The 54803-nt window shown below is 47.0% G+C and carries 64 protein-coding genes and 1 tRNA gene (1 of these 65 running past the window's edge); 36 read left to right on the top strand and 29 right to left on the bottom strand.

The genetic code is table 11. The annotated features are described in order from the left end of the window. The 4 genes from JW727_03475 to JW727_03460 form a co-directional block, all read right to left on the bottom strand. A protein-coding gene (locus tag JW727_03475) for a hypothetical protein (GenBank protein MBN2095084.1) crosses the window boundary here: on the bottom strand, nucleotides 1–294 show its beginning. The gene continues 312 nt to the left of window position 1, outside the view; the window shows 294 of its 606 coding nt (coding positions 1–294); the start codon lies at nucleotides 292–294; the stop codon falls past the left edge of the window. A 21-nt stretch (nucleotides 295–315) separates the two neighbouring features. Then, a complete protein-coding gene (locus JW727_03470; protein ID MBN2095083.1) occupies nucleotides 316–897 on the bottom strand; it encodes a hypothetical protein in 582 nt (193 codons plus the stop codon). Nucleotides 898–953: 56 nt separating this feature from the next. After that, complete coding sequence (locus JW727_03465; protein ID MBN2095082.1) at nucleotides 954–1604, bottom strand: hypothetical protein; 651 nt, start codon at nucleotides 1602–1604, stop codon at nucleotides 954–956. 112 nt (nucleotides 1605–1716) lie between these two features. Next, nucleotides 1717–2106 (bottom strand): hypothetical protein, encoded by a 390-nt coding sequence (locus JW727_03460; GenBank protein MBN2095081.1) that lies wholly within the window; start codon nucleotides 2104–2106, stop codon nucleotides 1717–1719. Between the two features lie 75 nt (nucleotides 2107–2181). Here JW727_03460 and JW727_03455 point away from each other — a divergent pair, with 75 nt between their 5' ends. Further along, nucleotides 2182–3126, top strand: coding sequence for a 4-demethylwyosine synthase TYW1 (locus JW727_03455; protein ID MBN2095080.1), 945 nt, complete (start codon nucleotides 2182–2184; stop codon nucleotides 3124–3126). Nucleotides 3127–3182: 56 nt separating this feature from the next. Next, the gene (locus JW727_03450) at nucleotides 3183–4076 is read left to right on the top strand and encodes a hypothetical protein (GenBank protein ID MBN2095079.1); all 894 of its coding nucleotides are present in this window, start codon (nucleotides 3183–3185) and stop codon (nucleotides 4074–4076) included. Nucleotides 4077–4133: 57 nt separating this feature from the next. Here JW727_03450 and JW727_03445 read toward each other — a convergent pair whose 3' ends face one another. Beyond that, the gene (locus tag JW727_03445) at nucleotides 4134–5006 is read right to left on the bottom strand and encodes a hypothetical protein (GenBank protein ID MBN2095078.1); all 873 of its coding nucleotides are present in this window, start codon (nucleotides 5004–5006) and stop codon (nucleotides 4134–4136) included. A gap of 136 nt (nucleotides 5007–5142) precedes the next feature. Here JW727_03445 and JW727_03440 point away from each other — a divergent pair, with 136 nt between their 5' ends. The 5 genes from JW727_03440 (at nucleotide 5143) to JW727_03420 (ending at nucleotide 8933) form a co-directional block, all read left to right on the top strand. Beyond that, nucleotides 5143–5664 (top strand): metallophosphoesterase, encoded by a 522-nt coding sequence (locus JW727_03440; GenBank protein ID MBN2095077.1) that lies wholly within the window; start codon nucleotides 5143–5145, stop codon nucleotides 5662–5664. A 488-nt stretch (nucleotides 5665–6152) separates the two neighbouring features. Next, entirely contained in the window at nucleotides 6153–6749 is a 597-nt protein-coding gene (locus JW727_03435; GenBank protein MBN2095076.1) for an adenylyltransferase/cytidyltransferase family protein, read from the top strand. Continuing rightward, nucleotides 6737–7564 (top strand): hypothetical protein, encoded by an 828-nt coding sequence (locus JW727_03430; protein ID MBN2095075.1) that lies wholly within the window; start codon nucleotides 6737–6739, stop codon nucleotides 7562–7564. The genes JW727_03435 and JW727_03430 overlap by 13 nt, the downstream gene beginning before the upstream one ends. Nucleotides 7565–7655: 91 nt before the next feature. Continuing rightward, nucleotides 7656–8381, top strand: a complete 726-nt coding sequence (locus JW727_03425; GenBank protein MBN2095074.1) for a hypothetical protein — start codon at nucleotides 7656–7658, stop codon at nucleotides 8379–8381. A 99-nt stretch (nucleotides 8382–8480) separates the two neighbouring features. Beyond that, entirely contained in the window at nucleotides 8481–8933 is a 453-nt protein-coding gene (locus tag JW727_03420) for a hypothetical protein (protein MBN2095073.1), read from the top strand. On the opposite strand, the gene JW727_03415 is transcribed toward JW727_03420, so the two are convergent. Beyond that, complete coding sequence (locus JW727_03415) at nucleotides 8923–9639, bottom strand: hypothetical protein (GenBank protein ID MBN2095072.1); 717 nt, start codon at nucleotides 9637–9639, stop codon at nucleotides 8923–8925. The genes JW727_03420 and JW727_03415 overlap by 11 nt on opposite strands. A 21-nt stretch (nucleotides 9640–9660) precedes the next feature. Next, on the bottom strand, nucleotides 9661–10062 hold the full coding sequence (locus JW727_03410) for an SET domain-containing protein (GenBank protein ID MBN2095071.1): 402 nt from the start codon (nucleotides 10060–10062) through the stop codon (nucleotides 9661–9663). Between the two features lie 23 nt (nucleotides 10063–10085). Between JW727_03410 and JW727_03405 the strand changes: the two genes are divergently transcribed. From JW727_03405 to JW727_03385, 5 genes are all read left to right on the top strand, one after another. Then, nucleotides 10086–10430 (top strand): pyridoxamine 5'-phosphate oxidase family protein, encoded by a 345-nt coding sequence (locus JW727_03405; GenBank protein ID MBN2095070.1) that lies wholly within the window; start codon nucleotides 10086–10088, stop codon nucleotides 10428–10430. 2 nt (nucleotides 10431–10432) lie between these two features. Then, entirely contained in the window at nucleotides 10433–11884 is a 1452-nt protein-coding gene (locus JW727_03400; GenBank protein ID MBN2095069.1) for a hypothetical protein, read from the top strand. Between the two features lie 19 nt (nucleotides 11885–11903). Beyond that, nucleotides 11904–12677 (top strand): MBL fold metallo-hydrolase, encoded by a 774-nt coding sequence (locus JW727_03395; protein MBN2095068.1) that lies wholly within the window; start codon nucleotides 11904–11906, stop codon nucleotides 12675–12677. Between the two features lie 53 nt (nucleotides 12678–12730). Beyond that, nucleotides 12731–12963 (top strand) — tRNA-Leu (locus JW727_03390). 29 nt (nucleotides 12964–12992) lie between these two features. Next, nucleotides 12993–13580 carry a hypothetical protein gene (locus JW727_03385; protein MBN2095067.1) on the top strand — a complete coding sequence of 196 codons (588 nt, stop codon included), beginning with the start codon at nucleotides 12993–12995 and terminating at the stop codon, nucleotides 13578–13580. Nucleotides 13581–13603: 23 nt separating this feature from the next. On the opposite strand, the gene JW727_03380 is transcribed toward JW727_03385, so the two are convergent. After that, nucleotides 13604–13945, bottom strand: coding sequence for a rhodanese-like domain-containing protein (locus JW727_03380; GenBank protein ID MBN2095066.1), 342 nt, complete (start codon nucleotides 13943–13945; stop codon nucleotides 13604–13606). A gap of 51 nt (nucleotides 13946–13996) precedes the next feature. Here JW727_03380 and JW727_03375 point away from each other — a divergent pair, with 51 nt between their 5' ends. The 3 genes from JW727_03375 to JW727_03365 all read left to right on the top strand — a co-directional run bounded on the left by JW727_03375 (nucleotide 13997) and on the right by JW727_03365 (nucleotide 15483). Next, nucleotides 13997–14617, top strand: coding sequence for a hypothetical protein (locus JW727_03375; GenBank protein ID MBN2095065.1), 621 nt, complete (start codon nucleotides 13997–13999; stop codon nucleotides 14615–14617). A gap of 48 nt (nucleotides 14618–14665) precedes the next feature. After that, a complete protein-coding gene (locus JW727_03370) occupies nucleotides 14666–14950 on the top strand; it encodes a hypothetical protein (protein ID MBN2095064.1) in 285 nt (94 codons plus the stop codon). 77 nt (nucleotides 14951–15027) lie between these two features. Further along, complete coding sequence (locus JW727_03365) at nucleotides 15028–15483, top strand: hypothetical protein (protein MBN2095063.1); 456 nt, start codon at nucleotides 15028–15030, stop codon at nucleotides 15481–15483. Nucleotide 15484: 1 nt separating this feature from the next. Here the strand turns inward: JW727_03365 and JW727_03360 are convergent, their stop codons facing one another. Together JW727_03360 and JW727_03355 are read right to left on the bottom strand one after the other, a co-directional pair. Beyond that, complete coding sequence (locus JW727_03360) at nucleotides 15485–15649, bottom strand: hypothetical protein (protein MBN2095062.1); 165 nt, start codon at nucleotides 15647–15649, stop codon at nucleotides 15485–15487. A gap of 14 nt (nucleotides 15650–15663) precedes the next feature. Continuing rightward, nucleotides 15664–16260, bottom strand: a complete 597-nt coding sequence (locus JW727_03355) for a hypothetical protein (protein ID MBN2095061.1) — start codon at nucleotides 16258–16260, stop codon at nucleotides 15664–15666. A 33-nt stretch (nucleotides 16261–16293) separates the two neighbouring features. Between JW727_03355 and JW727_03350 the strand changes: the two genes are divergently transcribed. From JW727_03350 to JW727_03335, 4 genes are all read left to right on the top strand, one after another. After that, nucleotides 16294–16767 (top strand): YbjQ family protein, encoded by a 474-nt coding sequence (locus tag JW727_03350; GenBank protein ID MBN2095060.1) that lies wholly within the window; start codon nucleotides 16294–16296, stop codon nucleotides 16765–16767. A gap of 83 nt (nucleotides 16768–16850) precedes the next feature. Continuing rightward, complete coding sequence (locus tag JW727_03345; GenBank protein MBN2095059.1) at nucleotides 16851–17378, top strand: hypothetical protein; 528 nt, start codon at nucleotides 16851–16853, stop codon at nucleotides 17376–17378. Between the two features lie 61 nt (nucleotides 17379–17439). Continuing rightward, complete coding sequence (locus JW727_03340; protein ID MBN2095058.1) at nucleotides 17440–18126, top strand: SMC-Scp complex subunit ScpB; 687 nt, start codon at nucleotides 17440–17442, stop codon at nucleotides 18124–18126. Between the two features lie 49 nt (nucleotides 18127–18175). Next, nucleotides 18176–18475: a hypothetical protein gene (locus JW727_03335; GenBank protein MBN2095057.1), complete on the top strand. Its 300-nt coding sequence runs from the start codon at nucleotides 18176–18178 to the stop codon at nucleotides 18473–18475. A gap of 19 nt (nucleotides 18476–18494) precedes the next feature. Here the strand turns inward: JW727_03335 and JW727_03330 are convergent, their stop codons facing one another. Continuing rightward, nucleotides 18495–19376 (bottom strand): type II methionyl aminopeptidase, encoded by an 882-nt coding sequence (locus JW727_03330; protein ID MBN2095056.1) that lies wholly within the window; start codon nucleotides 19374–19376, stop codon nucleotides 18495–18497. 27 nt (nucleotides 19377–19403) lie between these two features. Between JW727_03330 and JW727_03325 the strand changes: the two genes are divergently transcribed. Further along, entirely contained in the window at nucleotides 19404–19670 is a 267-nt protein-coding gene (locus JW727_03325) for a hypothetical protein (GenBank protein MBN2095055.1), read from the top strand. A gap of 15 nt (nucleotides 19671–19685) precedes the next feature. Here JW727_03325 and JW727_03320 read toward each other — a convergent pair whose 3' ends face one another. The 3 genes from JW727_03320 to JW727_03310 form a co-directional block, all read right to left on the bottom strand. After that, nucleotides 19686–20834 (bottom strand): redox-regulated ATPase YchF, encoded by a 1149-nt coding sequence (locus JW727_03320; GenBank protein ID MBN2095054.1) that lies wholly within the window; start codon nucleotides 20832–20834, stop codon nucleotides 19686–19688. Between the two features lie 304 nt (nucleotides 20835–21138). Next, entirely contained in the window at nucleotides 21139–21687 is a 549-nt protein-coding gene (locus JW727_03315; GenBank protein ID MBN2095053.1) for an NUDIX hydrolase, read from the bottom strand. Nucleotides 21688–21722: 35 nt separating this feature from the next. Beyond that, on the bottom strand, nucleotides 21723–22322 hold the full coding sequence (locus JW727_03310; GenBank protein ID MBN2095052.1) for a hypothetical protein: 600 nt from the start codon (nucleotides 22320–22322) through the stop codon (nucleotides 21723–21725). 92 nt (nucleotides 22323–22414) lie between these two features. Between JW727_03310 and JW727_03305 the strand changes: the two genes are divergently transcribed. Both JW727_03305 and JW727_03300 read left to right on the top strand, forming a co-directional pair. Next, nucleotides 22415–23353, top strand: a complete 939-nt coding sequence (locus JW727_03305; protein MBN2095051.1) for an SDR family NAD(P)-dependent oxidoreductase — start codon at nucleotides 22415–22417, stop codon at nucleotides 23351–23353. A 119-nt stretch (nucleotides 23354–23472) separates the two neighbouring features. Next, nucleotides 23473–25407 (top strand): SIS domain-containing protein, encoded by a 1935-nt coding sequence (locus JW727_03300; protein MBN2095050.1) that lies wholly within the window; start codon nucleotides 23473–23475, stop codon nucleotides 25405–25407. A gap of 82 nt (nucleotides 25408–25489) precedes the next feature. Here JW727_03300 and JW727_03295 read toward each other — a convergent pair whose 3' ends face one another. The 3 genes from JW727_03295 to JW727_03285 all read right to left on the bottom strand — a co-directional run bounded on the left by JW727_03295 (nucleotide 25490) and on the right by JW727_03285 (nucleotide 27649). Further along, nucleotides 25490–26746, bottom strand: coding sequence for a hypothetical protein (locus tag JW727_03295; protein ID MBN2095049.1), 1257 nt, complete (start codon nucleotides 26744–26746; stop codon nucleotides 25490–25492). 314 nt (nucleotides 26747–27060) lie between these two features. After that, nucleotides 27061–27402 carry a DUF86 domain-containing protein gene (locus JW727_03290; GenBank protein ID MBN2095048.1) on the bottom strand — a complete coding sequence of 114 codons (342 nt, stop codon included), beginning with the start codon at nucleotides 27400–27402 and terminating at the stop codon, nucleotides 27061–27063. After that, entirely contained in the window at nucleotides 27389–27649 is a 261-nt protein-coding gene (locus tag JW727_03285; GenBank protein MBN2095047.1) for a nucleotidyltransferase domain-containing protein, read from the bottom strand. Before JW727_03285 ends, JW727_03290 begins: the two co-directional genes overlap by 14 nt. Before the next feature lie 132 nt (nucleotides 27650–27781). Here JW727_03285 and JW727_03280 point away from each other — a divergent pair, with 132 nt between their 5' ends. From JW727_03280 to asnB, 3 genes are all read left to right on the top strand, one after another. Beyond that, nucleotides 27782–29044 (top strand): nucleotide sugar dehydrogenase, encoded by a 1263-nt coding sequence (locus JW727_03280; protein ID MBN2095046.1) that lies wholly within the window; start codon nucleotides 27782–27784, stop codon nucleotides 29042–29044. Between the two features lie 122 nt (nucleotides 29045–29166). Further along, the gene (locus tag JW727_03275) at nucleotides 29167–30225 is read left to right on the top strand and encodes a glycosyltransferase family 4 protein (protein MBN2095045.1); all 1059 of its coding nucleotides are present in this window, start codon (nucleotides 29167–29169) and stop codon (nucleotides 30223–30225) included. 30 nt (nucleotides 30226–30255) lie between these two features. Then, the gene (asnB, locus tag JW727_03270) at nucleotides 30256–32091 is read left to right on the top strand and encodes an asparagine synthase (glutamine-hydrolyzing) (GenBank protein ID MBN2095044.1); all 1836 of its coding nucleotides are present in this window, start codon (nucleotides 30256–30258) and stop codon (nucleotides 32089–32091) included. A gap of 4 nt (nucleotides 32092–32095) precedes the next feature. Here asnB and JW727_03265 read toward each other — a convergent pair whose 3' ends face one another. Next, nucleotides 32096–32398 (bottom strand): hypothetical protein, encoded by a 303-nt coding sequence (locus JW727_03265; GenBank protein ID MBN2095043.1) that lies wholly within the window; start codon nucleotides 32396–32398, stop codon nucleotides 32096–32098. Then, nucleotides 32350–33654, bottom strand: a complete 1305-nt coding sequence (locus JW727_03260) for a hypothetical protein (protein ID MBN2095042.1) — start codon at nucleotides 33652–33654, stop codon at nucleotides 32350–32352. Before JW727_03260 ends, JW727_03265 begins: the two co-directional genes overlap by 49 nt. A gap of 77 nt (nucleotides 33655–33731) precedes the next feature. On the opposite strand from JW727_03260, the gene JW727_03255 reads away from it, so the two are divergent. Continuing rightward, entirely contained in the window at nucleotides 33732–37445 is a 3714-nt protein-coding gene (locus JW727_03255) for a hypothetical protein (GenBank protein MBN2095041.1), read from the top strand. 50 nt (nucleotides 37446–37495) lie between these two features. Next, complete coding sequence (locus JW727_03250) at nucleotides 37496–38020, top strand: hypothetical protein (GenBank protein MBN2095040.1); 525 nt, start codon at nucleotides 37496–37498, stop codon at nucleotides 38018–38020. Between the two features lie 20 nt (nucleotides 38021–38040). On the opposite strand, the gene JW727_03245 is transcribed toward JW727_03250, so the two are convergent. From JW727_03245 to JW727_03235, 3 genes are all read right to left on the bottom strand, one after another. After that, a complete protein-coding gene (locus tag JW727_03245) occupies nucleotides 38041–38277 on the bottom strand; it encodes a hypothetical protein (GenBank protein ID MBN2095039.1) in 237 nt (78 codons plus the stop codon). A gap of 100 nt (nucleotides 38278–38377) precedes the next feature. Then, on the bottom strand, nucleotides 38378–38791 hold the full coding sequence (locus JW727_03240; protein ID MBN2095038.1) for a hypothetical protein: 414 nt from the start codon (nucleotides 38789–38791) through the stop codon (nucleotides 38378–38380). An 86-nt stretch (nucleotides 38792–38877) separates the two neighbouring features. Beyond that, nucleotides 38878–39540: a hypothetical protein gene (locus JW727_03235; GenBank protein ID MBN2095037.1), complete on the bottom strand. Its 663-nt coding sequence runs from the start codon at nucleotides 39538–39540 to the stop codon at nucleotides 38878–38880. Between the two features lie 120 nt (nucleotides 39541–39660). On the opposite strand from JW727_03235, the gene uvrA reads away from it, so the two are divergent. Then, nucleotides 39661–42471, top strand: a complete 2811-nt coding sequence (gene uvrA, locus JW727_03230) for an excinuclease ABC subunit UvrA (GenBank protein ID MBN2095036.1) — start codon at nucleotides 39661–39663, stop codon at nucleotides 42469–42471. 17 nt (nucleotides 42472–42488) lie between these two features. Here the strand turns inward: uvrA and JW727_03225 are convergent, their stop codons facing one another. After that, on the bottom strand, nucleotides 42489–43043 hold the full coding sequence (locus tag JW727_03225) for a hypothetical protein (protein ID MBN2095035.1): 555 nt from the start codon (nucleotides 43041–43043) through the stop codon (nucleotides 42489–42491). Nucleotides 43044–43169: 126 nt separating this feature from the next. Here JW727_03225 and JW727_03220 point away from each other — a divergent pair, with 126 nt between their 5' ends. Both JW727_03220 and JW727_03215 read left to right on the top strand, forming a co-directional pair. Further along, nucleotides 43170–44621, top strand: a complete 1452-nt coding sequence (locus JW727_03220) for a hypothetical protein (GenBank protein MBN2095034.1) — start codon at nucleotides 43170–43172, stop codon at nucleotides 44619–44621. Between the two features lie 57 nt (nucleotides 44622–44678). Continuing rightward, complete coding sequence (locus JW727_03215) at nucleotides 44679–46499, top strand: hypothetical protein (GenBank protein ID MBN2095033.1); 1821 nt, start codon at nucleotides 44679–44681, stop codon at nucleotides 46497–46499. Between the two features lie 68 nt (nucleotides 46500–46567). Here JW727_03215 and JW727_03210 read toward each other — a convergent pair whose 3' ends face one another. Then, a complete protein-coding gene (locus JW727_03210; protein MBN2095032.1) occupies nucleotides 46568–46945 on the bottom strand; it encodes a hypothetical protein in 378 nt (125 codons plus the stop codon). 87 nt (nucleotides 46946–47032) lie between these two features. Continuing rightward, the gene (locus JW727_03205; protein MBN2095031.1) at nucleotides 47033–47380 is read right to left on the bottom strand and encodes a hypothetical protein; all 348 of its coding nucleotides are present in this window, start codon (nucleotides 47378–47380) and stop codon (nucleotides 47033–47035) included. A gap of 61 nt (nucleotides 47381–47441) precedes the next feature. Between JW727_03205 and JW727_03200 the strand changes: the two genes are divergently transcribed. From JW727_03200 to JW727_03185, 4 genes are read left to right on the top strand one after another with little or no spacing between them, the layout of a single operon-like run. Continuing rightward, a complete protein-coding gene (locus JW727_03200) occupies nucleotides 47442–47867 on the top strand; it encodes a hypothetical protein (protein ID MBN2095030.1) in 426 nt (141 codons plus the stop codon). A gap of 24 nt (nucleotides 47868–47891) precedes the next feature. After that, nucleotides 47892–48866: a carbohydrate kinase family protein gene (locus tag JW727_03195; GenBank protein ID MBN2095029.1), complete on the top strand. Its 975-nt coding sequence runs from the start codon at nucleotides 47892–47894 to the stop codon at nucleotides 48864–48866. Further along, nucleotides 48856–49722: a class II fructose-bisphosphate aldolase gene (locus tag JW727_03190; protein MBN2095028.1), complete on the top strand. Its 867-nt coding sequence runs from the start codon at nucleotides 48856–48858 to the stop codon at nucleotides 49720–49722. Before JW727_03195 ends, JW727_03190 begins: the two co-directional genes overlap by 11 nt. A 34-nt stretch (nucleotides 49723–49756) precedes the next feature. Then, nucleotides 49757–49969, top strand: coding sequence for a hypothetical protein (locus JW727_03185; GenBank protein MBN2095027.1), 213 nt, complete (start codon nucleotides 49757–49759; stop codon nucleotides 49967–49969). Between the two features lie 46 nt (nucleotides 49970–50015). On the opposite strand, the gene JW727_03180 is transcribed toward JW727_03185, so the two are convergent. After that, nucleotides 50016–50195, bottom strand: coding sequence for a hypothetical protein (locus tag JW727_03180; GenBank protein MBN2095026.1), 180 nt, complete (start codon nucleotides 50193–50195; stop codon nucleotides 50016–50018). 255 nt (nucleotides 50196–50450) lie between these two features. Further along, nucleotides 50451–50969: a hypothetical protein gene (locus JW727_03175; GenBank protein MBN2095025.1), complete on the bottom strand. Its 519-nt coding sequence runs from the start codon at nucleotides 50967–50969 to the stop codon at nucleotides 50451–50453. Nucleotides 50970–51120: 151 nt separating this feature from the next. Here JW727_03175 and JW727_03170 point away from each other — a divergent pair, with 151 nt between their 5' ends. Both JW727_03170 and JW727_03165 read left to right on the top strand, forming a co-directional pair. Beyond that, nucleotides 51121–51579, top strand: coding sequence for a hypothetical protein (locus tag JW727_03170; GenBank protein ID MBN2095024.1), 459 nt, complete (start codon nucleotides 51121–51123; stop codon nucleotides 51577–51579). 295 nt (nucleotides 51580–51874) lie between these two features. Next, the gene (locus JW727_03165) at nucleotides 51875–52468 is read left to right on the top strand and encodes a hypothetical protein (protein MBN2095023.1); all 594 of its coding nucleotides are present in this window, start codon (nucleotides 51875–51877) and stop codon (nucleotides 52466–52468) included. Between the two features lie 26 nt (nucleotides 52469–52494). Here the strand turns inward: JW727_03165 and argS are convergent, their stop codons facing one another. Both argS and JW727_03155 read right to left on the bottom strand, forming a co-directional pair. Continuing rightward, the gene (gene argS, locus JW727_03160; protein MBN2095022.1) at nucleotides 52495–54159 is read right to left on the bottom strand and encodes an arginine--tRNA ligase; all 1665 of its coding nucleotides are present in this window, start codon (nucleotides 54157–54159) and stop codon (nucleotides 52495–52497) included. A 90-nt stretch (nucleotides 54160–54249) separates the two neighbouring features. Next, the gene (locus JW727_03155) at nucleotides 54250–54459 is read right to left on the bottom strand and encodes a ribbon-helix-helix protein, CopG family (protein ID MBN2095021.1); all 210 of its coding nucleotides are present in this window, start codon (nucleotides 54457–54459) and stop codon (nucleotides 54250–54252) included. Nucleotides 54460–54803: the final 344 nt, after the last annotated feature.

The following is a 54803-nucleotide window of genomic DNA, read 5'->3' as shown; positions in this document are numbered from 1 at the left end:
AATATGGGGTCTTTTTGAACAGGCCCTATCTAAAATTTCCTTTAAGCCACCCAGATTTAGTTCAGAAGCAGTAAAAACCAAAGCATCCCTAGGAGAGGGCTTGCCTGAATATACATCGTTTCCAATCCTTACTCGTGCTCCTGGATAGCCAGTTATTTCATCAAAAGCTTGTGTCTCTGATATCGGGAGTTCGGGGTCATAATTTACTATCCCCTTCAGTGGGATTTCTATTCCTTTGAGAGAATGTCTTCTTACCTCCTCAGGAGTCGCCCACCCATCATCACGCTTTTCCATAAAAAACTACTACCCAAAAGTTTAAATTGCTTCTGCTGGCTGTCGCCTCCGCCTCAGGTAATAAATTCCTGCGCCTGCAATGCCAAGCACGCCAAGAATAGCCAGCGGCTCGTGCCCGGAAATCCAATCCTGAACCTGCTCAAGTATGCCTTCTGGCGCGATGTCTGCACCTGGCCCGGTTCCTGTGCTACCTACCTCTGGCTGCAGTTCGGTAGGCACTTCCGCAGGCAGTTTCGTAGCGGCTATGCCTTCAACGCCAGAAAAGTCTGCCTCCGGGGCGTTTACGGTAGCTCTAGCAAAGGAAGCTTCATACCCTTCCCGGATAGCTGGCGCCTCAGCACCGGGGAGACTTCCCACATAGATTGAAACCTCCCCGGAAGTATCAACAACTCCTCCAGCCAAACCTTCTGCAAGAAGCCGCATGTCTGCTGGAGCGAAAGCTGGAGGCATTATGGCATGAACAGAATCGGCCAAATAGTGGCCTCCCTGCTGAAAAGCGCCACTTTCCAAGACCGGCGGCCGATTGTAAATGCTCCCAATATAATTTCCAAGAAGCTGGTCGTAGACCATCCTGCCATTTTCTCCATAAAGTTCGGTTGCCATGATATTCAATGAGTCTAAAATATATAACAACTTGGTAGTAAGGTGCCCCCCTTAAATCAACGCCCCGTAAGGGCACGGGTAATTACACCCCGCCTTTGGTTGACCGGATTTAAAAACTCCTCCATGGCAGAAGACAATGAACGGTTGCCTCCCGGCCTCTCGAATACCTTCCTTATCCTGCCACGAGTACCTTCATCCAGGCAACTAAAGGAATAAAAGTCGCTGAAGACTGCATAAGGCGACCCGGACATCCAAAGGGCCACTTTAATATCCCCTTCTTTGGCTGTTCCCTTGTTTGCAAACAGATTCTTGGTTCTGCTAGCCGAAGCCTCATTTTTGTGAGAAGCCAGATCCTGAACACCGCAAAGATAATTCAGATTTTCCGGATAATACTCAAAAAGATAACCCCAAGGATATCCCTTGGCAGACATGCAAAGCAAACCTTCACAAGAACACACCTCTGGCTCTTTGAACCCATATTCCGCTGAAAATCTCCTGAATTGCTCGCCAACCACCGAGGAAATCAGGTCTCTTTCCCTACGTAGCGAAGGGTACACTTCCGCAAGGTTTTCACTTTCACCCTTAGCTTCACTAGAAGTTGCATCTTTGAGCGGAAGCTCATTGTTTATTGCCCTTTCAAGCCCAAGATATATCTGATCAAGAGTTCCAGTTGGGTATTCCCACAGTCTTTCAAAATTGACTTTCATTCTGCACCATAGATAGTTACCCCTCTTAAATAATTCTAGTTGATGATACCTCGGTAAGAACTGGCTTAAGTTGCCCGCCATAAGAGGGCTGGATGAAAGCCAGAAAGACAAGTCACCAGAGGTAGTTCTCCGAGGGATTAAGTAATTCGATATTAGAGTCACACGCAAGACAGAGTCCAGCAAGCAATTCTTGCCTTATCTCATCCTGGCTCAGACCATTTTCGAACTCAACATCTTCAGTCCCATAAGCCACCAACCGAATGCGGTCCCTAGAGAGGTATGCTCTGCACTCCAAGTCCAGATACCCAACAGCCCATTTCTGGCTCAAAACCTGTCCAGGTTCAATCTTAGACCTGAACTTTTCAAGAACCTTTCCGCCAACCAAGACATCGACTATAGGGAACACATCTGCTGGCAAGGTAGAGGCATATTCAAGCCCAATGCCTCTATCCAGATGTGCCTGACCAGACCAAAGCCCTGGACTACCATATATGCCACCCATAACAAAATTCTACTGAGAAATGATTAATCCCATAACAAGAGTTCCCACTTGTATTGAATCGCTATTGCTTATTTTATGCTACCGGATAAAACCAAAAAAGAGTTCGAGAAAAAGCATTACGGGCTTTTTGGGGAAGCGGGGGTCGAAATCTGCGAGTGGACAAAAAAGTGCCTAAAGGGAGAAGGCGCCTGCTATAAGAACAAGTTTTACGGAGTTAACACTCACCGATGTGTCCAGTTTTCACCCCTTGTCGCTGTCTGCAACCAAAACTGCGTTTTCTGCTGGCGGCCAAACGAGGAAATGCAAAAGGATATGGAAAGCAAAGTGGAAGAGCCGGAGAAGATTGTAGAAGGGCTTCTGCCAATCAGAAAAAAGCTCCTGATGGGCTTCAAGGGAAACCCTGCGGTTTCAAAAGAAGTTTTTGAGGAGGCGGTAAATCCGGACCACTATGCAATCTCCCTTTCAGGCGAACCCACCATATACCCAAAAATCATTTCCCTGATAGATAACCTGTGCAAAACTGCAAGGACAGTATTTCTGGTGACAAACGGCTCGAACCCGGAGGTTCTGGAGAACTTAAAGCCCCACAAGAACTTCCAGCTCTACATCTCCTGCAACGCCCCAAATGAGGAAATGTTCCTGAAAATCTGCCGCCCTTCCAAAAAAGGCGCTTGGAAGCGCTTTCTCGGCTCGCTTGACGCGATGAGCAACTTCAGGGGAAGGCGGGTCTTGAGGATGACATTTATCCGGGGGCTTAATGACGACCCTAAATTCCTGCCAGACTACCAGAAACTGATTGAAGGGTCTGGCGCGGACTTTGTCGAAGTCAAAAGCTTCATGAGCATCGGCTACTCCCGAAAGCGCCTTTCCTACGACAAGATGCTCTCCTTCAGGGAAACCCAGGATATTGCAAAGAAGCTGCTTGATGGAATCGATTACCGGTACGAAGACGAGCAGCCAATTTCGAGGATTGTTTTGCTGAAAAACAAGAAGTCTAAGGTCAATAACCATTTTAAATAGTGATTTAGTATATAACTATCATATATGAACCCGCCAATCTTTTCGACCAACCCCTCTTGAAAGAGTTGGTTGTAGTCCGGGCAGAAGACCTCAAGGACTATGCTATTGAGATGCATCCAAGCTATAGCGACAAATTCATCAAGCTTGCCTCCAGTGAACTAGGTGGGAGATATTTTCACAACCTGAGCAGGTTTACTCAGAAAGAGTATTCACAAAAACCAGACATCAAACCACATAATTCCATCTACGACAGGGACTCCGTGCTTAGGAGTTTTGGAAGGTTTGTAGCAGAAGAAGAATACAAGACCTACCTTTTGCCTCCAGAAATAATTTTAATTGAGTTGGCTCTGATGGGGGGTGTTGCTAATAAAATGGGTGCCAAAGATGACGCTACATCCAGTTATTTTAGCGATCTGACCCGAGCATATAGAGAACTCCTGAGAACAGCCAGCCAAAGAAGCAACCTTACAACCAATATTGAACGGCTTGGAGGAAAATCTGCAGTCAGAAATACCAAAAAGCGATACAAGGCAATAAGAAATGCTTTCGAAAGCCCAGAAGCCTATATGGGATTTATGAACTGGAATACGCCTTCCTCCAAAAGCCCCTTCTTTGAAAAAACTGAGGACCGACGTATCTTCTTGAATGAAATAGCTAACCTTTTGAATGGAGAAGGTAATGCTCAAGGACTGAAGGAGCTAATCGGCGAATCCCCAAGATATTTGCACGGTACTTTGTCAAACATGATATCTGGCAGCGAAGACAGATACCTCAACATCGTGAACATGCTCCTGGGTACCATGTTAAATCTTGAAGGTTTGCGCATACCTCAAGGTCTTGAGATTGACAGATACCTGGGTGAAATCTGGACCGCCCAGGAGAGTTTTTTTCCGATTGCAGACGAATACTTGCAGGAAGAAGCCAGAACTATCTGGCCAGAGTTTGTTTGACTAAATAGGTCAAATTCAAAGGTCAACAACCATTTCTAGACTGAATTGGCGGAAGCGCTAGAATTCTTCCCAATCTTCTTGACTAGAGTCTTGGTGGGGTGTCTTCTTTCTTGCCAGCCGGTAGGATTTTGGAAAATTTGGCTTAGGAACATATCTAATAGTTTCGCCGGAGTCCGGGAGGGTAACCCCATAAGGAATAATTGCAGTGCAGTATGGAAGAAGAAATCCATCAACGCCACTTCGCTTACTTCCTTTTGGGCGCACAACTTCCTCTAGCTTTGGCTGCTCAATCCCGCCCCTTTCAATCCCTGTTAAAATCTCACAGGGGTCCACAAAAGCCCCAGAAGCGTACAAATCGTCCAGTGCCTGAGCCATGATTTTTGGCTTAGCATCCAGAGATTTTTCTAAAGCATCTCGGCCAAACGTTCTGGTCCCCCAAATCCTATCATTCAGCCAGTGCTGAAAGTCAAGAGAATACTTCCCATCGGAGTCAAATTTCGGAAAAGTTTCATTCGCTGCATACCAGGGAATATTGCTTGGATAGTCTGGATCTACCCAGCGGGAGCCAAAATCTCTATTTATCGAATCATGCTGGAGCATTTTTACAAGCAACTCCATTCCCCGAGCAGTTGCATACGGCCGATTCAAGGGCACAACCTTCCCCCCGCCCAAATCTACACCAACAGGGACCCCCTTGCAAAAGGTAATCTCCCGGGATTCTCCTGGCGGACGCTTAATGAGCCCAAGTCCCACCACGGTGCCAAGCTCCTTGTCAACCCTGCGGCCCCAGAATGCCGAAGTCGGTAGATAACCTTTTATCTCCCCTTCCCCTCTTTCGGAAGTGCTCCACAAGGGAATCGAATAGATGCTACTCTCTCCATAGATTAACACCTCATTTCCTGCCTGGTCTTTAGAACGGGAGAAGCCCATAATCCTACTTGGGCAAAACCCGATATATCCTATCCTGAAAACCACTACTTTTGTGGTGCCTTAGTAATGCCTCTGCAACGTCCCCACAAGGGAGCAGTCGGATTGCTGCTTATAAGCCATGCGTTCTGATATTCTTATGCTACTTGGAATCCTCTCGGACACACACGACAATCCAGAATTCCTGAAAAAGGCAATTGAAACCTTCAGGAAAAAGAAAATCGGCCTTGCGATACACTGTGGGGACTGGGCTTCTCCAACCATTCCAAGGTTCTACCTAAAGCAGAAGCCCGCATGGAAAACCCTGTCCGTATTCGGGAACAACGATGGCGACAGGTACAGGTTCCTTACTTACTGCAACCTGGAGAGTTGGAATATCGAGTTTTTCGATGAGATTCTTGAAATTGAGCTTGACGGAAAGAAGATTGCGGCTTACCACGGCTCGAGCGAGGCAATAACTGATGCCCTCGTGAGGTGCGAAAAGTATGACCTTGTCTTGACAGGGCACACCCACAAGCCGCTTATTGAGCAAAAGGGCAAAACCCTGCACGTAAACCCTGGTTTTCTAAACCCTCTTGGGGACCACAAGGATTACGAAAAGGCAAGCGTCGCGGTTTATGACACGGAAACTGGCAAGGCCGAACTGGTTTGGCTAAACTAAGCCAGGTCCCAGTAAGAAAATACAGGCCGTTTAACTTCAGACAGATGATGCAAATCAAGCCCTAGTGAAGAATATCTCTGATTTAGCCCTTCCCAAAGCCATCTTTCAAGCGTTGCAAGCATTCTTGTGCCTTCATGCCGGGGCGCCCGTACTCTCCGGCAAGGGCCTTGCAAATCAGCCCGTAAGTTTTCTGGGCTTTTTCTAAATCAATTACAAAATCACCTCTTTACTGAAGAAGAAATGGTGTTTCCTGTTGAAACTGGTAATTGGGGGCCGTTTCGTTATTCAGACCTAGATATTCAGGTTCCATTTTATGCCAGGCAATTTCTGCTTCGAGGTAAGCTCCATCAGTTTTGCCTCTTTCTATAAGTTCTGTAAGATTTAGAGAATTATTGAGGTTCATAATAATTATTCTTTAGTATTAGGTGTCTTAGTTCTGCAAATATTCAAGAAAACCAAACTTAAATAAGTCTGCTTAATCTAGCTTTATGGAACTTGGAGAAATCGACATCAAGATTCACAAGAAAATAGTCACAGATTACGATGAGCTGAAAAAGTATGTCGATGCCCACAGGGTTTTAAAGCACAGGATTGTATGCACTATCGGCTCATTTGACATGCTCCACATAGGCCACGTCAGGTACCTTCTCAAGGCAAAGCAAAGCGGAGATATTCTGGTGGTCGGCGCCGACAGCGACCCTGCCATAAAGAGATACAAGGGCGAGGAGAGGCCAATCATACCTCTCGAAGAGCGCATGGAGATGCTTGCCTACCAGGTGCCCGTTGACCTTGTAACCGTAATAGAGGATGTCGATGAAAAGGGAAATTGGCAGTTCGGGCTCCTGAAGGCGATAAAGCCGGATGTTTACATTGCAGTCGAGGACAGCTACCCTCCAGAACAGATAGCGGAGATAAAAAAGCACTGCAAGGAGTTAAAGGTCCTCCCGCGGCAGGCAACGACCTCAACGTCGCACACAATCGAAAAGGCAGTAAAAATCCGGGGAAGCAGGGTTTTGGAGCGGCTGAAAAACGCCATAACCGACGTGGAGACTATTCTTGAAGGGAACAAAAAATGCCCAAACTGATGGTACTTTACGTTCCTGTGATACACAAGGGCTACCTTGAGCTTTTCGAGCGGCACAAGGGCGATGCTGAGGCGCTTTATGTTATTGGAGCAAATCTTGCAGAAGAAATACCTGAACTTCATATGGAGATTCGGGCACTATCTCCTGAAACTGCAGCGGAAATTATCGGAAAAATGGAAACCTTCAAAGAAGTAAAAGTTCTCTCAAAGGAAAATCTGGGCGAACTTGAAAATAAGGAAATAATCTGCGGCTCGGACACTGTTTCCAGGAGCATTGCCGAGAAATACCTTCCCAAAAACAAGGTGGAGTTTGACACCATGTTTCTTCGCTGGGACGCCTCAAACGTCCTGAGCCAGACTTCAGTAAGCTACGACCGGGCATCAGAAAGCGAATTTGACCGGAAAATGATGGAAGAAGCAAAAAAAGAAGCAGACAAAAGCTCTGACTGGTGGAGGCATGTTGGGTCAGTAATCGTAAAGGACGGAAAGGTGATAATCAGGTCGCACAATACCCAGGTTCCATCAGAACACGCGCCTTACATAAACGGCGACCCAAGGGACTCGATAAAAGCGGGGACAAACCCGGAATATGCAAGCGCAATCCACAGCGAACAGAGAGCAATAGCAGAAGCCACAAGGAAAGGCATCTCACTTGATGGAACCGACCTGTACTTAACCGTCTTTCCCTGCCCCTCCTGCGCCAAGTTAATCGCGTATTCCGGAATAAGGCGGGTTTTCTTCCTTTCGGGACACGCTTCCCTTGACGGGGAGAGCATACTCAAGTCGAGAGGGATCGAATTGGTTTTTGTGAAATAAGGGCATTTGTTCTAAAAAACCTCCCACAATATATACTTTCGAGTTACAAAAACTATATATATAAATAAGTAATTATATAATAGTGATAAATATGACAAACGAACCAAATACGGAACTAATGGCCTGGCAACTGGAGCAGGACAAAACATACGGCAACGTGATGGGTGGCCTTGCGACTATAGATGGTGTAGTTACAGCTGGAGTAGGCGCGGCCACAGCGGGCTTTGCACCTAAAATGGTAGATGCCTACAAGGAAATCCTAACTGAAGCCATAGACTCAATAAGCGATACTGGCGTAATGAGCGGGAGTACGGTCTCCGCTCAAAACGGCATGGAATCAACATACTCCTGGAACATAGACACGGAAGCGGTAACCAACACCTTGCAGCAAGCACTGGAACATGCTGACGGACTGGAACCCATACTTGTAACTGCAGGCCTTGTCCTTGCAGGGCTTGGAGTCTATAGCATTCTGGATGGAGTAAGCAGAACCAAGGTTACAGGAAAACTCGAAAAGGCGTCAGAGATGCTTAGGGGAAAGCCAACAAAGGGAGAGATGCAGCAGGCAGCAGAGTACCTTGACCTCGGAAAATGGGGAACCATGAACCGGGCCGCAACATACATTGACGGCACAGCTTCGGCAGCACTCGGCGCATTAGGCGTAGCCACTACTCCTGCCGGCGGAATCATACTTCTTCCGTTTGCAGCATATGGCCTTTACGACGCAAAGTCAAAAAGGTACGACACCCAGGAAAGAGCAAACGCCATTCGTGAAGAGCTTAACGCCTATTCTGGAAAGCCAACAGCAGCCGCATAGCAAAAGCCAAAATTTGTTTTTTTAGTCTTCTGGATTTTTAGAAATTGGGGAGGATGCTCTCTCCAACATAAGCCATAAAGCCAAATCCAGCAATTAATTATGCCAGAAAATCCAGAAGCAGGCAAGCTTGTAAACACTCGATACGCAAAATCCCGGGAATACCTGAAAGCTCTAGAGGCGGCTGAAAAGTCGGGAAAGTGCCCCTTCTGCCCGGAAAACCGCTCCTTCAAAAACCCTGTGCTGAAAGTCTCTGGCGGCTGGATTGTAAAGAAGAACGACTGGCCATACAAGAACACGCTTTATCACTTTGTCTTCATCCCGAACCAGCACATCGAAAAGCTCACGGAGCTATCCCCAAAGGACTTTGAGGCGATTTTCGGGCTTTTAAGCTGGCTCATCGAAGAATACAAAATCCCGGGGGGCGGCTTTGCAATGAGGTTTGGCAATGCCAATTATACCGGGGCGACCGTAAGGCACCTTCATGCCCACCTTATCGTGCCTGAGCTTGATAGAGAGGGAAGGGCGAAAATAGCGAATTTTCCTATCGGCTAGCTTTCCTCACAAAATTAAGCTCATCCCTCAGCCGCTCCTGAACGTCTTTTGAAATTATCCCTTCAAGGATTATCGGGTGTTTGCTATGCTCTTCGAGGAACTCCGCCACGGTTTCCCGATTGTCCGAAAGAAAAACCGGCACGTGCATTTCAGAGCCGCGGTGCCCGGAAACGTGCATATGCCGCAATCTGTCGCCCATTACCCCATAAAACTCCTCGGCAAGCTTCATGGTCGGGTCGTTGTCATAGGCATGCTCGATGTCGAGGACAAAGCCGAAATTGAACCTGTCCCTGATTGTCCTGAAGACCTCAGTGTCCGCCCCGAACTTTTTCCTCCCCACGTTTTCAAGGAGTATGGGAAGGCCTGACTTTTCGAGCTTCTGGAAGTCAAAAACCGTGTCGGGATGGACAACTATGCCCTTGACAGGGAACTTCTGGCAGAGGTACCTGAGATGGATAAGGATTCTTTCGGTCTTTATCCCCCTGCCATAGCCAACATTTTTCCAGGGGGCATGGATGGTTACGTAGCGAAAGTTCTTCATAAGCGCCTGAATCTCGACGCTTGGGCGGCAGTCAAAAAGCTCTTTTGGCGTCGCAAAGCTAAGCTCAATTGCCTCAGTCCCAATGGAGTGCATCAGCTTCACTCTCTCTTCAAATGGGAGGGGAAGCTTGAATAGAAGCCCGGTCGTAAAGCCAATGGGGACCATATAATTTGATTAGGGAGTTTGCTACTTTAGCTGCTTTTTTGGCCTGATAATCTTCCGGCAATCCCTGCTTTTGCAACTACACTCCATTTCCATCCCTCCTGGAAGAACCTCTTCATAGTTCCCGGTAATCTCTTCTCCTTTCCTTATGTCTCTGACAGCAACATCGCAGAAATCCTTAACCGTTGTGTTTGCCTGGCAGGAATGGTTTTGGTACCGCTCTGGCTCCTGCATCAGTACATATTTCCCTTGAAAAAAAGAGACATACTCTCTCTCTTCATCAGAGAGCTTTTCAAATTCTTCTTCTGAGAGCTCTTTTGAGGTGTCCCAGTGAGTTACTATCTCGCCCATCTTAAAGTCTCTGAGAGCAAATATTCCTTTGCCTTGTATGAAAGACTTTTTGACAATTACCTCGTCTGTTTTCATAATATTTCCTGGACTTGAATATTATGGGCTGGAAATACGAGTTTGACGAAGGAAAAGAGTTGGTGCTTGCCACAAGCTCAAAAATCGGGCAGCCAAATGCCAACATCGTCGTGTCTCTTGGATTCGTGGATGGCGGCCTCCTTATAGCTGACTGCCAGATGGACACCACGATAAAGAACCTCCAGGAAAATCCGGAAGTCTGCCTTATCTCAGGGTACCTCCGGGTGAAGGGAAAGGCAGAGATTTTTCCCGCGGGAAAGTATTTTGACATGTGCTCTGAGAAATCAAAGGACTATAAGGTAAAAAACGCAATCCTTGTTTCCATCTGGGATGTTTTCGACCTAGATAAGGTAAAGAAAGTCCTGTGATTATGACTGGCTGGCCTCTCTACTTCAAAGACCAACTGATACTCGGAAACCCCGAGTCAGAGATAGGGATTGTCACTCTCTGGACGCCAAAGGAAAAAATCGCCGAAACGCTTGGGAAGGAGAATTTTGCGGTCTGCGGGCAGCTATATTCCAAGGAAGGAATTAATTTCATACTGAGAAACATCTTTTCAAACCCCAAAATACGCCGCCTCATAATCTGCGGGGAAGACCGGTCAGGAAGCGGTAAAGCCCTGGTAAACCTTCTTGAAAAAGGCGTGGATAAGGAAAACAACATCATCGGAAGTGACTTTGCAAGAATTCACAGGGAAATCCCTGCGGAAAAAATCGACATTTTCCGGAAAAGCGTTGCCTACTCTGACCTCTCCGGAACCTACAGCGCCGCAAAGATAAGGGAATGCGTACAGTCCCACAAGCCAAAAACAGCCCCTTGGGCAAAGCCCGAAACCTTCCCAGAACGAAAAATCGAGTTCGACGGGACGATGCCTTCTGAGGGGACAGTTTACCCAATCAGGGGAAAGTGTGCAGGCGAGGTGTGGCTTGAAATCCTGAAGAAGATAATGAAGTTCGGGGAGGTAAGGTCCAGCTTTCACGGAAACAGCTGCAGGGAGCTTTTCAACATTGCTGCGGTGGTTACCGAGGAAGACCCGGACAACATCAAAATGTACCCCTACTTCCAGATTACCAAAAAGGACATAGAGGACTACATCCCCAAAATTATGACTGGGGTGAAGGGAACTGCTGACTATACCTACGGGGAGCGGCTGTGGAATTTTCCTAAAGTAGAGGGGCAAAACTACAAGTATAATCAGGTGGACGAAGTAATCATCGACTACCTCACGAGATACCCAACCGACAGGGCTGCCTGCGCAAGCCTCTTTGGAATCCAGGACCACACAGCAAAAAGCGCCCCCTGCATGACATTTCTCCAGGCAACAATCGCGGATGAAGCGCTCCAGATGACAGCTTACTTTCGAAGCCATGACATTTTCGGGGGGTGGCTCCTGAATGTCTTCGGCCTTCGGGCGCTTCAAAAGCACATTGCAGAAAAGCTGGGGCGAAAGCTTGGCTACCTGACAGTCTACTCGAACTGCGCCCACATTTACGACAACAACTGGGAAATCGTCCAGAAGATTATTGAGGATTATGGCAACCTGCCAAGGTGCTCTCCCGACCCCAGGGGATACCTCATAATCTCTGTCGAGGGAAGCGACATCGCCATAAAGCACATATCCCCTGAGGGCAAGTGGATGCAGACCTTCACCCAGAACGGGCTTGAAAAAGACGCTTCAAGAAAGCTCCGGGACAAGATAGTGCAGGCAGATGTGATTTCCCAGGTCTCGCACGGCATTTACTTAGGAGAGGAAATTCAGAAAGCGGAAATCGCCATAAAGAAAGGGCTGAAATATACGCAGGACCAGCCCCTGGAATTATAGATAGCACACAAGTACAGTTATGGAGATTACCTTTCTTGGTACCGGCGACCCCTTGGGGATGCCCTGCCTTACATGCAAATGCGATTTCTGCACGGCTGCCAAAGAAAACCCGGAAAAAGAGCGGCTTCGGCCCTCGATTCTGGTAAAGGAAGACGGGAAAAATTACCTCTTTGACTGCTCGCCGGACTTCCGGCTTCAGATGCTTCGGAACGAAATTGACAAACTGGACGCGATATTTATCACGCACTGCCATTTTGACCACCTGTTAGGAATATTTGACTTGTCGGTAACAAGCTATCTTAAGCAAAAAAGGATTCCAGTTTACCTAAGCAATGCTTGTATGGAATTTGTTAAAGAGACTCACCCCTGGATTGACGTTGATCTTATTTCATTTAACAGCAGCCAGGCTCTGCATTTTGGCAGCCTAACAATAATCCCTATTAAAGTCGAGCACACGAGTCTGGCAGACACGCACGGCTTTGCAGTCCAGTCCAAAGGCAAAAAACTCATCTATCTACCAGACTTCAGGTCTCTTCCGGAAAAGGATTCAGACCTCCTCAAAGACTCCAATGCCGCTGTGCTTGACGGGCAATACATACTTGGAAAGTACCTAGACGACGATGACCACCTTGGAGGGCCTGAACTCATCCGTCAGATTCAGAGAATAAGCCCCTCTGAAATCTATCTTATGGCAGTGTCCGAGCACTGGATGAAAAAGACCGAAGAAGAGATTCTTAGCCAACTTCCAAAGAATTTCCATATACCAAGAGACCAGCAGACTGTCAAACTCTGACAAATGCTTGACTGTGCCCGACCAAATAATAATAAACTTCTAGTATATTTTATGCAGGGGTAGCCAAGCCTGGTCATTCCTTTCCTTAGGAAAGACTTTGTAAGACACCCCAAAAGAAAGGATTCCAGAAAAAGGTGCAGGGCTAAGGACCCTGTCCGTTAGTCGGTTCGGGAGTTCGAATGAAGCTTTTTCTTGCAAGAAAAAGCCCCAGGCGCAAAAAGAAGCAGATTCCGCTTCGCGGAAGATTACTGCTGAAGTTTGCTTTGCGAAAGTCTCCCCCCCTGCATTTTTTAAATTATCTTTGCAACTGTTGTTATGAAACAGTACTTATTCCTATTTCCAGTACAGCCCTTTGTTGACCAGTGCCTTGATTGGTCTAAGAATTTTCAAAGCAATGGTTATAATGCAAACCATATTGGAAGGATAATCGACGAAAGATACCGAAAGAAGGATTATGCTATAAACTGGATAATGTTCGAATCGATTTGGGATCGTTCTGAACCCGACATGACGGGAATTTCTCCACACGTGGATCTAAGGCCAGAGGATTACCCAATCCTTTCAGGTGTTACCTGGGGCGAACATGTAGGGTATAGAGCCCGAGCAGATTCTGAATATGTGCTAGGCCAATTGCCAAAAAACACCACGAGTCTGGTTTTAGGAGGCTTTCACTTAGAGGATTGCGTAGATAGCCTGGCAAAAGAGATTCACAATGCTGGGGTTGAAGTTAAGGTTGATGAGGACACCACAGATGCCTTTTTTAGAATAACCGCCCGCACTGGAGAGATACCCGTTGAACTGGAATTGGAGATTGACCGTTCTAGAGTAATTCCACAAAGGACAGGACTAAGCACCGATTATATACTAAGCCGCCCTTGGTTGGCATGGCGGTACAGCCAATAGCTTTCATTTCTCCAGCCGCAAGGTTATTCTCCCTCCCCTTCACCAGCCATCGCTGCAAAGTAGGCAGGGCCAAGGGCTCGCCTCCACTCAATCATTCCGCCTTCCACTATGCCGGCGTTAAAGCCCTTTAGAGTGAGAATGTTTACCGCTCGCTTTGAACGAAGGCCTGTGAGGCAAACTGCAATTATCTGCTTCTTTTTGTCGAGCTTTCCAATATTATCGACAAGCGTTTCAAGAGGGATGTTAATCGCCCCGTCAATATGCTCCTCCTCGTATTCTTCCGGGCTCCTGATGTCAACAATAATGCATTTTTTCAGGTAATCCTTCAGCTTCTTGTGAAGGTCTTTTGCGTTAACGTCCGCCATATTATATTTTACTTAAACTAGGATTTAAGCGCATAAGATAATCCTTTTAATATGAAACAACTCCTCTTCATGTACCCTGTAAAAGCATATTTCAAGAGCGAAGACAATCGCCTTGCTTATTTTGGAAAGAAACCCTCTGACCACTCCCACATGGGGCGGCTGATAGACCACAGGTATAGAAAAGAGGGCTACGGGATAAACTGGCTTATGTTTGGAAAAAAAGAAGACCTCGCTCAGCCGCAGTTTTTGGGCCTTTCCAAGCATGTAGGCGCAAGGGAAGACGATAAATACTTTTCCTGCGGCTTTACTTTCCGGGAACATATAAAGGAGAGAAAGTATGCAGACCCGGATTATGTTTTGGGGCAGATAATAAATCCTGACCCTCTTGTTATCGGCGGTTTTTGCCTCCCAGACTGCGTCGACAAAATGGCCAAGGCATCCTATTCCAAAGGGCTGGAGGTAAGGGTGGATGATGACCTGACAGAAATGTTTTTCCCAAAGAGTTCACTTCATGGCGAAATACCTCTCGACATTTCCCCGCTTGACTTAAGCAATTTTTCTGACTTCTTGAGGTCCAGAGAGACAATCAACCGTGCAGTCCGGCCCTGGCTTTCCTGGCGGCTGAGAAAGGAAGACCTGGAGTGGGTGATTCAAAATGAACTTGAAAAGTAAGCATACTCAAAAAAATCACTGCCACTATATAGCAAGCCAATCTAATATATGGGGGAGATTATTGACGCCACTTACAAAAAAGCTTCACAGACTATGGAAACCGCTGACGCCTTCATGGGAAAGCATAGCAGCGGCCTTGCCAAAGCGGCCAGAACTTTGGGCCGGCATCCCGGATACGCTGCTATGGGCGTGCTTCTGGCATACCTTGGAGGCCACCACGATGCAGCGGCGGCAGCTCTCCTTACCGGCACAGCGATAGGGGTTGCCATGAACAAGGAAACCGAAAAAGCATATTCAAAAGTTCAGGAGGGGTACTCTGCCCTTAAGTCCTGAGTGTCCCTTCCAAAATCCCTTGTGGAACCCCAAACGGGCAATTGCAAGGGTATAAAGGATTTTTTTAAGTTTTCTTTATGGACAGCGAGACAAAGGAAAAGATATCCGAGCTTAAGGAAGAAAAGTGGATGAAGGTCGAAATGACCTTTGAGGTTCTTGGCATGGCTAAAGACGTTGTGAAAAGCAGCTTAAAAGAGCACGTTGAAAAAATGAAGCAGTTAAAGACCGCCTTTGTTTACGAAGCAAAATTCAGCACTGTTGACGAAGTGGAAAACCCTATGAAAGGCGTCGAAAAGGCATATTCCCAGATTGTAGAGATGGGCCTTATGGTCAGAGACCTCAAAACACTTATTGCGCTCTCAATCTCTTTTGGCCCAAGCTCAGTCGAGGTGATAGAGCCGACAAAAATCGAGGTAAATTCCGGCGAGGTCCAGGACATTTCGAACATGATTTCCGGAGTGATTCACCAGATTGCGGCGGCCGGGGCGGGAGGGATAATTGCCACCCCAAAAAGCGTAAAATCCTGCGGCTAGATTATTGTGGCGTTTGCCCAGAGTAGATTTTGTTTAGCATTTCCAGAGTCGAGCATTGCAGCTCGTCAACGTGCTCTACCGGCACAAACCGTGGGTTCTGGGACCGGGCAATTATAATGCCCTCTGGCCGTGGGAGGTCTTTCAGGATATCCCTGGCCCAATTCATTCTATTTAGGTAAGTTACCTTGGATTCCTGACCCCCCTATCCATCGAAACTGAAAGAAACGCGTCCAAGTCAATATTCAAGAACATACCAAGGCCGTTGAAACTCAAAACATCCTTAACCAGTTCATCCCTGCTAATTTTTTCGCCCCTGCCTTTTGGAACAAGTCCAAGCCCTTTCCGGTAGTTTTTCCCCAGGCCCCAGTCAAATTTGTCATTTTCCCAAAGCAGCAAATAATCTTCATAAAGAACTGACTTCGGGGGATTCCTCAGCTTCCCATCAACAACCCTACCATATGCTTTTATGGTTTTCTCATGCGGGCTTAGGTGATAGAGAAGTGCGACTGCTCCACTGTAAAAGAGAGGGCAATTATAATTATCGCATTCGAGCATTTTTTCATAATCTTTTGAAGTGCCCCCTTCCCATACCCGGGTATTAGCTACGAGGTCGCGATGCTGGTCTATGTGTATAACGCCAAATGGATGGCCTTTGGAAACTCTCGCATTGTGGATTATCGAAAATGAGCCCTTATGGTCGTCTATGATATCTGCCCTTATGCCTTGAATGTAAAGATGCTCTTGCCCCTCAGTAAATCCCCCAAGTCCAGATTTCATAGCTTTATATACTCATTAAATTCTAATTACTATATGGAAAACACAACGTCAGGTCACCCTGCAGGTTATGGAAGCGCGATGCTGAGTGCTGCGTACACAGGGGCACCTGCGTACAATGGAGATATGATTGTTTCGACCACATTTTATGTGCCCGGCTACGAGATTGTCGATACTCTTGGAAGCGTCATGGGAAACACAGTGCGGACAAGGTGGTTTGGGCAGGACATCTGGCAGGGAATAAAATCAATTCTGGGGGGTGAACTTAAGGGCTATACCGAGCTTTACGCCAATTCCAGAAGGGAAGCGGAGGAAAGGTGCAGGAAGGAAGCCCGGGACCTTGGAGCAAACGCGATAATTGACATGACCTACGATGACCAGCCGGTGCTCGACGGGACAGAATTCCGGGTCACTGGAACTGCAGTTGTCGTGAAGAAAACTGGCAAAAAAACATCAAAGGTTTCAGAAAAGGAAGGCATGCCTGAAGAACTGAAAGCGACAGGAGTATAGGTAGAGTGCAAAGTTAACCCACTCTGCCAACCGGAAGGTAGTTAAAATCCATCTTTAGATAAGGTTTTAATTGATTACAGCTTATGATAGAATACGGTCTTGGTCTGTCAATGACTGTTTGGGGAGATGATTTAATAAAAGCCCTGGAGGATTCTGCAAAGCACTTTGGGTATGGGGTAAAGGTAAAGCCCTTACGCGATACAAATCCCTACCGGGCAACCCGGGCGTGGAGGATATATCCCGTCCCGGGATTTGAAAAGCCCTTTCTTTATCAGGGAAAACCCGCAGGGGACCATAATCCAGAGGTCAAAAGCGTCCAGATTTGCGACACCAAAAAAATCCCCCGAAGTACACTTGGAAGCCTTTTTTTACCCAGCGAAGAAATCAACTGGACCATGGAGGCAATACTTGATAAAAACGAACAATACCGGGTTTTGCCCATAGAAGTCTATGTTGGAGATGGGCTTAAGTACGGTCTTGGGTGGGGGGGTCCTGACCCAGTAGCAAGAGCAAGTCCATTAAAGCACGGCAGAATGCTCAGGAAAATTATGCCTAAGATTGACGAACTGGCAGTCAAGACAAACAAACTTCTCTTATCACAGAAGATTTGACCCCTGATATCCCTGGCAGGAGCTTACCAAACGATTTATCTACTAATTTTAATTTTAAGTTATGAGGAGAAAGACAGTTGAAGCCGCGCTTTTCCTGGCGTCGGGCCCCATAACTGCCGCAGATTTGGTGAGTATTGTCGAGTGTTCTGCAGCCGAGCTGGAGGATGAAATCCTGGCGCTAAAGGAGAAATACGGCGAGGATTCGGGCATAAAGCTGATAGATGCAAACCAGAGCTACCAGTTTATCGTAAACCCCCTGATTGTCCACAAGGTAAAGCAGCTTTCCCCTTACAGGGACCTGTCCCCTGGGCTCGTAAAAGCCCTTTCCATTATTGCCTTCAAAGGCCCCCTTAAGCAATCCCTCCTCGTAAACACTGTCGGAAACCGCGCTTATGAGTACACCGGCGAGCTTGAGAAACGGGGTCTTATAACTGCCAAAAAGGAAGGCAGGACCAGAATACTCAAAGTTACAAAGCTATTTGTCGATTACTTCGGCCAGGCGCCGGAGAAGAGAAACCTGGAGAAGTTCCTTGACAGCCCCAAGGCAGCTGAAGCCCTGGACAAAATCGCTTCTGAGGGCGAGGAAGGGCCTGAAGGGGGAGGAATCGAGAAGCTTAAAAAGACCAAAAAGCCGGAGCCCCTTGGAGACGACCAGCTGATAGCCGAGCAGGAGATGTATGACGAAGCAGAGGAAATCAGGGGAGAGGAAACTGTGACTGACGAATTTGACGAGCTTGAGCAGAATTAAGCCGCTAAATATATCTTTATTACTCGATAAATATAATCAGGTGAAAACTATGGCACAGGATAAAGGATATTTCCCAAATACCCCCAGAAACAATTACGACCGGCAAATCACCACTGGAATGGGGGGCTTTTCAAACCCAATGGGCCACTTTCTAAACGAACTTGGCGATTTCTACAGAAAAATTAAAGACAATTTCTATAGAAACCTTAAAGAAAGCTTCTTTCTTGAGCACAGGCAGCCAATTATCGGCTGGGTTGAAAACCATTACCCTCCGGAATGTCCTTACGGCCCTCCTACGCTCCCCATATGCAAAAAGAGAGTGACAAAAGGCAAGAGAAAATTAAGATAGCAAGCAGGAACCCATAAATTTACCTGGTAGTTACAATCGGCTTATCCAAGACTAAAACTGTGTGCTCTGCCTGGGAAATCTTTGAGTCGCCCTTCAGTATCCGGTATGGCTGGATGCACTCCTTCTCCATAAGCTCCCTCAAGGCAAGCTTTAATTTGATTCCGTCTGCCTTAAGCCACCTGTCCGTAAAAGGCATACCTTCCCGGCTCCTCATGTCCTGGAGAATGATTCTTGCTTCCATAGAGCGAACCGGCTTTTCTTCCAGAACGGTGTATGTCAAAGCCCTATTCTCATCGCTTTCTGTGATGAAATTCCTGCCTCTTGTGGCAAACGGCTCTATCGCTATTGCTTCGCCTTCCTCCAGGAGATAATGGAAGTCGCCCTTATGATTGGGGATTTTCGGCTCGCTGTGGACAGTGTATTGGTCAAGCCCGTGCCCGGTAAGGTTAACAATCGGCTTGAAGCCCATAGAAACTATTGTTTCCTCAATTTTTGCGGCAATGTCAGCGACATCCGCCCCGGGCCTTACAAGCTTCAGGGCTTCGTCAAGCGCCTTTTCCGCGGCTTCTACAAGCTTTGCATCCTCCTTGTCAAGGGCGACGCTTACTGTTGTGTCCGCAATGTATCCGTCAACCGCTACGCCAATATCGACTTTGACCAGGTCTTTTTCTCCAAATACTGAATCATCTCCCTTCGCAGGAGAATAGTGCGCAGCAATCTCGTTTGTGCTGATATTTACCGGCCAGGCGGGAACCCCTCCCAGGTCCCGTATCTTCTTTTCTAGCTTTTCAGCCAGGTCAATCAGCTTCATGCCTGGCTTTACAAGGGATTTTGCCTCTTCCCTGACCTTGGAAGCAATCTTTCCTGCCTTTACGTAATTGTCGATGATTTTCTGGTCCATTATTTAGTTTCTTTAAAAATAGGACTTATGAAGGCCAACTATTCCCGCGAGAAACCGCCAATAGTCCTCACCAGCAAAGAGGAAGCCCTCTCAAAAGGATATCTACTGGGCGACCAGGGAGTCTACCCTGACCAAAACACACTCTGCAGTGACTGGCGCTTTCGGGCACACACGGCATTTCTTGTGCTTCCCCATAGCAGAGGCATTCAAGGATACCCTCTCATCCACTGGGGAACCGAATTAAAATCAGTTGGAGTTAACCCCGCATCTGATATGTCAACCCAAACCTACTAAGTACCAATCAGCCATCTAAGCCCTCCCGCTGACAATCTCCATGACATCTCCATTCTTTATCTGATAATCCTTCCCCACCTTGAGCCGGGTCTTCACGTTGTAAGCGCAGATGAAATTGTTTCCAAAGTCGCTGTGGAGCCGGAATGCAAAGTCAAGCGCAGTCGATTTGGGCGGCATGAGAAACGCGTCGGGCAGGACATTTCCGTTCTTGTCGGCCAGCTTTTTCATTCCTCCGGGAAAAATCGCCAGGTATCCAAGAGTTTCAAAAACCGCCTTGTTAAGGATTGTCTGGACGCCCGTAGAGCCCCATTTTTTTAGGGTTTCCTGAATCTTGTCGAGGGCTTCCTTTTGCTTGGGGCTTACTTCCCCGATTATATGAAACTCGGCGTCTCCGGGAATGTACTTGATAATCCCCGCCTTGTCGGCGGACTTCAGGGCAAGCTCAAGGTCAGCCGCGCAGGGGACTGCGCCTTTTTCGATAAGCTTTGGCAGGTAGTTCTCCGCCCCGGGCTTATCAATTTTATTTGCAGCGACGAGAATCGGCTGGACGCGCTCCCTTAAGGTTTTTACAAAGTCCATTTTCTGGCTGCTGTCCCACTGGTAAACATTCTCAGGCAGGGACAATTTGGCGATTACAACTGCCACATCATCATCGGAAACCTTAAGCCCCGAAAGCTGTGTTGCAACGTCTTTTGGCGCCCTCATCTTCTTCCAGTTTTTTTCCAAAAGCCCCAAAAACCAGTAATTCAGCTCGTCCTCGAGGAATTTTATGTCCTCGAGCGGGTCATGGCCGCCCTCGCAGTCCTTCCCTTCAGCATCAGTTGTGCCGGAAGCGTCAACAATATGGATAAGCGCATCTGCCTGCCTTAAGTCGTCAAGAAACTTGTTTCCCATTCCCCTTCCCTCGTGAGCTCCCGGAACAAGCCCTGCAACATCAATAAGTTCGACAGGAATAAAGCGGTTTCCGTCTATGCAGTAGCCCTGGCGGGGGTTGCATTTCACGTTGAAGAACTTTTCGGCGCACTCGACCCTTACAAAGCCGAATCCCACGTTCGGGTCGATTGTGGTAAACGGAAAGTTTGCAATCTTTACGTCAATGAGTGTAGCCGCCCTGAAAAAGGTGGATTTTCCGACATTGGGTTTTCCCACGAGGCCGATTTTCATAAACTAATTGGGTTTTTGAATTAAGTTATTTTTAGTTTTCCCTAGCAACGGTCACTTTAACAACAAAATCCGTTATTAAAGAAAAGGGCATAAAATTTTAATAAGATTTGGTTTTGTTTAAATAGACCCGTATTTTTAACGATTTTGAAAATTATTGGTATCCAGTAAGGCCTGTTTTGATAAGCCAAAGATTTTACAAGATTCAAATCAGCTCTATTATGGAGCTCCGCCTGACTTCGCGAAAGTTTGCAGACAAGAATTAGAGAAGCTTAACCGAGAAATTGGCTACTAGCCCTACCTCAGGTCATCTTTTATCCAAAAACCTTTTCGCCCTCAAAATCAGGGCTGTGGAAGACACGTCCAGTATTTCATTTTTTTCGACCATTTTCAAGGCCTTTTCAAGCGGCACTTTCAGGGAAGTGATATTTTCAGTTTCGTCCATTTTTGTGTTTCCAAATGACAGATCTTCAGCCAGGAAGAGGTAAATCGTGTTGTTGATTCCGCCCGGGGCGGCTTTTGACTTCCCCAGAAGCGTCCATTTTTTGGCGGTTATTCCCATTTCTTCCTTAAGTTCTCTTTTTGCGCCGGTGAGCGGATCTTCACCAGGGTCAGCGCAGCCAGCAGGGACTTCAATGCTGTCGGCGCCTAAAGCGTACCTGAATTGCTTTGTAAGGTAAACGTTTCTGTCCTTGTCTACGGGGAGAATCAATAGCCATTCATGAAGCTCAATCACCCCATAGATTGTGTCTTTTCCGCTAGGGTCAATGACTGAATCCTCCCTTACGCTAATCCAGGGGTTTTTGTAGGCATTCCTGCTCCCCTTTATCGTCCAGGGGCCGTTTTGGGTGGGCATATAATTAGTTAAGCACTAGCTGATAAAAAGATGCCCTAGATGAGTTTTCTTCCGTATATATTGGGACAATCTTCACGCATAACCGTATCGTAGATGAAGTACACAGGCCTAAGATTATTATCAACAAGAATTTTATCTGTAGTCTTTCTCGCCTCTACAAAGAAATCGCTAAGCTGGACCTCCTCGGAGGTGTACTTGTCTAAAATAGCTTGGTCTGTGACAAGCCTAGTTTTCAAATTTGGATGCCCCAAGTGCTGATAATGAAACACCGTTGCTTCTGCACCGGCAGACTTTAGATACAAATCCATAGGAACTTCGTAACTATAACCATGGGGCAGGCCAATGGCAATTCTCGTGCCTGAAGGCGGACCAGTGTTAGCAACAAAAGTGTTCAGGTAGTAAACGGGTATATTTATGGCTTGTTCTTTGGATGCATATCCTATACTGAACTGATTTTCCGAAGAGATAATCCCAATTGGCGCGTCCTCTACCCTATCCAACCATCGCATAGCCATTTCTCGGCCATCAGAAACATTCCCTACAATAAATCCTATTTCTGCATCGCTTAAGTCTACTCCCCTCTCATGAAGTTGGGCGTATTTTGAAGTTACCCCGGGATCAGGAATGTATCTCATAAATAAATGCTCCTCGAGAATAAATACTACCCCCAGGTTACATCTTTTCTGAAAAGTCCTGTAGTATAAACCCTTTTTTCAATCTTTATTTTATGAAAGCGCTTGTAACCGGCGGGGCTGGCTTTATCGGAAGCCACCTGGCGGATAAACTGGTTGAAATGGGTTATGAAGTCACGATTCTTGACAACCTAAGCGTAACCGGCCAGAACCTGCCAGATTTGAAGAAAAAAGGAATAAAAGCGATAATTGCAGACATTACTGACACTGACAGGATGATGGCTGAAGTAAAGGGGTTCGATGTTGTCTTTCACTTAGCGGCCATGAACCGGGCGATAAAGTCCATAAAAGACCCCCTTCGGGCAAATGCGGTCAATATAAACGGCACGCTTAACATCCTTGAAGCATGCAGGAAAAACGGGGTCGGAAAAGTCGTGTTTTCCTCAAGCTCCTCCGTGCACGGGCTTTCAACTGCCTTTCCAAGGGTCGAGGATGACCGGCCGATTCCATCCCACCCGTACGGCGTCGGAAAAATCGCTGCCGAGTACTATACCAACGTCTACCACTCGCTTTTCGGGATGGACAACGTGGTCCTGAGGTACTTTAGCGTATATGGCCCAAGGCAGCTTGGGACAATCGATTACGCTGCGGTTATCCCAAAATTCATACACAAGATTTCCCGTGGCGAGGAAATCGAGGTTTACGGCGATGGGGAGCAGACGAGAAGCTTCACCTATGTAGGCGACGTGGTCGAGGGGACAATAAAAGCCGCAGGGACCAAGGAAGCGTACGGGGAAACAATCAACATATGCGCCTCAAAGGAAATCAGCGTCAACGGGCTTATCGGGAACTTGGAAAAACTTATCGGGAAAAAGGCAATCGTAAAGCACACGCCGGAGATAAAAGGCGAAATCAGGGCAAACCTTGCCAGCGTAAGCAAGGCAAAGAAAATATTAAGTTTTGAGGCAAGTACTTCAATGGAAGAAGGGCTGAAGGAAACAGTCCAGTGGCACAGGGAAATGCATGGGTATTAGAGGGCTTATATATTCTTCTAATTGGGATTTTAAGCTGTCCTTTTCAAAAAAATACTTGGGTAGTTTCGGAAAACACTGTTTCCTAATCAATAACTACAAATAAATAGTCAATATATATTATGTGTGGAATAGTTGGCTATATAGGGGAAAAAGGAAAAGCTGTGCCAATACTATTCAGAAATCTCACCGGAGTGGAATACCGGGGGCATGACTCCTGCGGAATATCCACCTTGAGAGTAAACCCCGAGGGGACTAAAACAATGGATACCCTTAAAAGCATTCGGTCAATACCAGAACTCGAAAAAGATTTCCGAAGAAGGTTTCCGAGAGCCAGTTCAGCTTCCCACATGGGTATAGGGCACACGCGCTGGGCGACCCATGGAGGAGTTAGCGAGAATAATGCCCACCCCCATACTGACTGCTCAAACACGATATCTGTGGTCCATAATGGGGTAGTGCACAACCATGCAGAACTTCGTAGTGGCCTGGAAACCGGCTATTACGGCGGCATAAGGCACATTTTCGAATCGAAAACAGACACAGAGGTGGTGCCTCATCTGATTGAAAGTTTCAAGGCAGAAGGCTTGCCTTTTGATAAGGCATTCGGAAAGGCAGTTGATGAAATCCAGGGAGAATACGCCCTGCTGGCCATCGACGCCTCACGGCCGGACACAATTATGGCCGCAAGAAAGGATTCACCGCTTGTAATCGGCATAGGCAAAAACGAAGCCTTTGCCTCAAGCGATATCATAGCCCTAAGCGAATATGCGGATAGTTTCATACGGCTTCAGGATAAAGATATAGCCACAATAAGAGCAGATGGAATATCAATACATAATGACCACAAAAGCGTCAGCAGAGAGGCCACTAAGATTCCGGGCCTTTGGGACTGGAGAAAGCTGTCCATTGACGGAGAGGCACTGGGAAATATAAGAAGAACCTGTCATGACCGAGGGGAGACCTATTGGGAAAGAATCAAAAAAGAGGCAAATATCTACCCCTACACTACTCTCCGAGAGGTGAGAATGCAGGACCAGTCGCTCAGATCCACGCTGGACCAAGATCCTGAGCTCATAGAGCATGTGATAGGAGGTATTCGTGATGCAGACAGAATATTTCTTGTGGGTTCAGGAAGTTCCCTTAATGCCGCAGAATGCGGAGAATATCTCCTTCGCCTCCAGGGAAAAGACGCCCGCACGGTATGCTCCTCCGAGATAAAAAGCCATGAAAAGATATTTTCTGATGATTCTCTTATAATAGCCCTTACACAGTCAGGAGAGACTATGGAACTTTATAAGACCCTTAAGGACATCAAGCATCAATACGGAACCCCTATAGTGAGCATTTCAAATGTTCCCCTGTCCACAATCCCTTGCGAAATCGCCGACCTGAATATTCCACTAAAATGTGGCCCCGAGTTTGCAGTTGCCGCTACAAAATCATACACCGGCCAGCAGGCGATTTTGAGAATGCTTTCGGAAGGGATTTCAGAAGATCTGGATGTTGTCGTGAACCGCCTTGGCTCCTCTGCAGAAGACATTGGCAACTATCTAAGAACGTTTTCCGAAAGCGACCTTGGCAAGTTCTGCAACAGCCTTAAAATGGCAGATGGAATTGCAATTCTGGGCTCCGGATTGAGCATTCCTGTTGCAAAAGAGGCCGCCCTTAAGTTTGAAGAGCTTACAAGAAAGCCTTCAAAAGCATACCTAAGCAGTGAGTTCAAGCATGGGCCTCTTGCAATGGTGCACCAACCTGACGACCAATATAAAAAGAATGTGGTATTGATTGGCATTGCCCCTGATGATGAGTCATTTGACACAACCTATCGGGCTCTTTCCCAGATATCCGCTCATGGAGGCGCGTCTTTTATAGTAACGCCAAAAGATTATTGTCTTGGTGGCACAGGCGCTGACGAAACCAAAAGTTATCTGACACGGATACCTGTCCCTAAAACCCATGCTCATGAAATCATGTCTGTAGTGCCTCTCCAGCAACTTGCCGCTTCCACTGCCTACAGTATGGGGGAGTCAAGCCGAAAATACTGCACCGCATAAGGCCTCATTGGCTGCCGCAGAGGTGATGGCCCGGATACTTCAAACCTATGGCTTATGGGTGTGAGGTAATGGATTGCAAAAGCTACAGTACAGTAATAGACTTTGATATTCCTTGTGGTTTGTCGGGGCCAAGATCGGTTCTCTCATGGCTCTTCCTTGGAACATACGGCCTAGGTTTGCGGCCAGAGGGCCCGTCAGAAATAATGCCTGGTTTGCGAAGGCAACCTGCAACGGCGAGATTGGCGGCAGTATCATTTAGGATATCAACATGAGGCACTCTGTTATTAGCGCAGTAGCGGTGCGCGGATGAGCCAGTTTGAGGCATAAAATGGGAATTATTTCCGCTGACAATGTTTGATCTGCTGTCCCCAATCGACAGAAGATTGATTTCCCCGGGTTCCGTCGAGAAGATCTCACTGCCAAGATATCTTAAGGTCTTCTCTAGTGACACGGGATTGCCATCCCCAACATATATGAGGTCAGTACTGTAATCCTCATTGTGGCTAAGCTCAAAACCCTTGAGGTCAATATCTTTCATAAATCTTCTCGCTTCATCGATGCCGAATCCCGGCCTATGTGAAGGCCTTGCAGCAAAACCTATTTTTTTGCCACATTTTCCGAAAGTTAATGGATGCAAGGGATAGTGTGCCTTAAGATATCTGGAAAGGGTGCCTGCGTTTTCCAACGTAGGGTCGAAAAGTATATATCCCTTATCCAGCACAAGATCGGTTTCGGGAAGGTCATGTTTCATCTGCCTATACATGCCATCTGTGCTCGTCAGCACTCCCTCCAATAAAAAGCTTTTTCTCAAATTTCCGGTATCGCTTCCATAGCCCTGGACATACAGGCAATTTACCTTGTCAGTATTATTTCCCTGAAGCTCAAGCTCAATTCCCTCTTCACTTGCCGCCTCAAAAACAGAGCGCATCATTTCCGGGTATATATAAGGATCTTCAACCTCATTCACTGCCCAGACAGTTCCACCGTGCTTCATTGTTGCACCCATTTCGTAGACTCCTGGCATCTGCGGCATTCCAAGCCGGCGATTTGCGTAACTGCCTGCAGCCCCCTCATTCCACCCAGTTGCAGTAGCCTTCTGAAAAAATTTTCCTACGGGCAAAATCTGAAGAGAAGGCCGAAGAGAGCTGGGTACCCTAAGATCAGTATTATCGGGGTAAGCCTGCGAACCCATGATATCACTGGCAAAAAGGACAGGATAGTCCGGATTAAATCTTGATTCTATTTCTTCAGCAAGCCGCTCAGACTTTTCCTGAAAGTATACTTTTGGAATGCCGCAACTTTTTGCCAGTTTCATTATTTTAGGCGCAATCTTATCCATTATAATCACCTCCAAAGGGAAAGGCCCACCAAAAACGGCCTCTTTAGACAACTTGGTCTGGCTCCCACCAAAAGCCCTAAAATTTCGACGCAAGATATGCTCTCCAGGCCAATATTTGCCTTGTTTCCACACGCAGTGAAACCCCCCATAATGCCTACCATATATAAACTAGCTTTCTTTAAATAGTTTATTACATTAGAGTAGTATCTACATCTTTTGACATTTTCCTATCTCAAAAATATTCATTTGAGAGAGGGGCAAAGCCAATCGGAAGAGTGCAAACTGCCGTAAAGGAAGATATCGTGCTTTGAAGCTTATCTTTCTTCATCAATTAAGCTCACTATCGCCTGTTTGAAGGCGGGAAGGTAATTTTCAAGTATGTCCCAGATGATACCCGTTTCGACTCCGAAATAGGCGTTAGTCAGAATATCCCTCATGCCTGCAATCTTTTTCCACTCAATTTCTGGACGCTTTCTTTTCAGCTCCTGCGGGAGGTTTTTTGTCGCTTCACCAATGATTTCCAGATTTCTTACCACTGCATCAAAGGCCATTTCGTTTTTGGACAAATCTTTTCCAGAACCGATATTCTTTGTGTACTTATCAATTTTCTCAATCGAGCGCAAAATGTCTCCAATATAGACCTTATAATCTCGCATATTTTACTTCTCTGCGTATATCTTTGAGTTCGGGTTTGAGGCTTCCTTCAGTGACCAGGTCAACTTTCCTCTTGAACTCCTTTTCCAAGAGAAACTTAAGGTCCATATATCCTCCAAACTTGGGTTTCCTGAATTTCACTAAAACATCCACGTCGCTTTTCGGGCCTTGTTTTTTCTTTGCAAATGAGCCAAATACGCCAATCCTCACTACCCCCAGCCTATCAAGGTCCTCTTTTTTCCTTTCCATCAAGGATAAAATCCTCTCTGCAGTCAGCTTTGGCTCGGCCGCTTTTTGGGTTATTCTTTCCATAATATTTGTTCTAGGTAATATTCTTTAGGAGTTTGCCACTATTTAAGTTTTGAAGCGGTTATTGTTATAATGGCTGAACGGGTTATCTGCGTTGCCGGGCTTGGTTATGTTGGTTTGCCTCTAGCTTTGAAATTTGCCAGGAAATACAAGGTTATCGGCTTTGACATCAAAAAGGAAAGGGTCGAGGAGCTTAAACGCGGGTATGACCGAAACCTCGACATAGAGAAAAAAGAGTTCGAGGATGTTTCGGGAAATATCGAGTTTTCAAGCGACGAAAAGGTAATTTCCGGGGCGGATATTGTCGTTATTGCAGTTCCCACACCCGTACTTAAGGGAAACAGGGCGGATTTAAGTTATTTGGAGAGCTCTTCGCGCACTGTCGGGCGAAACCTTAAGAAAGGGGCGATTGTCGTTTACGAGTCGACCACCTACCCCGGGTGCACCGAGGACTTTTGCCTGCCGATTCTCGAGAAAGAAAGCGGCATGAAGCTTGGAGAATTCTTTTTGGGCTACAGCCCGGAGAGGGTCAACCCCGGTGACAAGGAGCACACAATTGACCGGATTTACAAAGTCGTTGCCGGGTGCAATGATTCGGTTGCTGATACGCTTGTGGAGATTTACAGTGTTGTAACCAATGTTTACAAGGCGCCGTCGATTCGAATAGCCGAAGCGGCAAAAGTTATTGAAAATACGCAAAGAGACGTCAACATCGCCCTTTTTAACGAGCTTGCCATGCTTTTCGACAGGATGGGGCTTGACAGCGAGGAGATTTTCAAGGCAGCCGCCACAAAATGGAATTTTTTGCGGTTCTACCCCGGCTTTGTCGGGGGGCACTGCATACCAGTGGACCCTTATTATTTGGCTGAAAAGGCGGTTGAAGTCGGGTATTACCCAAACCTCATACTTGCAGGCAGGGGAGTAAGCGAGTCTGTCGCGCCGTTTGTCGCCAAAAAAATCGTGAAATTGCTAGTCGAGACCGGAAAGCCGCTAAAAACCGCCAAAGTCCTGATGCTGGGAGCCACCTACAAGGAAAACGTGCCTGACCTCCGGGACAGCAAGGTGGAAATCCTGATAAACGAGCTGAAGGATTTCGGGATAACCGGGGTAACCGTCCACGAGCCGATGCTTTTCTGCAAAGACACCGTTTTTAGCGCTCCAAACACCAAAGCCCTCGACAAGTATGACGTAATCGTCTATGCGGTCAACCACAAGAAGTTCAAAGACCTTGACGTGTTAAGCCACCTCAGGGACAAGGGAATCCTCATCGACATCAAGAGGAAGTTCAAGCGAGAAGATGTCGAGTCCAGAGGGTTTGTGTACTGGGGGTTGTAAAAAATCAATCACTAATGATTAAGGTATTCTACTCAGGAACCGAGTTAAGGCAACGAAGAAGGGAAACCATTTGCAATCCACCAAAAGGCGTAAAGTATTTCACCAAAACCCCTCTCAAAAGCATGGGTGAAGACTATAAGATTTCTTATTCACCCAAAAAACCAGAGCTAGTAAATCCACTGGCAATTTTAGAAACCTTCCGCATACCCAATATTCGATATGTATCCCCCACCTTACTTAAAGACATAGACCTCATACACACACCGGGACAATTACTCATCAATAAAATACCGTGGGTGGTTGAAGTAGACAATGTTGTGGGTATGAGTTATTACCGGATAAAAATTCTCAATAGCACTTCCGGTCGATGGCTAATGAAAAAGTTTTTGAGATCTGGGTACTGCAAAGGTATCCTGTGCATAAGCGAAGCAGCAAGGAAAAGCGTGGAGAACACGCTACGGGATCAGAGTATAAACAAAAAAATAGAGGTAATCTACCCCTATGTCAAACCAAATCCAAATAAAAAAATCGATTCAGATAAAATAAGACTCTTATTTATAAGCACCAATTTCTATCAAAAAGGGGGTAAGGAACTTCTGAGAGTATTCGACCAATTGTGCAAAAAATATAAGAACCTTGAGCTTACCATCATAACTAAGATAGCCCACATAGACTCTGGACTCCTCAGGAGATATTCTAAAAATAGAAAGATTCATTTTTTAGAAGCAAGATATACAAAAGAAGAACTCTACAGGGAATTCTATCCAAAAGCAGATATATTTGTAGTTCCAACATACCAGGATAGTTTTGGATTGGTATTCTTAGAGGCCATTTCTTCGGGATTGCCCGTAATTTCAACAAATATGTTTGCACTTAATGAAATGGTACTGGAAGGTAAAAATGGATTTTTAATTGATTCTCCCATCAAGTACTTCAATGAAGACTATACGCCTAATAACTATTGGTGGCAAACAGACACAACAAAAGCAGCTAAGGAGGGCAATTATCCAAGCGTGGTGAAGCAACTAAGCGAAAAGTTAGACCGGTTAATTTCTGATAAAAGACTAAGACAATCTATGTCTAAAGTGTCTCGAGAATTGGTAGAGTCTGGCAGATTCTCAGAACGAGTAAGGAAGGGAAGGATTTACAAAGCATATAAGCATTGCCTAGACCAATCATGAAACATATATCTCTTCAAAACCAATAGAACTATGTGCGGAATACTCGGCCAGATTAATCTTAACGCCCCCCTCAGTAAAAAAGAGACTACAAGACTCAGAAAAGGGCTCTCTATGCTTCGCCATCGAGGTCCTGATTCTGAAGGGACGTTTTTGGAAAAAGATATTTTTTTGGGTCATAGGAGATTGTCTATTATTGATTTAGAAAGTCGTTCAAACCAACCCATGCTTGATTCAGACTGCGCTTTGGTATTTAATGGAGAGATATATAATTTTCTTAAACTCAGAAAGACCCTGGAATCAAAGGGGTTCCGATTTAAGACAACCTCTGATACAGAAGTCTTGCTAAAAGCATATATTAGATGGGGTCTAAGCTTCGTGGAACATCTGGATGGTTGCTGGGCCTTTTGCATATATGATGGGCGATTTAAAAGGGTAATCCTGTCTCGAGACAGGATTGGGGAAAAACCTCTGTATTACTACTCAAACAAGAATCGCATTGCATTTTCCTCCGAACTTCCGTCTTTATTAAAAATACTGGACAAAAGAGAAAAAAACGTAGATTATTTCCGATTAGCCCAATTTAATCTAAATAATTTCAAACACATGCCCTATGACTTGACCCCTTTTGAAAACATCTATAAGCTAAAACCGGGTTATAATCTAGTAATTGACGGTGGTGTTGTCAAGCTCAGAAAATATCTAAGAATACCAAAGAAAAAAATAGAAAAACCCCTAAAAGCGCTTGAAAAAACGATGAAATCCTCCGTAGAACAAACGTGCATATCGGATGTTCCTGTAGGCATTCTGTTCTCTGGAGGGGTCGACTCTTCACTTATTGCAGCTATGCTAAGGGATAAAAATATCCATGCCTACTGCTTTGGTTGGGACGAAAAAGACCCCGAAATCATCCGAGCGAGAAATGCGGCAAAGCAACTCGGTCTAACCCTAAAAGAGATTTTCCTCAAGAATCAAAACTTTTGTGAAAATCCCATTGGAAGTATAAAAAGCATTGTGAAACGATATGGTGAACCAATAAATCTCTTCCAAATTATATACTCCGAGGTAATACTAAAATCTATGAAAAAGGATGGCATCAAAGTAGTTATTGGTGGCAATGGTGCTGATGAACTCTTCTATGGCTATGATGGCTCAAATCAAATGCTTTTTCTTTCCAAAATAAAGGACACAATAAGCACCTTGCCAATGCCTGCCCTCCTCAATAAACTACCCTTCTTGGACCAAGTCCACCGAGAGAGCTGGAAATTAAAGTCCAATATCTATGAAAAACAAATGTCTCACAAGACATATATAAACCCAATTTACCGAAAATTCTTGCTATCTAGTTCATTCGAGGAAGTTTCCAAAGAAATACCCTCAAAAAGTCTAATAGACGTTTTTAATTGGATTGGTTTGAGAATAGAAAATGAACATTCTGTCACAATGGTGGCAGATTTCTCTAGTATGCAAAACGGAATGGAACTCAGAACCCCTTTCCTAAACAAAGAGATTATATATCTTGCTCAAAATATACCTGCCAAATACAAAGTTAGATCAGTTTTTTCTAAAAAGAACAACAAATATGCCCTTAAAAAAGTACTTGAAAAATACTTGCCCAAGGAGACTATTTATGCGAAAAAAATGGGCTTCGGTTACAACATTTTCTCAAACATCAATCTTGGCAACATTATCTTAAAAAATCGTAGGTTATTCGAAAAATATCTTAACGAAACCATCCCAAAAATAGAACTCTATGATTGTAATTTGATTAAAAACATGTATTTTGAACACCTTAACGGTAAAGACCATAGCAAAGAATTGATGGAGATTCTAATAGTTGCAATCTGGTTTGAGGAATTTTGCCAATAAGCAGCTAAATCTTCTCAACCAGATAATTCTCCAAGGCCATGTACTTCAGCCCGGAGTTCTGGAAAGTAAATAATGCCTGCTCAAGCGACCCGACAAGAGGGTAGCCATGTATGTTTAATGAGGTGTTAAGGACTGCGCCGATTCCGGTTTTCTCCTTAAACAAGCTGATAAGCTTGTGATAATCGGGATTGTGGTCCTTTGTGACCACCTGCGGCCTGCAGGACTTGTCGCCCTGGTGGATGGCCGCCCTTAGCTGAGTTATGGGTTTGCGACAATAGTCCTGTTTCCCAAAGCCCTGGCGCCCCACTCGCCCCTTCCCCGGAAAAGGGCGACAACCTCGTTTTTGGAAAGCAAATCAGCAACTTTCTCCTCGATGTCCTTGACTTTTGTAATCTTGTACTTGCGCCGAAGCTTCTTCGACTTTATGAACTGCTCGACCTCCCTGTTGGAAAAGCCCATGCCCAAATACATATCGCCTTTCATGTCCACCTTTTCCCCTTTCTGGTGCCCGTAGTAGCCAAGGCACCCGATTACGTTTGACTCATCGCCGCATGAAGGCATAAAGTAGACCTTTTTGACTTCAGGCAGTTCCTGAATCTTCTTGTTAAGCTTAACGTTCATGAACACGCCGCCGGAAACCGCAATCCGGCTTATCCTGGTCTTCTTTACGGCAGCTCTTATCCACTCCAGGACGAGGTCTTCAGTGAAGTACTGAAGGGCTGCCGCAAGGTTGTCAAACCTCTCAAAGGCGGCGTTTTTCACAAGGAAATCATCAAAGTAGGGTGTCGGCTCGTCCGACTCGAATGTAAGGTCTTTCTTGTTCACCCACATTTTGCCCTTGAAAAGCTTGTTGTAAGTCTTCATGAAGTAGTCCTTCTTGGAGTAAGAGGCAATCCCCATCACCTTGTACTCGTGCTCAAGGGCTTTCATGCCCATGTAGACAGTCGCCTTCGAGTAGATGTAGCCAAGCGAGCTTTCCCACCTTGTGCCTGAAATGCGCTTCATTTCTTTGCCGTCCCAGATGTTGACGGTTGCCGCGTACTTGTCGCCTGAGCCGTCAAGCGTAAGGACAAGAACCGGCTCTTTTGTATCCCAAAGCCCGTAAAACGTAATCGGCGAGTAGGCATGGGCGAGATGGTGCTCCACGAACTCCACGTCGGAATTAAGCCCCATCTTCCCAAGCGTTTCCCTAAGCTCCTTTCCCGCCTTTTTGCTGACGCTTTTCTCCAGGTTATCTCTTATAAGGTAAAGCATCTGCCTGTTGTGGCGGAAGAGGAATTTCACGAGATTTTTCCTCATCTTAGCCGTAATACCTGGCTGGGAAACCGGCTTTTCAGTAGTCATCGAAACCTGCTGAGGGTAAACGGTAAGCCCGGAAACAAGCACCTTGTCCACCACCTTTAGCTTGTTCCTCTTAAGGGCATAGATGATAGCTTTTTGGGGGAAAGTCGAAGAATTCTTGATATTGTCAAACTTCTCCTGAGAGATTACGTCCCCCAAAAGGCCTTTGTTATAGAGAGCTATGCTTGCGTTATGCCCTAACTGTAGAGAGAGGAGATTCATAAAAATAGTAAAGGTAGACTTTTAAACGCCCTATCAGAATTGAAAGTTGAAATATATATCTGTTTATAGATATAGTTATGGTTCTTTTTGGGAACAAAAAAAGAAGGCATGCGATCAATTCAATTCTGCTCTCCTTACTCCTATTTCTTTCTCCTTCCCTCGGTGACCTAAATTTTGGTTGGGAAAAGCATCCCGGAGCAGTCATAGACTTAGGATATCCAGAGCAATGGGATGGAGGATCTCTTCAGTACCCCGCAGTTCTAAAATCAGACGAAGGATACATGGCGGTATATTCTGGAATCAAAAAAGACCCCCTTCGTTGGTATGAAACTCTTGGATGTGCACACTCACAAGATGGAATTTCTTGGGAAAAATGCGAAACAAATCCACGAATAATCGCAGGTATTGATTGGGAAGACTACCATGTCTATGCTGCAGCGATGATCTACGTAGAGGAGGGGTACTCCCTATGGTACTCTGGCTACGACGGTGGAATCAACGCAAGCATCGGCTACGCGACTTCAGATAACGGAGTCGACTGGGACAAGTACGATTTTAACCCTGTGCTTACCGGAAACTATTCTGAATGGGATGAGCGGTTCATCATGGACCCTTCCGTCATAAAGGACGGGGACACTTACAAGATGTGGTACTTCGGTGCAGCGCCGTTAAACAGCGGAAGCCCACTGACAGCAGGAATCGGCTACGCGACTTCAGATAACGGAATTGACTGGGAAAAACACCCCGGAAACCCCGTTTTTGCAGCCGATGTGCACGGCACAAGGCCAAGCGTCATAAAGGATGGAGACACTTACCTCATGTTTTATGACTGCCGCCCGTCACAGGGTGAAGGAAGCGGAATATGCTACGCGACTTCTCCTGACGGAATAGCGTGGACCCCATCAGGCGAAAACCCAATCCTAACCAAAGGGGAAGCTGGCTCCTGGGACGAAAATGGGGTCAAAATGCCCTTTGCCATGAAAGACGGCGAAACTTACAAAATCTGGTTTGTCGGCGTTGACGCACTGGGAACAGAAAGGATTGGCTACGCCTACTCAGTCCCCATAAACACCTGCCCGGACACTCCTGAGCAGGAGATGCTGGAAGCGATAAACACGCTTCCTTACGACTACTATGAAACTTACTCCAGCCATAACAATGACGCGGTTTCGCCTGACGCGCCAAAGCTTTGCTACACGGACCTGAGCGAGAATAATGTCTGGTTTGTAAGGGTAAGGAGAAGTTCAAGCGCGTTTTACCCCTTCAAGCTGTCGCTCCTCGGCCCTGAAGCAGGCTATGACTTTAACAGCTGGTATGAAAAAAGCGCTGTCATCACCACATTAATCCCAGGCGAAGGAATCGCAATCCAGCAGAAATACCCTGAAGGCACAATCAACCTGGAAGAGGCCATAGGAAACCTGCCTCTTGTAAAAAGCTCCAGCATGCTTAGCCAAAACCTCCACGCCTTCCTAAGCGCCCTTGAGATTTCTTTTGAAAGTCCAGGAATCTACACGAGAGGGCAAATTTCGATAAACGAGGACGGAAACCCAGAAATGGAGGGCTTCCTGGAAGCAAAAGGGATCACCCCTGGGCCTTCAGTCGACCTGGACTGCGGCGGCGGATACAAAAAATACTATGACCTTTCCGACGGAGTTCTCAAAGACACTTTTTTCGAAAGCACCGGCTGCTCTGGAAACCTTGGCCTGGACAAAACCGCCATTTCGTATACAAGAGAGGCAAAAATTGACCTTGGAGCAATCTCCTTTACTGGAGAGCTGTTTGCCAGCACCGAAATCGAGCCAAACGTTGACCTGGGCGGAAACTTCCACCTGTCAAGGCCTCAGGCGCTTGTCGGGGGCGCAATGGCCAGCGGGGAAATCAATTCCACTGCCCAGCTGGAAGGCACTGCCTGCACTGCAAATGGCTGCTATGAAAATATAAATCTCTCCCTTGAGCCGATTTATATCGATGACTTTAGGATACTTGGGGAAGCCGCATATTCCCCTGAAAAGTTTGAAGAAGGCGATTACATTGCTTCCCCTTACAATCGGCTTTCTGACGGAATGGAAGTCGAGTACCACAACCTCGGCGAAAGGTCGGTTGTTTTCCGCTTCGAAGGGTCAGAGGCCACAGTCAGCTCAAGAATGTGCATCAACCTCGATGAATTCGGCCTTCCCTGCGGAGGGATTTTTGACTGCCGCCAGTGCATAACACAGGGCGAAATATTGGCCCTTCCGGCATGGGAAACTTATGTCGGCCAGACCGTGATAAAGTTGCGCTCACCCGTCCAGGTAAACGCATACGGAATTTCCGGAGAGATAATCGGCTCTGCCCTGGAAGAAGGGGAAATCAACTTTCCCACGACAAATAACAAGTTTTTCTTAATTGTCGAAGGAACCGAAAGCGGCAATTATGGGCTTGAGGTAACAAGGCCAGTCCAGATTACCGCCCCCAACGGAAGCATTATACTGGCCGAAATCACCTACCTGGCTGATGAGGTTTCGACTCTTGAGGGAAGAAAAGACTATTACGGTTTTGACTTTTACGCAATCGAGTGGGAAATAAACCAGAAAATTTCGAAAGGCGCAGATATCGAAACTGCAATCCGGGAAACGCTTGAGAATTTGGTTGTGACCAACCAGGGAATCACAAAAGAGCCAGCAATAATCGGGCTTGAAAGCACATATGGGCATTACGGCGAAACAATCGAAATAAACGCAACGCTTTATTCCGCAGAAGGCGCCCTTTCGGGGAAAGAGATAATCTTCTATCTTGACGGGCAGGAAATCGGGCGGGGAGTAGCAGACGATGACGGGATTGCCTCCATAGACTACCTGGTAAGCGCTGAAGCTGGAAGGCACCTTCTTGGGGCCGTATTTGAAGAAACAGTTGAATTGCTTGGGGACTCCGGCTACGCAACGCTGGAAGTCCTGAATATCCCTCTCAAGGCAACCCTGATTGTTCCAGCCCTTGTCAGCGGCAACATTGAAGTGGCAGGAAACATAGAAGGTTCACAGATTACCGAAACCCTGCTCCTTATAGACGGGCTTGAAGTTTCCCAAAGTTTACCTTATGATTGGGACTCTACTGGCTGCAGCGACGGGCTACACCGGCTTGACCTTTCTGTAGAAGGAGTTGATGGAGACGTGGCAACAGACACGAAATTCGCGCTTGTGGACAATACTCCTCCTGAGATAGAGGTAATTTCCCCAACCGAAGGAACCGTTTACGACGAGGAAGTTTATCTCAATTATTCAGTTCACGACAATTTCGACCCAAGCCCGACCATCAGATCCAACTACCCGAATAACACCCTTTTCGATACGGAAGGCCAGTATGAAGTCCTTATTTCCACCACAGACAATGCAGGAAACGCAGCCCAAAAATCGGTTTCCTTTGAAATCGATTATGAGTGCATCAGGGATGATGAGTGCGGCCCGGCAAGCTTCTGCAACACGAGCCATAAATGCCAGAGGGGCTTTTTGGTGGATGACGTGTTCACAGCGCACTCCCCAAGCCAGAAGGGCTCAACAATCGTGCTTTTCATGAAAATCCGCTCCCTTTCGGACATAGAGCTTATGGATTCCTCGGTCAGGGTGCATGATGAAAACGGCTTCTCAGAGATTTTTGATTCAAGAGTCTGCCTCCCGGAGCAGGCCCAAAACCGCTTCACGTGCATGTACAACTTCAAGGTCCCGGGAACAGGCATTTTCCACGTTGATGCCCTTGTAAATGGAGAGGTTATCGGGGAAAATGTGGAGGAAATCGCCGTAATCCAGCACGGCAAGTAGATAAACGGAAAGGATATTAAAAATAAAAAATACCACTATTTGTGAGTAAAATGGGACGCAAACCTAATTATCCCCGGAGATTTTTCGAAGACCTCGAAACGATAGAGAGAATGGTTTCTTTTGCCTATTCTCCCAAAGGTTTCTTCCTTGATAAGAAAAGAGTGGGGGAAATTGCCGAAGGGATACTTGAAAGGAAAAATGGCCGGAATATAGACCGGCTCCTTCATAAATACACCAATCCTGAACTTTATCTGGAGCAAAAAAAGCCCCCCTATGAAAAGATAAACAGAATATTGTCTTTTGCCTATTCTCCCCAAGGTTCGGGCCTAGAAAAGAACCTGGTTTGGGAAATTGCCGGGGGGCTTCTGGATGGAAAGAGCCATAGCTTGATTGCTTCTGAGCTTGGCGTCAACCCCGATACTGTTTACAGATATACTCACCCCGATGCTTACCTAAAGGAAAAAGAACGGCGCAGGAACCGCCAAGTAGAGAAATACCGAAGCGACCCGGAACACAGGGAGAAAAGGAGCATTGCAAATAAAAAATACCAGAGAAAGAAAAAAGAGTTGCCTTAAAAAAACCCGAAATTTACTCTTTATTCTCGGCTTTTTCGCTTTTTTGAGTCCCTGTAGTGCATAATGTGGGCGATTGTGCAGGTCGGGATTATGTCGGTTCCAGGCAGTATTTCCTCTCCAAAACCAAGGGCTGCAAGAGATGAAGACCCGTAAGTCCTCTTAATCCAGTACGCCTGAAGAGGGGCAAATGCAAGGTCTGAGGTTTCCCCGATTCCGGGAAAAAGATAGCTTGCCATGCCAAGCGCGTCAATTCCCATGCTTATTGCAAGGTTTTTCAGGTCGTACTTTTCTGCATAGCTTTCCTCCTGATTTTGGGAATACCCCTCAGCCCCTCCGTACGTTTCGGCGTCCATAGTTTCACCTGTTTGAAGGATCGAGGTTATGTTTAGAGCCATTGCCAGAGTTATTCCAGCCCATCGCCACTGGCTCCAGGGTACCATATATCTCGCCGAGCGTTTTAAAATTCTTTTGGCAGGCTAGAGGATCGTAATTCAAGTGGTTCATCCTGAGCTCATTAACCAACCCCCTGAGATTTGGAGGCAATTGGTAGTCCAAAAGGGTGGTTACCACCCTACCAAAATCACCGCTATAAGATATTTCATGAGGGTCAAGAAACTTCTTCGCGCCCAGCATTGAATGCACTGGTTTTCCATGCCGGGCCTTACATTCTCCACAAGCCCCAAGTAAGGTATTCACACCATTAAATAACAGAGTTCTCTGATCCTTATCCATAAGGTTGAATTCCTCCCGACAAGCATCGTAGTCAATCATCTTACCACCTAAATATAATAGTACTGTACATATAAATACTTTTGTTACCAGTTAAGAGTAACAATATTACTGGATCAGCCACTAGCTCAGTACAAAGTTGTCCCTTCAGGAACGTTTGCCCTTACCATCACCCCCGGCCCAATTGTGCAATTGTCTCCTATGATGATACCGGGCATGATCACAACACCGCCCCCAAATCGCGCGTTTTCGCCAATAATGCTGCCAAACGAGCGGCGGCCAGTCCCTACAGAGGTTCCATCCAAATCCAAGTAAATCTCCCCCCTGTCAATCCGGACATTCGCAGTTGCAAAGCTTCCCCCGATTTTAGAGTGGGCTCCAACCAAAGTATCCCCAATATAGCCAGAATGCATGCTTACGTCATCCTTAAGAACTGATCTTGCAATTTCAGCGTAAGCTCCAACCATACAGCCCGCGCCAAGGATCGAATCCCGGACCAGCGAAAAGTTACCTACCATAGAATCATCCCCAATATAAGAATTTTCTATTACCGAATTTTCCCTTACCCTTACATTTTCGCCGATATAAGAATTCTCAATAACCACATTTGCGCCTATTTTCGCGGTATCGGACACATAATTCCTCTTCTGAGCCAAAAACTCTTCTCTGGCCTTGAGTTGATACCAGGGATAATCAATCAAAACCGTGCCTTCAGAGCCCGAAAAGCCGGTCTCTCCAGAAAAATATGCCTGCGTGGCCACTCCATCCCCTTCGGAAAAATCTGACACCATATCAGTATATAACTCCCCTCTATAAATAGTTATCACTTTGATAAGATAGCAATATCTCCAGGTGTATTTAAGCTTACAAAATGAATATAAAAGTCAGGCATTCTTTTACTAAACTTGGATATGGCTAAATTCATTTCGGTCCGGGGCGCAAGGGAACACAACTTGAAAGACATAAGTATTGACCTTCCAAGGGACAAGCTTATCGTCATAACCGGGCTTTCCGGCTCCGGGAAGTCAACTTTGGCCTTTGACACAATCTACGCGGAGGGGCAGAGAAGGTATGTCGAGTCCCTGTCGGCTTACGCAAGGCAGTTTTTGGGGCTGATGAACAAGCCGGATGTTGACTCGATTGACGGCCTGTCCCCGGCAATCTCAATAGAGCAGAAAACCACAAGCAAGAACCCGAGAAGCACTGTCGGAACAGTAACCGAGATTTACGATTATCTCCGGCTTCTTTTTGCAAGGGTGGGCGTTCCCTACTGCCCGGTTCATAACATAAGGATAGAGTCCCAGTCCCCGCAGAAAATATCCCAGAGAATCGCCGGGGAGCACAAGGGAACGGTAACTCTCCTATCCCCAATCATAAGGCAGAAAAAGGGCACTTACGAGCAGCTTATCGCCGAGCTTAACCGGGAAGGATACTCCCGGGTCAGGGTTGACCGGAAAATCTACCGGACTGACGAAAAAATAAAGTTGGAGCGGTACGTAAAGCACGATATCGAAATTGTCCTTGACAGAATAGAAACGAGCGAAACTGCCCGGCTGGCAGAAGCAGTCCAGAATGGGCTCAAAAAGTCTGACGGCGGGCTTATAATTGTCCTCGATGAAAAGGGAAAGGAAACGCTTTATTCATCTCAAAGGTCCTGCCCAGTATGCGGGCTTGCCTTCGAGGAATTGCAGCCAAGAATGTTTTCCTTTAACTCGCCCTTTGGCGCCTGCGAGGAATGCCACGGCCTTGGCATAAAGATGGAATTCGACCCAGACCTTATAATCCCCGACAAGTCCCTTTCGATTGCCGACGGGGCGATTGCCCTTTACCGGAATGTGGTCGACGGGTGGAGAATCCAGCACCTTGGAGCAGTTGCAAAGCACCTCGGCTTTGACATCTTTACGCCAATAGAGAAGCTCAAAAAAGGGCAACTCGACGCCCTTATGTACGGAAGCAACGACAAAATCAGGTTTAACATGAAAATGAACGGCGGCGAAGATTACTGGTCTCACAGCGGAAGCTGGGAAGGGCTTATCCCGCAATCAGACAGATTGTACCACCAGACCGAATCAGAATACAGGAGAAGCGAGCTTGAAAAGTTCATGCGCGTCTCCCCCTGCCCTGTCTGCAAGGGCCGCCGGCTCAAGGAAAAAGTCCTGGCCGTAAAGGTGGGAGGGCTTTCGATAATTGACGCAACCGACCTATCCATAAAGGACGCCATAAGCTTTTTTGAAGGGCTAAAGCTTACCGAAAAGGAGCAGGAAATAGCAAAGCAGGTCCTAAAGGAAATAAGGGAGCGCCTCAGGTTCCTAAGTGACGTTGGGCTTGGCTACCTCACGCTTTCGAGAAGCGCGGGGACGATATCGGGTGGAGAAGCGCAGAGAATCCGGCTTGCAACCCAGATTGGGGCAAACCTGATGGGAGTCCTCTATATCCTTGACGAGCCGTCAATCGGGCTTCACCAGAGAGACAACAGAAAGCTCATAGAAACGCTCTGCCGTCTGAGGGATATCGGAAACACGGTAATAGTCGTCGAGCATGACGAGGAAACCATGAAAAAAGCGGACTACCTGGTCGACATGGGGCCTGGAGCAGGAAGGCATGGCGGGGAGATAGTTGCCAAAGGAGCCCCTGAAGAGGTGGAGGCAAACCCAAACTCGCTTACCGGGCAGTACCTCTCAGGAAAGCTTAAAATAGAGGTTCCTGCCAGCAGAAGAAAGCCAAAGGGCTTCATAAAGCTTCTTGGCTGCAGCGAAAACAACCTGAAAGATGTTAACGTAAAAATCCCACTTGGCGTACTTACCGGAGTAACTGGGGTATCAGGAAGCGGCAAATCCACCCTCATAAACGAGACGCTCTACAAGGCGATGATGAAGCAGGTTTACGGCTCAAAGGAGCTTCCAGGCAAGCACAAAAAACTTGAAGCTGATACGGAAATTGACAAGGTGATCGTAATCGACCAGTCGCCAATTGGAAGGACTCCAAGAAGCAACCCTGCAACCTACACGAAAGTCTTCGATGAGATAAGGAAGATTTTTGCGGGAACGCCTGAAGCAAAGCTGATGGGCTTCGACCCAGGAAGGTTTTCCTTCAACATCCGTGGCGGCAGGTGCGAGGCCTGCTCCGGGGACGGGCTCATAAAAATCGAGATGAACTTCCTGCCGGACGTTTATGTCGAGTGCGAGGAGTGCAAGGGAAAAAGGTACAATGCAGAAACCCTTGGGATAAAGTACAAGGGAAAAAACATTGCTGACGTCCTGGACATGACTATTGAGGAGGCAAGAGAGCACTTCCAGAACATTCCTTCGATAAAAAACAAGCTGGACCTCCTCGTAAAGGTTGGGCTTGATTACATTAAGCTGGGCCAGAGCTCCACAACTCTTTCTGGAGGGGAAAGCCAGAGAATAAAGCTCACAAGGGAATTGTCAAAAAGGGGAACCGGAAGGACTCTTTACATTCTTGACGAGCCGACAACGGGGCTTCACTTCCACGATGTAAAAAAGCTCATTGATGTGCTCCAGGAGCTTGTAAAGAAAGGAAACTCGGTTGTCGTAATCGAGCATAATCTCGACGTCGTAAAGTCCGCTGACTGGATTATTGACCTCGGCCCCGAAGGGGGAGATGCAGGCGGAGAGATAATCGCAGAGGGGACGCCTGAGGAGGTGGCAAATGTTTCCAGGAGCCATACTGGGAAATACCTAAAGGAAGTTTTGGAAAAATAATCCGCTTATCGGCACACTTACTTAAGCCGCTCCTTTGCCCTTCGAGCCCTGCCGCAAAGCTCGTCCTTCCACTTTTTGAAGATAATCTGCTTTTTTGCAAGGAAGTCTGCTTCATCAGGGGCAATCTGAAGCTTGCCTCTTATCACTGCAACGCTGGTTTCAGATGGCATGGACTGGCCGAGCATGAGAAAGTGGTTCATCACAAGCGGCCAGGTGGAAACATTCTGCCTTATCGAATTCTCGTTCCACTCGAAGTCCGCCAGGTCAAGAAAAGCGTTCCTTATGTAAACGTCTTCCTTGGAAGTAATCTTCTCGATTACAAACCCCAGAAACTCCTTTCTTTCAGTGTCTGGCACGTACATCCCTGCAAGCTTTTCAAGTTTGTCTGTCTCCTCGGGGGGCTTTCGAGTCAAGCTTATATTGACCGAGCCGGTCTCCGAAGTCACAAGGGTCCCCTTGTTCATTATGTTGTCAACAGTTGTCGTGATGTTTTTCTTGTCAATGTCAGAAATGCGGACTTTCTTTTTTACGAAAAGAGAGCCAAGCTTCACGCATAAGTCCTTAAAACCCATAAGAGTATTAGAAGTATTTCTATACACAGAGAAAGTTCCTGTGCATAATAGCAGGAATTGACTATCTATTGATTAATCCCTGCACCCGCAATCCTACTATATACCTTAAATCCGAAGTTATTATAGATGTCCATCCTCAGGAATATCTCGAGTTTTGTTAAAGATGCGCGTGTCGAGGAGTCGCTATCAGCCATCCTGAAGCAAAAGCTTAAGGCAGAAAAGGGGCTAAGGGCCATTCCAAAGAATTATTTCTATGTAACCCACGCTGCAAACCCGGCAAAGTTCTACTGGGAGCAAAAGCACAGCCAGGTCGAAAAGACCGACAAGGTGAACCGAAAGCTCCTGCTTGGAAAGCGGCTCGAAAGAATTGCAAACTCCTGGTTTCGCTCCCTTCCTGATTTTTCCGTAGAAGAAGGCGTTCTTGACGGAGTTTGGGTGGATATTCCAGGAGTCAGGGGCAGCGTGGACTACCGCATTGGCGAGTCCATAGTCGAATTCAAGACAAAAGACGCGCTCCCCGAAGGCGCTGAAACGATACTTGAAAAGTACCCCCAGGACCTGGAGCAGCTCTGCTTCTATTCCATTCTCCACCCCGACAACCCAAAAGAAAATTACCTCGTATTCATGAACAACACGAAGCCCTACCAACTAAGGGCATTCAAAATAACTATCCTTGACCACGGGCGCATCAAGACGCTCCTAAAAGGGCGGCTGGGTTTGCTGAAAAAAGCAATTGCCGAAGACAATTCCTCGATGCTTGGCCGGTGCAGGTATTACGAAAGCGGCTGCGAATACTGCGACGAGGGAATATGCGAGTGCTCAAAGCGCGAGCCACTTTCCACAGACAGCCTGAGAAAAGCAGTTGAAATTTCCTTTGATGAGAAGTTTACAAGCGAACTTGAAAAGGCCAAAAACGCCCAAAAAGACGGAAGCACGTTTTCGATAAGGGACGTAATTGCGCCAAGAAAGGCCTACCTTGCCCATAAAGACCTTGAAGACTCCTCAAACTGGACATCTGACCCAAGAAAAGAAGAATACCTGGCATCCCTGGGAAATGTGATACGAAAGCTCTCCCTAAACCCGACAAACGAGGAAATCAGGGAAGTGGCTGGGCAGATGAAGGAAAAGCGGCTTAGAATCCCTCAGAAGTGGATGAAGCTCAAAAGTTCGGGGAAGGAAAACGGGGAAATCGTGCCCTACCTCGTAAAGGTTAGCTCTGTCAAGGACAAAAAGCAGGCAACAAGGCCTGGAGATTACCACCTGACCGAGCTTGCCATAACCTGCGCTGCCTACGGAAAATCCCGGGGCATGATATTTGCAATCTACCCTGAAATGGGCGACTCTATCAGGGCGTATGAAGTTACGTTCAACAACATAAACGGGGTGCTGAAATACGCCCGCTCAATACTGGACAGCCTCGAAAAGGCGATTAAAACCGAAGACCTGTCCCTCCTCCACCCTTGCCCGCAGTTCATGAGCGACGGTGGAAAATGCCCTCTTCTCGAACAGTGCAGCAAGGACCTTCTGAGGGGCTGCGTGGCAACAGAAAGCGCCATCGCCGACCTACAGGCAACCTAAACAATCCGAAGCGGCCGTCCACAGTTTGCCATTTATATACCTCCTGCCAGTTAGCTTATGAAAAGCAAAAACTATCTAGGATTAGTAATTTCAATGGCTCTGATGTTCTCAGTAGTTTCCCTGGCCCTTGCCGAATGCCCAAAAAATCCACTCACAGGCGAGTGCTGGAAGACAGGAATTGACTTTGAAAACCCGGGATTACCTTCTATTGCTGGCGGTGGCTCAACTTTTCAATGGCCTGACACAACCCCTAGTTGCCCAACCTGCCTTGAAAAACCAAAGTGCGTGCAAAGAGGAAACTCCTGCTGCCTTGGCGATTCCTGCCAAAGCATAAACATCGACTGTGCATCCGGCTACCATGCAGAATATTACGGCTGCGGTGAAAGCTGCAACCCCCAGGCAAGATGCGTTCCAGACCCGGAAACCTGCGCACAGGAAGGCGAGTCTGTCCCGGTCGTTCCGGGAGCGCCCGAGTGCTGCGCCGGCCTGTCAAAAATCAGCTGCACCCAGCCGGACTCTGAAGGAAACTGCCCGGAGTTCTGTGTAGGGGCAAGCATTTGCGCCAACTGCGGAAACGGTGTCTGCGGACTTGGCGAGAACAAGTGCAACTGCCCTGAAGACTGCACAGATACACCTGCATGCGCAGAAGAGGGGGAGCACTTCTCGATGGTATTCTCTGAATACCCGGACCACTGCTGCCCGGGGCTTACCGAATGGATGAGCGGGATGGACACGAGAAAGGTCGTCGACGGCGTATGCGTTGAAACCGGACTTGCGGCAGGCTCACCAGTCGGAACATGCATAAACTGCGGGAATGGCATATGCGAAAGCATTGAAAATGTCTGCAACTGCCCGCAGGATTGCGGTGAAACAGAATGCGCGGAGAATGGGGAAATTGTCTATGGCATTGTCTCCTTTGGCCCGACCGAATGCTGCGGCCCGACCGCGGGAATAAAGCCAAATGCGTTTCTCGACCCGGTTAACGGATACTGCATGGCACCAAATGACGGGTCAAGAGGGACTTGTGTTGAGGGCTGGGACGTCTCGTGCGGAAACGGAGTATGCGGCGCAGGCGAAGACAAGTGCAATTGCCCTGCTGACTGCCCGGCAAGCGAGTGCGTGCCGCAGGGAGGCGTGACCTATTACGGTGAGGAGAACTGCTGCCCAGGGCTTACTGCAATCAGCAATGACTTCCCGGACCCCGCCACAGGTGTCTGCACAGGCGGAACCGATGACAGCAGAAGGTACTGCGAGTATTGCGGTGACGGAATCTGCGCCTCTCTATTTGACTGCGCTCCAGGCATGGACTGTGGAACAAGCTATGAAAACAAGTGCAACTGTCCGGAGGATTGCGGAGAGACTGAATGCCTGACTGAAGGGCAAACCTGGGGAGCGGCGGTAACGCCCTACAGCCCGGAGCCAATTCCTTGCTGTGGAGGACTTCAGGCACTGAGCTTAACTCTCGACCCTTCGAACAACTGCAGGCCAAAAGTCGGGTGGACTGGCTATGTCTGCACTACAAAATGCGGAAACGGGGTCTGTGATGGAAAAGAAAACAAGTGCAACTGCCCTGCAGACTGCACCTCTAAGGTAGAGTGCCCTGCGCCAAAAACCCTCAGGCCAGGGACCAGTTGTGCCCAATACAGGGTTTATGCCAAAAACCCCACTACAGGAAAGTGCTGCTTTTACGGAAACCCGTGCAGCGCTCCTTCTGGCTGGACCACCCACACATCCCTCAGCAGCTGCCAAGCCACTAGCTCAGCCCTATCACTTGACAACGTGTTTGGCATAATCAGCAGCATAAGAGCCAGCATAGTGAAACCAACCGCAACATACACGCAGCCATTTTTAATCCTGCCGTTTACGGGAACCAACTAGACTGCCAAGGGCACTTCTTTGATTTTTTTGATTTTTCCTCTGCTCTGCCAATCTCTCCAGGATAAAAGCTAAAACAAGACCAGATTCCACCTGAAGACAACAAAGGCGATAAAGGCCAGAAGCACAATAAACCCCAGCAGAGCCAGGACAAGTATCCAGGTCTTTCTTTCTTCGGGCTTTAATTTTTCCCATTTTTTCCGGTTCTTTTTCCACTCGTCCCTGTGGCCAAGGCCTACTATCGTAAAGATTATGCCCATCAGGAGAAGCGCGTAGCTTGAGGAGAATATCGCCAGAGGAAGCCCCACCGCAAGCCAGACAATGCCCATTATGAAAAAAGAGTAGTAGTCCGGCGGGGAGTTGTCCTTCCTTCTGAAAATGACTGCTGCAACTGCAAGAACCGCCAGAAGTGTCAGAATTGCCACCAAAAGCCAGGGTACTTCTGCCATAACTGTATGGCTTCGCGGGGTATATATTGCAGATTATTGGCGGAGAACTTACAAGCCAGCAGAAGGCAAATCCAGAACGGCAACAAATCAAATCAGGCCCCACTCAAAAAGATAGAAAGACGCGATGCCGATAATAGCCATAGCCAGCACAATCAGCCGTGCATAGAAAATCTCCCTCTTCTCCTCGGCAGTTAGCCGCTTTCCCTTTTTTGGAATGTAAATCCACTGGCTTCTCTTTGAGGCGCCTATTCCTATAAGAACCACTCCCAGGAGGGTCAGGAGCAGGTCAGAAGCAGCCATGCCCAGGGGAATCCACAGGAGGCCTACAAGAAAAAGAGTATGGTAGTCCGGCCTCGATTTCCTGCCCCACTTGAGAACCACCGTAGCAAAACCCATCAGAGCCACAAGTGAAATTACTGAAATGAAAAAAACCATGCCCGACCCCATAATCTAGAACGAAGGTATTGTATATATTGCTAGCAAAACAAAAGAGCTTATGAGGAGCTTCCTTGTTCAGGGAATTCTTGCGGGAATCTCGATGTTTGCGGTTATGATGGCGTTCGGCTTTATCAGTTCGGCAGCTTTTCCGGAACTCGCTCTGGAATACCAAAACGAAGCCATTTTCAGGCCTTTGTCAGACCCCGCAATGTACTACATGTACCTGCACCCCCTTCTCATGGGCTTTCTACTCGCCTTTGTCTGGAATTACGGCAGGGGCTTTATCAAAGGCAAAAGTACTCTGAAGAAAGGCGCAAAGTTTGGCCTTGCCATCTGGGCAATATTCGGCATCCCGGGAATGCTTATGACACTAAGCACATTCAATGTCTCATCAGCCCTGGTTTTGAGCTGGACTGTAAGCGTTCTTGCCCAGTATCTGGCGGGAGGGATTGTCTTGTCCCGGCTTGACAAGCAAAAAATATAGCTTAAAAAGCATACTAGTCCTATTATGCCAGCCCCAAAGGGGAAGGGAATTTTAGCCGTGGGGGGAGTTATTGTTGACCTCATCATGCATTCCCCGGACCAGTTCCGGGTCGTTAACGGAAACCTTTGCTTTCCTTTTGACTCCAAGCTTCAGGTCGAGGAGTTTACTTTTGACATCGGGGGCTCTGCCCATAATGTCGCCGCAAACGCTTCGTCCTTGGGCAGCAAGACCTACATTCTTGCCTGCATCGGAGATGAGCCGTATGGAGAAATGGCAATTCAAAACCTCAAGACCTACAATGTAGACACAAAATACGTTTCCAAGGTAAAGGACATGACCGGGATGTCCGTTGTCCTCATACACGAGGGCGAAAAGACAATTCTTACCTACAGAGGCGCAAATGATTATTTGGGTGAGGAAAAGCTAAACTCAAAAATACTAAATGGAATCGGAACAGTTGTGATTACAAGCATGATAAGCCCGGAGAATGTTCGCATCACCAAGCGGCTCGTGGACGAGGCGCAAAAAAGAAAAATAGAGATAGTCGCAAACCCAAGCATCAGCATGGTAAACCATCAGCCGGAAGCCCTGAAATACGTCATGAAAAAGAGCCAGGTGATTATAATGAACGGAAAGGAAGCACAGAAGATTACTGGCTGCAACAGCCCGCAGGCCGCCCTTGAAAAGCTAAAGTCCTACGGGGCAAAGACGATAATTGTCACGCTTGATGTAAGGGGCTGCATTGTCTATGATGAGGAAGCGGCCTTTCACGTGCCTGCCTTCAAGGTGAAAGTTGTGGACACCACCGGGGGAGGGGACAGCTTCACCGCTGGCTTTGTTCATGCAAAGGCCAGGGGATTTAACACGCTCGAAGCGGTCAGGTTTGCGGGCGCAGTTGCGGCGCTGAACATTTTGACTCCTGGGGCAAGCACCGACCTTCCTACAGAGAAAGAAGCTATCAAATATATGAAAAACGCAAAGTATAACTATGTCCGCTGAACTCAATAAAAAGAAGGCTATCTTTCTTAAGGCAAGAAAGAAGGGCGTGGCAGTCGGAGCATTCAATTTTTCTGAAGTTTCACAGCTCAAAGGCATTATCGCTGCCGGCAAAAAAACCGGCCAACCCTTCATTGTCCAGACCTCAGAAGCTGAAAGCAGGTATCTGGGGCTTGATTACTCCTATGCCCTGAAGACTGCAGCCGAAAAAGAGCTTGGCTGCCCCCTGATTATAAACCAGGACCACGGAAAGTCCTTTGAGTACATAAAGGGAGCAGTTGACGCCGGCTACGAAATGGTGCACTTTGACGGCTCGAAGCTGCCATTGGACGAGAACATCAAAATCGCAAAGAAAGTTGTTGCATACGCACACAAAAAAGGAGTCATTGTGGAAGGAGAAGTCGGCTACCTTGGGGGCTCATCCAAAATACACAAGGAAGCCCTGAAAATCCGCCCCGAGGACATGACCCACCCCGAAGAAGCAAAGGGCTTTATAGAAAAAACCGGAGTTGACCTGCTGGCAATAGCAATTGGAAATGTGCATGGCGTCTGCGCCCAGATGCCAAAGCTCGACATAAAGCGGCTCTCAGCCATACACAAGGAGCTAAGGGGTCGCGCCTTCCTGACACTTCATGGCGGATCCGGGATTCCAGCAGGGCAAATCAGAAAGGCGATAAGCGAAGGCATCACCAAAATCAATGTCAACACTGAGCTTCGGTTTGCCTGGAGAAGCGCAGTTGAAAAGAGCATGAAGATAAATGCCGGAGAAGTTGCCCCCCCGATAATCATGCCTTTGGCGGTCGAGGAGGTCAGGAAAGCCGTTGAGGCAAAAATGGCGATGTTTGGCGGGAAGAAGTAAGGGGTCTATTCTAGAGAACAGAAAAAAGCAAATTATGGTTGAGGATTTTTATTTAGGGAAGAAAAAGCAACATAGAGGGCCCTTCAATCCAGACCTGGACCCGGATAGAAACAAGCTTGACCCAAAATATAAGGGCCCGCTTCACCTGCCAGAAACACACCAGTTAGGTCCACCCGAGCTTGAAGTAGATAAACCCTTACTCCCCCATAACAAAGATATGCGCCTGCCACACAAGCGAAGATACTGAACTCTAAACGGGTTAAAAAATCAAAAATCAAAAAATTGCCGGGAAGCTACCTTTTTAGAGGCCTTCCGTCGTAACCTATGCCTGTGGGAGGGCTTTTCGGGTCTGGCCTTCCGTCATAGCCCGGCCGAAGAGGTTCCCTAAAGTCGCACACGTTCACGCCGAGTCCAATTGAGTCCTTATCATTCGATAACCCGATGTTGTAATGGCCTGGCCCAATTCTGTCCATTGAGACTATCTTGGGATTTCCTCCAAGTATGCTCCCAGCTTGTCCGATTACCTGGTTTATTGCTGGTTGACTATATATGCCGAACTCCTTATAGAATATACAATAGGGGCATATTAGATCTTCGCTAGAACTGATTATCTCTCTACCAGACGGGACAACCCCCGAACAAGGGGCTCCCGGAACTGGTCGAACGTATTGCACTGACTTCAACTGTTCCGTCCATAAAGGGGTTACTTAGTTTAAGTATATAAATATCTATCTGCGTAAACTTGGATGACCCGCACGCAGGCATTCAAGACCTGGCGAAAAGGTAACCTGCGGCACTTGGCTTAGCTCCATTGGAATCTTCTTTAGAGGGCTGGATTCACAGCCCCACACTGCACCATAAACCACTCGTTCTGGCTCATCTCTTAATATATCGGTGCCTCCTATTGGCCAGTAACCTAGAGTGTGGGGATTGCAGCCAACTGCTCTGGAAATGCTCATCAGAAGTTCGGGGGCATATCCTCCCGAATCAACCTCCAACTCATGAGGCGTACCTATAATTGTAATCGGCTTTGGGTCGGAGCCATTCTTCAGGTCGCCGCTAATTGCGTAAAACCCAAGCCCACCCCTATAATTCCAATTAGGTGTGCTGCAGGTGACACTACCCGACTTACAGTACTCTTTGGCCAAACCTGCCAGGTCCTCCCAAGTTTTTGGAGGGACAAGTGGCTCTGAAAAATAGCTCCTCCAAGCAACCTCATCAACCCTTCTTTGTGAAATCGATGCCATCTAAATATACTAAACTACTTAACAATAAAAATTGTTTCTTCAGTTTCGCTAAATCTGGACAGGTCTAAACTATCCTTAAAAATATATTCTGTAGAACAATAATCTATATATACTACCATTTACTACTATATTTAGGTGATAAATATGGTAAATGCTCGTGTGGGGGTTGGATTTTGGCCCGGTTTTTTCCGGACGTGATGAGGTGGGACTCGGAGCCAGCGCAACAAATGAGGAGTCCTATAATGGCCTGATTGGTGTAGGGCCTATCGAGCTTGGCGGCTATGTCGGGCCCGGTGTTTACCTTGACTTATACAAAGACTGGGGAGTGAATTTTGGCGCAGGAGTCCTTGCAGGCGCAAACGGCTTTCTGGCCGCCAGCGTAGGTGTTCACAAAGGAAATTTTGGAATTGGCGTGCCAATTCCAGTCTACCCAATTTATGGAGCAGAAGCAACCGCTTTCCTTACGGAAATTGGCATGCCAGAAGAAGCAAAATACCTTGCCCTGGGTGCTCTTACTCTGGGGCTTGCCTATGCCTACAGAGACCAGATAAAGGAAAAGGTTTTTGGCAGAAAACAAGAAAACACCGCTTCCGCCAGCGAAAATCAATAGGTTTCCAAATCAGGGGCTCTTGCTTTTTAGCGGACGGAAATTAAACCCCATCTAGCGTTATCTGCGGTTTCAAGCTTCCGTTATAAATGCAGCAAGTTTTGTAATACGGCCCAGTAACGAAAATAATCTCCAACCCTTTTAAAATAAGGGCACTTGTTTTCCCGGGAACTTCCATGAGCGCTCTTATGAGGTGGCAGTTTCTGATCTATCAAAATCTTGTCCAGATCCCCGAAGCTTTGATATCCTTCCAAGTGACGGGTGCCCTAAAAATCCTATTTATAATCTTAGGGTAATTATGAAAGAAGAGGACATTTGGTACTCTGTAAAAATACGGCCTGGAGTAAGGAGTCCTCCAAGAAGATACCATAGCAACTACTGGTGGGATTTAGAAAAGCCAAGAGGAAGAAAGGTTGCTCCCTGGACGCAAAAAAAGATTAACCAAGTTACGCACGAATTCAAACATGAGGCAGTAAACGCAGTGAATATCCTGAGGGAAGGTGTTTGCTTTGAGGGAGCCAATGTGTACACAGGAAGAATGATGGAACCATTACCCCCGGGTCTAAAACAACTCGATCTGCTTTGTTTGCTTGAACCAACCTATGATCCACTCAAAGGACCTAGTCTGGAAGAAGTACAACCTCTTTCAATCCAGCCCCTCATAAAGGACAGATTCTACAAGCCTCAATTAGTAACAGCCGATATTGAAAAACCCGGTAGCTCCATATACTCAAATTTCGATAAGGAGGTCGTAGAGATCCTTATACCTCGGAGAAGCAGTGACTCCATAGACAAATACCGCCTGCCTCAATGTTCGCCAAGTCTCATTGACCCGGAAAGCATTCAGACCTATAAGTACCAGATTCCGTTCAAATTATTCGATACCGAATAGCAAACGCGCAGTTCCACTCTGGCCGGTTACATCATCTCCGGCGCTTCGATTCTGAGAAGCTTCAGGCACTCCTCAAGCATCGCCTTGGTCTTTTCTACAAGCTTAATCCTGTATCCTTCTTCCGCGCTTCCGATTACCTTGCAGTTCTCGTAAAACTGGGAAAATGTGGTTGCAAGCTCAAAAGCATAATTGCAGATGAGGTTTGGCTTAAGCTCCGAAGCCGCCCTCTGGCAGACCCCGGAAAACTCCATCAGCTTTCTGAGAAGTGCTTTTTCGTATTCTCCCAGGACATACTGCCTCTCATTTGCGAAAGCCGGGGAAGGGCTTTTTTTGGCAAGAATCGAGCCGCACCGGACAGCCATGTACTGAATGTATGGCCCGGTGTTCCCCTCGAACTGAACTGCTTTAGCGGGGTTGAAATCGACTCCCCGGTTCCTGTCGACCTTCAGAAGGTCGTACTTGAGCGCGCCAATCCCGATTTTTCTCGACAGCTCGTCAAGCTTTTCCCCCTCTAGAAGGGGGTGCCTTTTCCTGACCTCTTCTCCTGCCTTCTCGATGACTTCATCAACAACCTCGTCAAGAAGGATGAATTCGCCAGACCTTGAGCTCATTTTCGAGCCCTGAAGTGTGATAAGCCCATAAGACATGTGCCTGCACTTGTCCGCAAAACCGTAGCCCAAAAGCTCAAGCAGCTTGAAAAGCTGCTGGAAGTGCAGGTTCTGCTCCGAGCCAACGACCCAGACGCACTCGTCAAGCCCAAGTGACTCAAAGCGGTGAACCGTCAGGGCAAGGTCGGAAGTTATATATAGCCCCGTCCCATCAGACCTGATAAGAACCGTGTTTGGAAGCCCTGACTTTTCGAGGTTTGCAACAAGAGTCCTTTCATCCGAAACAAATGCAAGGCCTTTTTTTTCAAGGTCTCTAGCCATCCCCTTCCCTTTTTCCCTAAAGTCGCTTTCATAGAAGTAAGTGTCAAACTTCACCCCAAGGTTTCGGTAAGTTTCCTCAAAGCCCCGGGTTGCCTTTTCGAGGACGAACTTTCTGTCGGTTTCCAGGGCGGGGTCCTTTCCCTCAAGCCGGTTCAAAAGCACTTGGATTTCCCCTTCCCATTCGGGGTGCTCCTTCAAGTCTTTATGAAGCTCCACATAGAGCCGGGCAAGCTCGTGGTCGGGCTTGCCGCCTTCCTTAAAGCCATATTTTTGCACCGCAAAAAGGACTTTGGCAAACTGCTTTCCAAGGTCATTGTAATAGTTTGCCCTTATGGCGGTTTTCCCGCACGCTGAAAGAATCTCGCATATCGAGTCCCCAAGAAGCGTCGTCCGGGAGTTTCCTATGTGCATCGCCTTGCACGGGTTAGGGTTTGAAAATTCCACAAGCACTTTTTCTCCGGAAGCCGCCCGCTTTTCCGGGGCAACGACAGATTCAAAGAGCTTAGAGTAATCCAGGAAAAAATTCACGTAACCGCCCTTGCTCTCCACTCTTTCGACAAACTCGGGCAGGTCTCCTGAACTCTTTGATGCAATCCCCTCTGCAATCTCGGCCGGGCTTTTCCCGCTTGCTTTGGACGCTGCAAAGGCAATATTGCAGGAAAGGTCTCCAAATTTGCCTGGAAACTGGAAGTTCTCCCTCAAGGATCCGGGAAAGTCAGGTTTCAGCTTCAAAACCAGGGAATCGATTATTGAGCCAATCATAATAAGCTAAGTTAGTAAAAATATGGTAAGAACTACGCAACTCTCCAGTGATAGAGAGAAGGAATTTTAACGGCAAAAAGCCATAGGCAATCAAATACCTGCCCTAGCATCATCCCTTCTCAAAAGCCGCTGCTGGGTGTGCGGCTGGGCGCCATGATTCTGGCTTGCCAACTGTTCTTCCAAAACCCTCCTGATCTTTGTCCTTATGAAGTCGGACCTGGAAGAGTAAAACCCCTGCGCAACAAGCTCATCTATCTTCTTTACGAGTTTCTCCGGTAACCTAACTTGAACTACTTCCATATAATAACTATAAGTAAAATATATAAAGCCATTACAATTGGATTTTTTGAGGAATACGTGCATATTCTAAGCCGTTTATATCTTATGAGTATCTAAAAATAATAACCTAAATATACGAAACAATTACATTACGCTTACAATCTGAAAAGAGAATATATAAAATCAAAGTGTAGTAAATTCAAGAGTCAGAAACTAAAGATTAAAGGGGCAACCCGAATCTTTTGGCAAAACTCTAAAAAAATATGCAAAACAAAAACATTTTGGAAATGGCAGCGCTAGTACTAGTGATACAGGTATCCCTAGGGTTGACTCTGGCATGCGAAGGCAGTGGATGCAACATGCTT

This window comes from Candidatus Aenigmatarchaeota archaeon (assembly GCA_016932615.1).
GTDB lineage: Archaea > Aenigmatarchaeota > Aenigmatarchaeia > QMZS01 > QMZS01 > JAFGCN01.
This window is presented reverse-complemented; position numbering and strand designations above follow the sequence as displayed.

Excerpts from the sequence above, each read along its gene's own strand:
- JW727_03470 (MBN2095083.1), bottom strand. The coding sequence starts at position 897 with ATGGCAACCGAACTTTATGGAGAAAATGGCAGGATGGTCTACGACCAG.
- JW727_03465 (MBN2095082.1), bottom strand. The coding sequence starts at position 1,604 with ATGAAAGTCAATTTTGAAAGACTGTGGGAATACCCAACTGGAACTCTT.
- JW727_03460 (MBN2095081.1), bottom strand. The coding sequence starts at position 2,106 with ATGGGTGGCATATATGGTAGTCCAGGGCTTTGGTCTGGTCAGGCACAT.
- JW727_03455 (MBN2095080.1), top strand. The coding sequence starts at position 2,182 with ATGCTACCGGATAAAACCAAAAAAGAGTTCGAGAAAAAGCATTACGGG.
- JW727_03445 (MBN2095078.1), bottom strand. The coding sequence starts at position 5,006 with ATGGGCTTCTCCCGTTCTAAAGACCAGGCAGGAAATGAGGTGTTAATC.
- JW727_03440 (MBN2095077.1), top strand. The coding sequence starts at position 5,143 with ATGCTACTTGGAATCCTCTCGGACACACACGACAATCCAGAATTCCTG.
- JW727_03435 (MBN2095076.1), top strand. The coding sequence starts at position 6,153 with ATGGAACTTGGAGAAATCGACATCAAGATTCACAAGAAAATAGTCACA.
- JW727_03430 (MBN2095075.1), top strand. The coding sequence starts at position 6,737 with ATGCCCAAACTGATGGTACTTTACGTTCCTGTGATACACAAGGGCTAC.
- JW727_03425 (MBN2095074.1), top strand. The coding sequence starts at position 7,656 with ATGACAAACGAACCAAATACGGAACTAATGGCCTGGCAACTGGAGCAG.
- JW727_03420 (MBN2095073.1), top strand. The coding sequence starts at position 8,481 with ATGCCAGAAAATCCAGAAGCAGGCAAGCTTGTAAACACTCGATACGCA.
- JW727_03415 (MBN2095072.1), bottom strand. The coding sequence starts at position 9,639 with ATGGTCCCCATTGGCTTTACGACCGGGCTTCTATTCAAGCTTCCCCTC.
- JW727_03410 (MBN2095071.1), bottom strand. The coding sequence starts at position 10,062 with ATGAAAACAGACGAGGTAATTGTCAAAAAGTCTTTCATACAAGGCAAA.
- JW727_03405 (MBN2095070.1), top strand. The coding sequence starts at position 10,086 with ATGGGCTGGAAATACGAGTTTGACGAAGGAAAAGAGTTGGTGCTTGCC.
- JW727_03400 (MBN2095069.1), top strand. The coding sequence starts at position 10,433 with ATGACTGGCTGGCCTCTCTACTTCAAAGACCAACTGATACTCGGAAAC.
- JW727_03395 (MBN2095068.1), top strand. The coding sequence starts at position 11,904 with ATGGAGATTACCTTTCTTGGTACCGGCGACCCCTTGGGGATGCCCTGC.
- JW727_03385 (MBN2095067.1), top strand. The coding sequence starts at position 12,993 with ATGAAACAGTACTTATTCCTATTTCCAGTACAGCCCTTTGTTGACCAG.
- JW727_03380 (MBN2095066.1), bottom strand. The coding sequence starts at position 13,945 with ATGGCGGACGTTAACGCAAAAGACCTTCACAAGAAGCTGAAGGATTAC.
- JW727_03375 (MBN2095065.1), top strand. The coding sequence starts at position 13,997 with ATGAAACAACTCCTCTTCATGTACCCTGTAAAAGCATATTTCAAGAGC.
- JW727_03370 (MBN2095064.1), top strand. The coding sequence starts at position 14,666 with ATGGGGGAGATTATTGACGCCACTTACAAAAAAGCTTCACAGACTATG.
- JW727_03365 (MBN2095063.1), top strand. The coding sequence starts at position 15,028 with ATGGACAGCGAGACAAAGGAAAAGATATCCGAGCTTAAGGAAGAAAAG.
- JW727_03360 (MBN2095062.1), bottom strand. The coding sequence starts at position 15,649 with ATGAATTGGGCCAGGGATATCCTGAAAGACCTCCCACGGCCAGAGGGC.
- JW727_03355 (MBN2095061.1), bottom strand. The coding sequence starts at position 16,260 with ATGAAATCTGGACTTGGGGGATTTACTGAGGGGCAAGAGCATCTTTAC.
- JW727_03350 (MBN2095060.1), top strand. The coding sequence starts at position 16,294 with ATGGAAAACACAACGTCAGGTCACCCTGCAGGTTATGGAAGCGCGATG.
- JW727_03345 (MBN2095059.1), top strand. The coding sequence starts at position 16,851 with ATGATAGAATACGGTCTTGGTCTGTCAATGACTGTTTGGGGAGATGAT.
- JW727_03340 (MBN2095058.1), top strand. The coding sequence starts at position 17,440 with ATGAGGAGAAAGACAGTTGAAGCCGCGCTTTTCCTGGCGTCGGGCCCC.
- JW727_03335 (MBN2095057.1), top strand. The coding sequence starts at position 18,176 with ATGGCACAGGATAAAGGATATTTCCCAAATACCCCCAGAAACAATTAC.
- JW727_03330 (MBN2095056.1), bottom strand. The coding sequence starts at position 19,376 with ATGGACCAGAAAATCATCGACAATTACGTAAAGGCAGGAAAGATTGCT.
- JW727_03325 (MBN2095055.1), top strand. The coding sequence starts at position 19,404 with ATGAAGGCCAACTATTCCCGCGAGAAACCGCCAATAGTCCTCACCAGC.
- JW727_03320 (MBN2095054.1), bottom strand. The coding sequence starts at position 20,834 with ATGAAAATCGGCCTCGTGGGAAAACCCAATGTCGGAAAATCCACCTTT.
- JW727_03315 (MBN2095053.1), bottom strand. The coding sequence starts at position 21,687 with ATGCCCACCCAAAACGGCCCCTGGACGATAAAGGGGAGCAGGAATGCC.
- JW727_03310 (MBN2095052.1), bottom strand. The coding sequence starts at position 22,322 with ATGAGATACATTCCTGATCCCGGGGTAACTTCAAAATACGCCCAACTT.
- JW727_03305 (MBN2095051.1), top strand. The coding sequence starts at position 22,415 with ATGAAAGCGCTTGTAACCGGCGGGGCTGGCTTTATCGGAAGCCACCTG.
- JW727_03300 (MBN2095050.1), top strand. The coding sequence starts at position 23,473 with ATGTGTGGAATAGTTGGCTATATAGGGGAAAAAGGAAAAGCTGTGCCA.
- JW727_03295 (MBN2095049.1), bottom strand. The coding sequence starts at position 26,746 with ATGGATAAGATTGCGCCTAAAATAATGAAACTGGCAAAAAGTTGCGGC.
- JW727_03290 (MBN2095048.1), bottom strand. The coding sequence starts at position 27,402 with ATGCGAGATTATAAGGTCTATATTGGAGACATTTTGCGCTCGATTGAG.
- JW727_03285 (MBN2095047.1), bottom strand. The coding sequence starts at position 27,649 with ATGGAAAGGAAAAAAGAGGACCTTGATAGGCTGGGGGTAGTGAGGATT.
- JW727_03280 (MBN2095046.1), top strand. The coding sequence starts at position 27,782 with ATGGCTGAACGGGTTATCTGCGTTGCCGGGCTTGGTTATGTTGGTTTG.
- JW727_03275 (MBN2095045.1), top strand. The coding sequence starts at position 29,167 with ATGGGTGAAGACTATAAGATTTCTTATTCACCCAAAAAACCAGAGCTA.
- asnB (MBN2095044.1), top strand. The coding sequence starts at position 30,256 with ATGTGCGGAATACTCGGCCAGATTAATCTTAACGCCCCCCTCAGTAAA.
- JW727_03260 (MBN2095042.1), bottom strand. The coding sequence starts at position 33,654 with ATGAATCTCCTCTCTCTACAGTTAGGGCATAACGCAAGCATAGCTCTC.
- JW727_03255 (MBN2095041.1), top strand. The coding sequence starts at position 33,732 with ATGGTTCTTTTTGGGAACAAAAAAAGAAGGCATGCGATCAATTCAATT.
- JW727_03250 (MBN2095040.1), top strand. The coding sequence starts at position 37,496 with ATGGGACGCAAACCTAATTATCCCCGGAGATTTTTCGAAGACCTCGAA.
- JW727_03245 (MBN2095039.1), bottom strand. The coding sequence starts at position 38,277 with ATGGGAATTGACGCGCTTGGCATGGCAAGCTATCTTTTTCCCGGAATC.
- JW727_03240 (MBN2095038.1), bottom strand. The coding sequence starts at position 38,791 with ATGATTGACTACGATGCTTGTCGGGAGGAATTCAACCTTATGGATAAG.
- JW727_03235 (MBN2095037.1), bottom strand. The coding sequence starts at position 39,540 with ATGGTGTCAGATTTTTCCGAAGGGGATGGAGTGGCCACGCAGGCATAT.
- uvrA (MBN2095036.1), top strand. The coding sequence starts at position 39,661 with ATGGCTAAATTCATTTCGGTCCGGGGCGCAAGGGAACACAACTTGAAA.
- JW727_03225 (MBN2095035.1), bottom strand. The coding sequence starts at position 43,043 with ATGGGTTTTAAGGACTTATGCGTGAAGCTTGGCTCTCTTTTCGTAAAA.
- JW727_03220 (MBN2095034.1), top strand. The coding sequence starts at position 43,170 with ATGTCCATCCTCAGGAATATCTCGAGTTTTGTTAAAGATGCGCGTGTC.
- JW727_03215 (MBN2095033.1), top strand. The coding sequence starts at position 44,679 with ATGAAAAGCAAAAACTATCTAGGATTAGTAATTTCAATGGCTCTGATG.
- JW727_03210 (MBN2095032.1), bottom strand. The coding sequence starts at position 46,945 with ATGGCAGAAGTACCCTGGCTTTTGGTGGCAATTCTGACACTTCTGGCG.
- JW727_03205 (MBN2095031.1), bottom strand. The coding sequence starts at position 47,380 with ATGGTTTTTTTCATTTCAGTAATTTCACTTGTGGCTCTGATGGGTTTT.
- JW727_03200 (MBN2095030.1), top strand. The coding sequence starts at position 47,442 with ATGAGGAGCTTCCTTGTTCAGGGAATTCTTGCGGGAATCTCGATGTTT.
- JW727_03195 (MBN2095029.1), top strand. The coding sequence starts at position 47,892 with ATGCCAGCCCCAAAGGGGAAGGGAATTTTAGCCGTGGGGGGAGTTATT.
- JW727_03190 (MBN2095028.1), top strand. The coding sequence starts at position 48,856 with ATGTCCGCTGAACTCAATAAAAAGAAGGCTATCTTTCTTAAGGCAAGA.
- JW727_03185 (MBN2095027.1), top strand. The coding sequence starts at position 49,757 with ATGGTTGAGGATTTTTATTTAGGGAAGAAAAAGCAACATAGAGGGCCC.
- JW727_03180 (MBN2095026.1), bottom strand. The coding sequence starts at position 50,195 with ATGGACAGAATTGGGCCAGGCCATTACAACATCGGGTTATCGAATGAT.
- JW727_03175 (MBN2095025.1), bottom strand. The coding sequence starts at position 50,969 with ATGGCATCGATTTCACAAAGAAGGGTTGATGAGGTTGCTTGGAGGAGC.
- JW727_03170 (MBN2095024.1), top strand. The coding sequence starts at position 51,121 with ATGCTCGTGTGGGGGTTGGATTTTGGCCCGGTTTTTTCCGGACGTGAT.
- JW727_03165 (MBN2095023.1), top strand. The coding sequence starts at position 51,875 with ATGAAAGAAGAGGACATTTGGTACTCTGTAAAAATACGGCCTGGAGTA.
- argS (MBN2095022.1), bottom strand. The coding sequence starts at position 54,159 with ATGATTGGCTCAATAATCGATTCCCTGGTTTTGAAGCTGAAACCTGAC.
- JW727_03155 (MBN2095021.1), bottom strand. The coding sequence starts at position 54,459 with ATGGAAGTAGTTCAAGTTAGGTTACCGGAGAAACTCGTAAAGAAGATA.